Below are 56,863 nucleotides of genomic sequence, written 5' to 3' on the forward strand. Positions count from 1 at the left end.
CAGCAGGATCGACGAGCTCCTGCCCTGGAACTTCAACCCGGCAAGCTGATCCCGCGTGGGGCGCAGACAGCGCTTACGTCTCAAGTGCGCAATGAGGTCTTCTTGTTGTGAGTCGGAGTCCCGTATGAGGTCGACTTAATTGCAAGAAACTTCGATCAAGTAACAATTTTCCGTTCTTAAAAAAGAGATTCTCTCGAGATTTGAATGGTTTCGGCACTTCAACATTAATAATTCGCCCACCACCTCCTCCCTGTGGGCGAATTTCGGGCGGTACCGATGTTGTCGGTGCCGCCCTTTTCCGAAAGAGCGATTGAACAGTAAAGAATGTGTACGAGACAGCTCAACCCGTGACTTGGATATCTGCAGGCATCCCATTCCGGCGATCTCGCGCCGCTCTAAGATTTCTACTCTACACCTCTGAATGTAACGTATTTCGCGTGGTGATATTTCGTGCAACGTGTCCGTTTCACGGGCATGAACTTGCGGGACCGTGTTGCACTGAACATTCAAGACTTGAGACGCGCCCGCGGCCTCAGCCAGGAGGAGCTTGCTCATCGGGCCAATGTGAGTCGCGGCCATATGGGCAAGGTCGAGAACGCCAAGTTCGCGGCCTCCCTCGACCTTCTCGAACGCATCGCCCGGGCGCTCAATGTCGACCCCGAAGTACTCTTCGCGAAGCGCTAGTCCGTTTCCTTAGGCTTTGATCCAGTCCCCCAACGCGAGGGACATAACTGCAAGAACGGTACGAGTGGCGCGGGTACATGGCGAAGAGAAAGACAGGCTGGCCTTTCCAGGAAGGGTTTCTGAACGACGGGGAGCAGGAGATCCACCTGTTCACCGATTACCGTTGGAATGATGGCTCGGTGAGCCGCCACTGGCATGTCGATCCGGAACGCTTTGATGCTTGTCTGGCCGAGCTACGCCCAATTTCCCTGAAGCCCAGTGATAGCTCAGATCAGTAAGAAAACCACTCCGAGTGGCCCATGTTGCTCTCGTAGTCGCCGTACTCGACCATGATGCTGCGGGAATAGAAGTGCCAAAGACCGCCACCGCTTGGGTAGGCGATCTCCTGACCGCTTTCCGAGATGAATGTCGCGGGCCAGGGCGTGTGGGAACCGTAGACCCGCTGGATGTAGCGGCAGGTCCGGTTTTCGCGATCGCAGGAACGGATCGACCAGTCCCACTGACGCGGCTCGTCGCGCGGCTCGTAGGAGCGTCCGGTGAACCAGATCACATGGGTCCGGTTCAGCCATTCGTATTCCGGCAGATTGGTATCTAGCTCACCCTCGCCGCCGGGCCCGCCCAACTCGACCGGCACATGGGCAAAGGTGCAGACCCCGAAGGGCGGAAGGCTCGGCCAGGGCGTGATACGGCGGATCATGGTGCGATAGGCGCGAGCACAAACGGCGCTCGGGGGGAAACCACCCGCCATACAAAGCATGATGGCGCAATCGATGTCATAGGCCTGCGCCTTCTCAGGGGCTCCGAACACCGCCATCGCCCCCATCACAGCTGCCATCGCCTGTCGCTTCATGTCGCTCTCCCGCAAAAGTTGAGCAGACTATCGCTCAATATGTAATTTTATGCAATATGGCGTATTGACTCCATATGACTTTATGGCCTTAGTGTCGTGAAGTAGAAGGGCTCTCGTGGGGAGAGTCCGAACATGCCGATAGCGCGCAACCAGATCCTGATCACCATCGATGGTGTCAAAGACTTGTCCGAGAAGGGCATCGCGTACCGCTGCCGGTATGAACTCGTGGGGTTCACGGACGATGGCAAGCCGCGCTACCAGTGCATCTACCTGCGCGAGGGCGAGCCGGAAGCCATTCTGGTCTCGACCCGGATCACCCCGCACGGGCCAGAGCCGCGGTATTTCAACATATGGCCGGGGCTCTTCAAACATCATCTCGAGTTCGGTGACGGGCGCGATCTGCGCTTTGGTCCTGAGTACAGCATCACCCTCGAGGAGCGCGGCTGACGTCATCGCCTTCGGCCGCGACGGGACAGCCCGGACATCCGGCTGGACCTTTCATGGCGAGCGGCCTGTATGGGCGGGGTTGGATGATCGCTCTGAAGCCGAAGTCATTCTGGCCTCATTGGACACCGCGCCGCTGTCCGGTCGCGACGACATCCTCTTCCTGATCCGGACGACTGCTGACCGCCACCAAGGGAACCGTGCCCTGCGCCAGGTTGGTCTGGGTGCCGACGACTGGCAGGTCCTGTTCCACGCCCTGGTCGAAGCTGAAAGCAGCTACAATCCGACTGCCGTGAGCCCCAAGGGTGCCTATGGTCTTGGCCAGCTGATGCCGGACACGGCACGTGCCCTCGGAGTCGATCCGCGCGATCCCTCGCAGAACCTCGACGGCGCGGCGCGCTATCTGCTCGCGCAGCTCGCCACGTTCAAAGACATCGACCTGGCGCTGGCAGCTTACAATTCCGGACCGCACCGGGTGGTCGAATATTCCGGTGTCCCGCCTTTCACCGAGACCCGCGACTACATCGCGCGCATCCACCGGATCCGGTCCCGACTCGCGGGTACACCTGTTTCCGCGCCGAACATCCGCGTCGCTGCCCGGGTGCCTGCGCGCGCTCCGGTCCTCATCGATCTTCAGTAAAATAAGGGAACTTCGCATGCTCAGACATCGCCTCAGCCGCCTCTTGCCTGCCGCCACAACCCTGGCGGCTTTCGCAACGCCCGCTCTCGCGCAGGACTTGTCGCCTATCCAGACCATGCTGGAAACCGTCGAGGCCGCGCTGACGGGTCCGATCGGGATCGCGGTCGCCACGCTCGCGGTCATCGGCACCGGCTTCATGTGCATGATGGGGCGGCTGAACTGGGGCTGGTTCGCCTCGGTCATCATCGGGATCGTGCTGATCTTCTCGGCCGGCACCATCGTCGACGGCTTCTCCTGAGGTTGGCCGATGACTTTTCCGCACACTCGCATCCTCCGGTCGTCTCGAACGCGTTTGCACTGCAAACGCTGCCTCGAGACGTCCTACGGATTCTTCATTTCAGCTAAGCGGGAAAGCATCTAGTTGGCAGAACGATCCCCCCTCTTTCTGGGCCTCGCCCGACCGCCCAAGTATCTGGGTCTCCCTGTCGGATACCTGGTGGTGCTGGCGACCGGGGTCGTTCTGCCGTTCATCTGGACCAAGTCGATGGTGTTTTTCCTGATCGGCCTTGTCGCCTATCCGATCCTCTGGTTCGTCGCCGACCGTGAGCCGCATTTCTTCGAAGTGCTGCGCGTCTCCTTTGGATCAGTGCGCCCGACGAAGAACCGGGCCCTGCACGGAGGCGACAGCTTTGGCGCTTGATGCGGGCACACTTTCCACTCACGGAACTGTTCTCCTTAAAGCGGGCGGCGCGGAGTTCGCGCGGGAGAGCTATCTCGCGGAGCACTTGCCGTATTTCGCGCTCGCGGATGACGATGTGATGGTGCTGCGCGAGGGCGACCTCTTGGCGACCCTGCGCCTTGATGGTCTGAACCCGATGACTAGCGAAGACGCCCGGCTTGATGCGCTGAAGCGCGCGGTCGCCGCCATCGTCGCCCAGACCGGCAACGCCTTCGGTTTCTACATCCACCGGATCTCCGTGCCGCAGGATCTCGGGATGCGCCCCATCGAGGGAGACAGTTTCGCAGCCGCGATCGACGCGCGCTGGCGGGCCCATGTCAAAGACCTCCGCCCCGCCAAGCGCCAGCTCTATCTCAGCGTCATCCGGCGCCCGGACATCTCCGCGCGCATCCCGCTTCTGCGCGCTCTGGCCCGCAAGGCCTGGGTCAAGGATCGCGCGACACGCCTGCAGGAGCTGACCGAGGTCATGGGCTTCTTCGAGGTGGCGCTTGCCTCGGCCAATCCAGTCAGGCTCACGAAGTCGGACGGTGAATGGCTGGGCTATCTCAATACGCTGAACGCAGGCAGCTTCTCCCCCATCGCCTTCGGGCAGAGCGCCCTGCCCCTCTCGCATACCCTGAGCAACTGTCGCGCGACCTTTGATGGCGATGTCGTCACCCTGACCGACGTCGTGACCGGTCAGGTCAAATACGGCGCGCTCTTCTCAATGAAGTCCTATCCGGCGCTGACCGACGTCACGCTGCTCGACGCGCTCGACCTGCCGCTCGACATCGTGCTGACGAACTCCTTCAGCCCGATCCCGAACAACATCATGGCCGAACGCATCCAGCGCATCATCCGCCAGATGCACGCCTCCGACGATGCGGCCGTCTCCTTGCGCGAACAGCTCGGGCAAGCAGCCGACGACCAGGAAGCGGGCCGCATCGCCTTTGGCGACCATCACCTCTCCATCGCGGTCTACGCCCCGGACCGCGATACGCTCGAACGCGCCGCCGCCCAGATCAAACGCGTTGGCCAGGAGATCATGTCGGTGATCGTGCGCGAGAACATGGCGCTGAAAGCCACGTATTTTGCGCAGTCGCCCGGCAATTTCGGCTACCGGGCGCGGAAGACGCCGATTTCCTCGATCAACTTCGCGGATTTCGCGGCCCTGCACGGCAGCGTCGAGGGGCGTGGGCCGGACCAGTCACCCTGGGGCCAGACCATCTCGGTCCTGCCGACGGTTGGCACCTCGGGCTATCGGTTCAATTTCCACGAGGCGGGCAGCCCTGGCAAGGAACCGACCGTTGGCCATACCCTTGTGCTGGGGCGCACTGGCACCGGCAAGACACTGACCACTGCTTTCCTCGCAGCACAAGCGCAGCGGGTCGGCGCGCGGCTCTTTTTCTTCGATAAGGATCGCGGGCTTGAGATGGCCGTCCGCGCCCTTGGTGGACGCTACAACGAAATCCGTGCCGGGGTGCCCACGGGGCTCAACCCACTCGCTACGGAGACCGACGAGCGCGGCCGAGCCTGGCTCTCGGACTGGCTCGCGACCCTTCTCACACGCAATGGAACCCTCTCGGGCGAGCAATCTCGCCATATCCAGAGCGCCGTCGGCCAGAACGCCGATGCGGGCGCGACCTTGCAGCGCTTTGTCAGTTTCGAGACCCTGTTCAAGTCGCTCGATGACGACGGCGAGTTGCAATCCCGCGTCGCCGAATGGGCGCCAGGTGGGCGCTATGGCTGGGTCTTTGACGAGCCCGAGCGCGGCGCAGGCCTCAAGCTCACGGGCGACATCGTTGGGTTTGATATGACCGAGATCCTCGACATGACCACCGAGCGCATGGCGGTGCTCTCCTACATCTTCCGCCAGATCGAACGCGTGGTCGAGGATCGCCGCCCCACCATCATCGTGCTCGACGAGGCCTGGAAGCTCTTGGACGATACCTATTTCGGGGCGCGGCTGGAAAACTGGCTGGTTACGCTTCGCAAGATGAACTGCGTCGTGATCATGATGACGCAATATCCGAGCCAACTGCGCGACAGCCGCGTCGGCAAAACCATCGTCGAGACGGTGCCGACGCAGATCCTCTTCCCGAACGATCGTGCTGCTGTCTCCGATTACGATTTCCTGCGCGTGAACGCCAAGGAGGCCGCGCTCCTCGTCCAGCCCACCATTGGCCAGCGCATCGCCCTTGTCCGCTCGGCGGGCGACAGCGTCTTCGTCGACGCCGACCTCTCCGCCTTGGGCAACCTCCTTCCCATCCTTGGCGGCGGCGCCACAGGCGAGGCGCGTGTGCCCGCCGATTGGCGCGCCAATCCCGATTTCTGGAGACATGTGATATGAGTTTGAAACCTCTCCTCGTGCTTTGCGCCGCCGCAAGCCTGCTGTCGGCTTGCGAGAAATACACCGAGAAAACCTCGCCCTGCTTCGGACGCAATGGCGAGCCGCAGGTGACGCGGTCCGCGCTTTCCTTCTCGACCATGGGCGCACCGGCTCAGGAGACGGCCAAACCCGACTGCACCTTCGAGCCCCTGCCCCGTCCGGAATGAGCCGCGCCGCGATCATATCCGCCGGGCTTTGCCTTGGCCTCGGCGCCCTGCCCGCACATGCCCAGGGAGTGCCGACACAGGACAATTCCGCGATCGGTCGCGCCATCGCGCGGGTGACGGCGCTGGTCGAAGATCTGGGCGTCCAGCAGGACAAGGATCGGACCGAGTCCACGCTCGCCGATGTCCAGGCCGACCAGTTGCGCGTTCTCGAAGAGATGACGGCAGCGATCACCGGTCCCGGTTTCGATATCCGCGCGCTCGAGGGCAATGCGGATTTCGGGGTGGCGGCGGTCTATCCGAACACCGATCCGAGCCCGATGAACAGCCGCCTCTTCGGCGAAGGCCGTGAGACCGTCGAGATGATGATCGTCGAGGTCGCGGGCGAATTCGCAGGCGCCCCCGGTGTGGCCCGTGCCGGGCTCTCGGCCACCCAGTGGCGCTGCCTCTTCCAGGCCCTGATCAAACAGGAAAGCCGCTTCAACGTCGCCGCCGAAAGCCCGGTCGGGGCCTATGGCTTGACCCAGCTCATGCCCGGCACCGCCTCCGATCTTGGAGTCGACCGCTATGACGTGAAAGACAACCTGCGCGGCGGCGCACGTTATATCACCACCCAGCTCAATCGGTTCGGCAATATCCCGCACGCGCTTGCAGCCTATAACGCAGGCCCGGGCCGGGTCATCGAATATGGCGGCGTGCCACCCTTTGCCGAAACGCAAGGCTACGTGCGCAATATCTCGAAGTTCTACAACGAGTATCTCGCCGTGGTGGGCGGTGCCGATGTGCTTGGCACGCTCTCACCTTCAGACTTTGCGCTCGCCGAATATGCCAGCATCTCCGAGGCCGGCGTCTATTACGCCGCCGACAGCTCCGCCACCACCGAACAGGTCATCAACCGGTTGCGCGCGATCATCTTGCAGATCGATGCGCAGCCCAATGCCAAGGCGGCTTGGGAACTCAACACCTACGCCAAGGCCGAGATCGGCCGCATCCTCAACCTCCGCGTCCGGCTGATGGCCGCCAACCAGCAGCGCGAGGCGGCCTATGCGCAGCACCTCGTGGCCGACCGGCTGGCCGAGCGCGACTTCATGCAGATGGGAGTTCCCGAATGAGACACCTTCTCCTGACCGCCGCGGCGGTCACAACACTCGGGCTCGCTTCGCCCGCTGCTGCCCAAGGCGTCCCAACCTTTGACGGCTCGGCATTGCAGCAGTTCGTGGCCCAGCTCGAGCACATGGCCGAGGACCTGAATGTCCAGATGCAGCAGCTCGCGACCATGCGGCTGGAACTGGAAACCCAGCTGTCGCAGCTGACGAACCTCGAGGCGCAACTGACCTCGCTCATTGAAAGCAGTGGGCTCGGAGAACTCTTCGCCACGGTCGAAGAATTCCGCGCGCTGCGTGGCAAACTGGTGGCCCCGCTCAATACCGCGCAATCGCTGGCGAGCGGCGATTTCCTGAGCGGCTTCAATCCCGGCGCGGAACTGTCGGCCTCGGTCGAACGGGTGCTGTCGGGCAGTGGCTTCACCTCGGAGCGCCTGAGCACGCTCTCAGGCTCCGACCAGCCCGCCGACAACCGCATCGCCACCTCAGCCGGGGCCAGTGCCATGCTGTCGGTCGCAGCGCAAGAAAGCCATGAAGAGGCAGGCCACAGCCTCGAACGGCTCGAGACAATGGTCGGGCTCATCGACGATCAGGACGGGCTGAAAGCCGCCGTCGATCTGAACACTCGTGTCACCGCCGAGCTCGGCATCATTCTAACCCAGATCTGGCGGCTGGAAGCAGCGCAAGGCGTGAGCGCCGGCCAGCTCGGCGTCGTCGATGCCGCAACCCTCGCGGATGAGCGCAAGTTCCGCTCGATGGCGGTGGATCCATGAGAATGTCCATGACCCGCAGGTTGGCGCCAATCCGGTCTCTTGGTCTCGCAGCACTTGTCGTGAGTGCCACACCCAGTGTTGCGTTGGCCCAAACCCCGACCACGCAGCCATCCGGTGACACACCCTTCAGCTCGATGGCCATCGCGCGGGAAGCAGAGGACAATTGCCGCATTCCAAAACCGCCCGCCGATCTGGCCGAGACCGCCTATCTGCGCAACGGCTACCGCGCGATCCTGCGCATCCTTGTTGCTGAAGAAGCCCTCGCCTCGGAAACCTGCACCTGCCTGCTGGATCAGTTCACCTGGGATCAGGCGCTTGACGCCCTGCCCCGGTTCCAGACCTCGGACAATCCGCGCCTGCCTTTCAAGGTACTCGATCTCTACGCTCAGGCCGATGCGCTCGAGGCGCAAGTCGTGGAGGCCTGTGCCGAGTAGATGGGCGTTATTCGCGACATCCTGAGCCAGGTCGACGCCGCGGTGGATACCGTGGCGCAGGACGGCTTTGTCTCCTCGGCGGGTGCCGTCGGCGACGTGATCTCCGCCGGGGCCGCACTCCTTGTCGTGCTCCTCGGGATCAATGCGGTCATGCAACTCCGCCCCCTGCCCTTCGGCACCGGCTTTGCCTTCGGGATGAAGGTGGCACTGGTGGGGATATTCGCGCAAAGCTGGGACAATTTCAGCGTCATCTATGACATCGTCACGCGGGTTCCGGACTCCGTCGGTGCCTCGATCCTGGCGCTCACCGGCTCGGGCGACGAGGCCGGGGTCTATGAAAGCCTCGACAACATGGTTGCCCGCATCACCGCCTATGGCGATACGATCGGCGACCGCGCGGGCTGGGTCTTCGGCGCAGTCTTGGGCGCAATCTTCTTCGTCCTTTCAGCCGTCTTTGCCGCCGTCACCGCCGGGATCATCGCCTTCGCCCGCATCGTCTTCGCGCTGATGATCGTCATCGCCCCCTTCATGATCGTGACCTCGCTCTTCAAGCCGACCCAGTCCCTCTTCGAGGCCTGGACCCGCGCCACCATCGGCTATGCGCTCATGCCGGTCGCGGCCGCCGGGGCCGCGGGCATCATCGTGGCGATCGCCGAGGCCATCGGGGACGCCTCCGCCGATCCCGGTGACGTCGAAACCGTCAGCCTCATCCTGCCCTTCCTCGTGATCCTGATCCTCAGCGCCGGGATCATGGCCTCGGTCCCCTACATCGCCTCCAACCTCACAGGCGTCGTGGGCATTGCGTCCAATGCCGTGGGCCTGACCGGGCTTGCACGTCAGGGCTTTGTAAACACACGCCAGTACGGCACGGGCGCAACCTCGCGCCTCGTCACCGGCAAGTCTCCCCATGAGCTGAACCAGATGGCGAACGCGGGTGTGGTGAAGACCGGCGAGATGATCCGGCAAAGCCCCGGCGCGCTTCTCTCCGCCGCCAAGGCCTTCCGCAAACCCTGATGTGAAAGACGATTGACTTGAAGAAGCTTGTGACCAGTTCCCCCGCGCCCGATCGCGATGCTTTCGAGGCGGATTTCATCTACGGGCCAAGACGGCGCGAACGCTTTGCCTGGTTCGTCGCGGCGGCCGGCGTTTTGGCCGGCGTGGCCGGCATGGTCGCGGGCGCGAGCCTTTTTCCCCTCAAAACGACCGAGACCTTCGTGGTCGTTGTGGACAAGGAAACCGGCGAGATGGATCGGGTCGCCGCCGTCCAGGCGCTGACCCTTTCCGAGAGCGACGCCATTATCCAGGCCAATCTCGTGGCCTATGTCGACGATCGAGAGACCTATGACCTGACCGATGGCGAGCAACGCATCAACTCGGTGCTCGACCGCTCGGATGGCGACGCCGCTCGCACATTGCGCGATCTCTGGTCCTCCACCAACGAGGACTACCCGATCACCGTCTATGGACGCGACGCCAAGATCGAGGTGGTGATCAAGTCGGTCAACCAGATCGAGCGCGGCGTGGCCCAGGTCCGCTTTACCCGCACGCTGCGCCGTCCCCGCGACACCCGCACCGTCACCCGGTCCTATGTCGCCACTGTCGGCTATGACTTCCAACCCGAAACCCGCCAGCGCCTTCAGGATGTCTGGGCCAACCCCTTGGGCTTCGTGGTGACCTCCTACCGCGTCGACGCCGAGACCTTGGAGAACTGACCAAGATGAAATCCCTGCCCGCGCTCCTCCTGGCGCTTGCCATGCCCGTTGCAGCATTCGCCGAGGCCACGCCGCAAGGCGGTCCGCTCGATATCCGCATCCGCACTGCTGTCTACAATGAAAACCAAGTCTACCGGATCGAGACCGATCTTCGGCATTCGACCACGATCCATTTCGGGGCGGGCGAGCGGTTTGAAGCAGTGATTGTCGGCGACACCGAAAGCTTCCAGGTCGATCCAATCCCCGAGCTTGGCAATGTGCTGACCATCAAACCGCATGTGGCCAATGCCTCCACCAACATGACGGTCATCACAAACCGCCGCACCTATTCCTTCCATCTGCGCGAGGGCTCGATTCCGAACCGCACCGGCATGTTCTTCGAGGTGCGCTTCCGCTACCCCGACGAGGAACGCCGCGCGGCGGGTGCAACCCAGCCCAAAGGCTTCGAGGCACCGCGCAACTATAACTACCGCGTCTCGGGCGAGGGGGATTTCCGCCCCAGCCATATCTACGACGACGGGCGCTACACGTATTTTGTCTTCCCGGAGAATGGCCGCCAGCCCGCCCTCTTCAAGGCAGATGACCAGGGCCGCGAGCGCACGGTGAACTGGACCCAACAGGGAAACACGGTCCGGGTGCTCGGGGTGAACACCTACTGGACACTGCGCATCGGCGGCGAGGCAATTTGTGCCTGGCGCGACGAGAGCGCGATCTACGTGAGCAACTGACCATGGCCGATCAAACTCCTCCCGATCTTCAGGACCGCCTTGACCAGTTCAGCCAGCGCGGCAAATCCAAACGCCGCGGCAACAGCCTCGGGGTCGGCGCGCTCGCCGCTGCTCTTGCCCTCGGCGGAGCCGGGGTGGCGTATTTCCTGGCCACTGGTCTGCAGGAAGGCGACAGCGCGCTTGAGACCTCCGATGTCGAGACCTTTCAGGACCGCCGCCCCGGCACCGGCGGGCGGCTGGAGTTTCCGCCTGACGAAACCGAGCAACGGGTCAATGAGGCGCTGATCGCCGTCGAGGAAGCGCTTGATGTGCCTGCGGCCCCTGCCCCGGAACCGAGCGCCGCGGTGCTGGCCGAGATTGCCAAGCTGCGCGAGGCCCTCGCCGCCAGCCAGGCTGCGCGCAACTCGGAAATCCAGTCCGCCGTTGCGGACCTGCGCGAGGCCTTCGACGAACAGAAGGCGGCGCTTGAAGCACTTATTGTGGAGAAAGAGGCCGAGCTTGCCAACCTGCAGCGTCAGACCGAGACTCGCATCGAAGGTTTGCAGGCCATGCTCGATGCCGAACGCGCGCAGCGCGAGGGGCTCGAGGCCGAGCTCGACCGCGAGGGGCTGATCGCCGATCAGCGCCTTCTCGAAGAACGCCGCCGTCAGGAAGAGGAGCAGCGCCTGCGCGAGGCCGAGCGGGTTGCCGAGGAGCTTCTGACCGCGCAGATCAAATCCCCTGCCGTGGTCTACGCCGATGGTCCACGAGGTGGCCAAAGTGGCGCGGCGGTTGCCGATCCTGCTGCCGCTGGCACTGGCGGGCCGGTCCGCTCGGGCAATGAGCAGTTCCTGCAAAGTGCGCGGCCGCTCGAAGTGCAGGAGGCCGCGCGTCTCACCCATCCTGAGCGCACCCTGACCCAAGGGTCCGTCATCCAGGCCGCGCTTCAGACCGCCATCAATAGCGATCTGCCTGGCTCCGTGGTCGCGGTCGTCTCCGAGCCGGTCCCGGCGTTTTCCGGGGACCGGATCCTGATCCCCCGGGGCTCCCGCCTTTTTGGCCAATACCGCTCCGGGATCGAGATGCACCAGAAGCGCATCCTGATCCTTTGGACCCGTGTCCTGACACCGGACGGCACCTCGATGGAAATCGCCGCCGTGGGCGGAGATCAACTCGGTCGCTCGGGGCTTACTGGCCTCGTCGACACCAAGTTCGCCGAGCGCTTCGGCGGTGCGGCGCTGATTTCCGTGATCGGGGCGGCACCGGCCGTGGCGGCGGAGAGTGCTAACAACGAAACCACAAGCATCGTCCTTGGCGATGTCGGCAGCGACCTTCAGGATGCCGTCGGATCGGTCATTGCCGACCAGGTTTCGATCGCACCGACGATCTATGTCGATCAGGGGGCCTCGGTCACCGTGCTCGTGGACCGGGATGTGGTGATTTACTGATGGAGCAGGCATCACCAGCCTCATACCTCGAACGCTATCTCGACCCGTTCCGCGACCTCCTGAAGCGCGACGACGTTGTCGAAATCGCTATCAATCCGGACGGCAAGGTCTGGCTCGAGGTCGCAGGCGACGCCACCATGCGCCACGAAGGTCAGACCGTGGATCGCACCACAGCCCTCAACATGGCCCAGACCATCGTCGGCGACGCCAAGGCCCGCGTCTCTGAAAAGAACCCGCTCGTGTCCGGCAAGGTGGAATATGCAGGCCGGCCCCTCCGGGTCCAGGTCGCCGTGCCGCCCGCCATCGATCGCGGGGCCTCGATCACCATCCGTCTCTTCGCCGCGGGCAACGTCCGGGACTACGCGCCCACCTATCTCTTCGGCAAAGCCGTCTCGCTCGACGCGCTCCGCGCCGAGAAGATGAAGAACATTGCCAGTCTTGCCGAAGAGAACCTCGAGGCTGCCCTACAGACCCTGGTCGAGGCACGGCTCAACGTCCTGATCAGCGGCGGCACCTCGACCGGCAAGACAACCTTTGCTCGGCACCTCCTGACCCATGTGAGCGAGCACGAGCGGCTGATCACCATCGAGGACGCCTTCGAGCTCTTCCCCGGCCAACCCAACACCGTCGCCCTCCTGGCCGACCGCGGTGCCGGGTCGCAACGCAGCGCCAACGCCCTCCTTCAAGCCTCCCTCCGCATGCGCCCCGACCGCATCATCGTTGGCGAGCTGCGCGGCGCCGAGGCCCTGACCTATCTCGAAGCGATCAACACGGGCCATGGCGGATCGGTTTCCACCATCCACGCGGAAACCGCAGAGCTCGCCATCGACCGGTTGGCGATCATGGTGCTGCAGGCTGGGACGCCGCTGACCTTTGCCGAGGTGCGGGAATATATCCGGAAGTCCATCGATGTAATCGTCCAGCTCGGGCGGGTCGAGGGGAGGCGGGGGATTACGGAGTTCTATCTGCCTGGATCGCGAGACGTTCCGACAGAGCGAGCGTAGAGCGAAAATACCCTATTTCGTCTATGACAGGCACAGGTGTTCCCGTAATTTAGGAACATTAGTAAGAGTTGTTAAGGTGTATTGCCTGAAAAGGTTCACGATTTGAAAGGACGAATTGAGGAGCCTTTAGATTACTAGAGGCTTCGCAGCCAAATTTTAAGGCAAGGTAGGCGACATTGGGACCAAAAGTTTCAGCACAAGTTTAAGCGGGATGCGATGCATCAGATTACAGTGCGGGTATTCGGGAATTGAGACCTCGCGACGTTTGGGTGGCGGTACGCACCTCAACCCGATTAGCTTTGGGTTACCGATATTACCTAGATCATGACTTATGAAGGCTTGCTGTACATGTGCGTCGTCAATGACCTGTTCTCACGCCGTGTGGTTCGCTGGGACGCCTGTTGTGTGTGAAAGAACACTGAACTGGCTCTGCAGGCTCTATTGATGGCCGTATAGCGGTGTAAGCCAAACGGTGAAGCCTCGGTAGGCTCGGAGCAAGGCCCGCAATTCACAAGCCGGAAGTGACAGACGTTCTTGTACCAGCGCCGCCTAGACCCGCGCATGAGCCGACCTGGAAACAGCTATTACAACATAGTGGTCGAGAGTTTTTTCCAATCTTTGAGACGAGAGCGGATCAGGCGACGAGTATATCAAACACGCGATGAAGCAAGTCGTTACATGTTAGACAACATCAAGTATTTCATGAACTAAAACGACCGCACACGAGCAACGGAATACTGCCGCCCATTGATTTCGACATCAAGCAGCAGACCTGAACTAAGCAGGTGTATAGAAAACTAGGGGCATCTCGGTTCTTGTAAAGAGTTGCTTAGTTTCCTGTTAGAGTGACTGAGAAAGTCTACTGGCGTGCATTTGCAGAGTTGGTAGGTACTCTTCCTGTAACTTTTGCGTGCTGATCCTCGCGCTGGAGGCGCTCATGCTCATAGCTGCGACTACGTTTCCTTGGTTGTCTAGAACTGGTACAGCCATAGAGACCATTCCCTCTTCAAGTTCATTGACGGTGATTTCGAAGCCAACGTTCTTGACCTTTTTGATTCTCTCGGAAAGCTGATCTTTATTAGTTATTGTTACTGGCGTAAGCTTTTGGAGCTTATTTTTGTTCAAGTATTTGGTTAGAATTTCATTTGACTGTGCCGCTAAGAGGACGCGCCCTGTGGCGGAAGCGTATGCTGGCAGACGTCCACCTAATTTGGCGAGGCTGGAAACTATTCTTTCAGCTTCAGCACGAGCGACAAATACCGCGTAACCTTCCTCGAAAATTGCTAGCGAAATTGATTCGTTCAATTCGTCCCGAGCAGCCTCAAGATGTGCCTCCGCCAATTGGGGCAATGAGGCTGACTCATAGTAGGCTGCGCCGAGGCGAAGCATTCTTGGAGTTGGTCTATATTTGGACCCCTGTCGAAAGAGGTATCCAGCATCAGCAAGTGTGAGCAGGCAGCGCCTAGCGCTCGCCCGTGACAGACCCGCCAACTCTGCTGCACTGGCGACTGTGAGGTGCTCGTGATTCGACCCGAAAGCCTCGATAATTGTTAAGCCTTTGGCCAAGCCTGCCATGCCTTCTGGGGCGCGAGCTTTCGAAGGTGCAGGCTTCTTAAAGTTTGCGCCATCTGTCATTGGAAATTGTTTACCTGCTGTTTTGGTGTGATCAAACCACTATTCCGAATGCGGGGCTAAAGTAAGAAACCCATTGATTACCGGTTGATGCTGATCTCTATTTTTGTTCATAGGCACAGTTCGATTGCACCAATTGGTTGATCGCCGAGGTTACTCTTCCCCGTAAGGACTTATCATATGACTCCAGTGAAGGGCATGCCAAGAGCAATGTAGCCGTTGCTCTGCACGCCAACTCTGGACCACCCGAGGCTGGAGTTTTCGGGGTTTGTTCGCGATGATGGGCTGGTTGCGCCGTCGGGAAAGTGCAATAAGTTCGGGGCGTTGCATCCGATTTCGCAATGCAGTCTGTCGTCGCTTTAGTGTCTACGCCAATTCTCCAGCATTTTACCTGCATCTGCAAGGCTCTTGAACCAGTGGGGGGTGAGATGGTCCCTATTTCCCGGACAGTTTTGCGGCGCTGCTAAGCTTGCCTGTTGATCATGCCGCCGCCTGGAGGTCAGGGCCCTGATGGGCCTCGACCGGTGTTCTGCCGCCGAGCGCGGAATGCGGGCGCTCGGTGTTGTAGAAGTCGATCCACTTGCCGATGCCTGTCCGGGCTGCCGACCCGGTTTCGAATGCGTTCAGATAGACGCATTCGTACTTCAATGACCGCCATAGCCGTTCGATCATGACGTTGTCCATCCAACGACCTCGGCCGTCCATGGAGACTTTCACCGTCGCGTCGTGCAGGATCTGCGTGAAGCGCGGACTGGTGAACTGGCTGCCCTGGTCCGTGTTGAAGATCTCGGGCCTGCCATGCAGCCTGAGCGCATCCTCCAGCGCCTCGATGCAGAACTCGGTATCCATCGTGTTCGACAACCGCCAGGACAGAACCCTGCGCGTGCCCCAGTCCATGATCGCGACCAGATAGAGAAAGCCGCGCCGCATCGGGATTTAAGTTATATCGGCACACCAGACGTGGTTGGGGCGTGTGATCACCAGGTCCCTGAGCAGATACGGATACTTGCGGTGCTCCGGATGCGGCACCGTCGTCTTTGGCTTCTGGTAGACGGCCCGCAGGCCCATCCGCGCCATCAGCCGCCGGACGCGCTTGCGTCCGACGCAATAGCCCTGCTTACGCAGGTGCCTTGCCATCTGACGGCTGCCATAGAACGGCGTCTCCATGAACTGGGCATCGATCAACTTCATCAGCGCCAGGTTCAGCGGCGTCTCCGTCCTGCCCGGGCCATACCATGCCGACCGGCTGATCCTGACCAGAGCGCATTGCCGGGTGATCGACAGCACGAGGTGCCACGGATCGATCATCTCTCGCCTCCGGGCCATGCTCACCGCCCGGAGGCTTTCGCTAAAAAATCCCGTTCCACAACGAGCTGGCCGATTTTGGCGTGCAACTTCTCGATCTCGCCGTCCTTCTCGGCGGCCTTCGCCTCGGCTTTGCCCGAGAAAATCCCGGACATGCCCTCGAGCGCCTGCCGCTTCCAGGTGTCGATCAAGGTCTGATGCACGCCATGCTTTGCCACCAGCTCGGCGACCGTCAGCTCGCCACGGATGGCCTCGAGCGCCACCTTCGCCTTAAACTCGGCTTTCGTTTGTCAGCCACGCTGTTCTTCCTCGTCATCGTTGGCGGCAAGCTTAGCAGTGTGTCCGGTTTTCAGGGACCACCTCACTCAGATCCAGTGCCGGACAGAAGCATGAGTGAATATCGACGACTGTTAGAACCCAGGGCAATGCAACCACACTTGAACCAGGTCTTCATTAAGGCTCGCTCTTGCCCCACGCGGAGCGTTGACAAGCGCGGCTCCAGTCAATATGGTTCGCTAATAGAACGTCGTTCGCTTATCGAACGTACGGAGGGGACTAAAGTTGCCCAAATAAAGGACTGGGTGCTTGGTGCGAAAAAACCGTGGAGGACGCATGAGGAAGATTTCGCTAAAGAAAGCTGTATTTGCAGCTTTTGTGGGAGTAGTTGGGACGTTGACAGTCGGCACCGTCGCGACGGCACAAGAGTTTACTCTGAAACTACATCAGTTTTTGCCTGCCCAGGCTCACGTGCCCAAGAATGTCTTGGACGTATGGGCCGACAATGTGGAGCGCGATTCCGGCGGCCGCATCAAAATTGAACGGTATCCTTCAATGCAACTCGGAGGCAGGCCTCCTGAATTGATCGAGCAAGTCACAGACGGCGCAGTTGATATCATTTGGACTGTAATCGGCTATACCCCTGGTCGTTTCCCGCGCACCGAAGTTTTTGAACTACCCTTCATTCTCCCGAACGCCGAAGTTGGATCTCGCGCCTTCTACGAGATGTTCGAAAACGAAATGAAGGACGAAGAGTTTAAGGATATGCATGTCCTGGGCGTTTGGACTCATGGACCGGGATCCTTTCATTCGTCCAAGCCCATCGTGAACTTGGAAGATCTGAGGGGGATGAAGATTCGCGGTGCGTCTCGCACGGTCAACATGCTTCTCGAAGAACTGGGCGCAACGCCGGTAGGAATGCCAGTTCCGGCCGTTCCTGAATCTTTGTCGAAGGGCGTGATTGATGCAGCGACTCTACCTTGGGAGGTAGTTCTAAGTTTGAAAGTTCCAGAACTTGTACACAATCACACGGAGTTCACAGGAAACGCTCTCTACACTGCCACGTTTGTGTTCGCCATGAATAATGCAACCTATGATGGTCTTCCTGACGATTTGAAGAAAGTGATCGACGACAATTCGGGCTTTGAATTCTCTGCCTGGGCTGGAGTTACTCAAGAAGCCTACGCGTCACCAAGCCGCGAAATTGCTCGAGAGATGGGGAACAGTATCGTAGTTCTGGATGAAGAACAGTCAAAGATCTGGAGAGATGCTGCGCAACCTGTCTACGACAAATGGGCTGCTGACATGGACGAGCGTGGTTTTGACGGCTCCGCTTTGATTGAAGAGGCAGAAAAGCTCATAGCGAAGTATTCTGCTGAGCAAAAATAAAGCGCGAAAAAAATATCTAGGGGTCAGGTGCGTCGAAGTGCCTGGCCCTTGAAGCGATGAATGAAACGGTTCCATGCATTGAGCGCGGCGCTAAAAATAAAATTCCTGTTGGGAGGGCCAGAATTGGCGACATATAGGTTCTTTGAGCAGCTATCAAAAGCTGCGGCAATATTTGGTGGTCTTGTATTGATTGGCATCACCATTTTGACATGTGCGTCTATTGCGGGTCGGGCAATGATTGGCCTAGGCCTAGGTCCAATCAAAGGTGACTTTGAATTGGTTGAGGCTGGTGTAGCAATAGCTGTATGTGCGTTTCTTCCTTGGTGCCAAATGCAGCGAGGACATGCGACCGTCGATCTTTTTACGAATATGCTTCCCATTGATGTAAATCGTTGGATCAATCTGATTTCTGAAGCGCTGATGGCGATGGCGCTGGCTGTGATGACTTGGAAACTGTGGGACGGAATGGCAAATAAATTCGAATATGGCGATACAACTTTTATCCTCGAGATGCCTGTTTGGTGGCCCTACTTGGCTTGTTTCATTGTTTTGGTTCTCGCGTGTGTCGTTGCGGCATATCTTGTATTCGCAAGAGCCGTAGAGGCTTCAACCAAGACCAACATCATTTCTGGCTCGGGAGCGGTCCATTGAGTGTTCTTGAAATAGGAATTTGGTCGTTTCCTGCCCTTCTTGTCCTAATCTTTCTCCGCATTCCCATCGGTCTGTCGATGTTGGTTGCCGGAGTGCTCGGCTCGTATCTAGTCACTGACAGTTGGTTGCCCATCTTGTCGAAAATGAAAAATGAGACTTACTCAACATTTTCAAGCTATTCGCTGTCTATCGTGCCGTTGTTCTTGCTTATGGGCCAGTTTGCAACTTTGGGCGGAATGTCGCAGGCGCTGTTTAACTCAGCCGAAAAATGGGTAGGGCACAAAAGAGGCGGCGTTGCTATGGCCGCTATTGGCGCTTGCGCTGGTTTCGGTTCGATTTGTGGTTCTTCCTTGGCCACGGCTGCTACAATGAGCCAGGTCGCTCTACCGGAACTGCGCCGGCACGGGTATTCTGGACAATTGGCTACAGGCACTCTGGCCGCCGGCGGGACGCTTGGGATTTTGATTCCTCCGTCGTTTGTTCTTGTTATCTATGCCATTCTGACGGAACAGAATATTGCAAAGCTATTTGTTGTGGCGTTTATTCCTGGGCTCCTCGCTGCTTTAGGATATATGATCGCAATTTCAATCTATGTTAGACTATTCCCCGAAACTGCCGGATCGAGGGAGAGAGCTCCCTATTCAGAAAGATTTCGATCGCTGATTGAGGTTTGGCCGGTAGTAGTGATTTTTCTTGCAGTAGTAGGAGGAATCTACTCCGGTTGGTTTACACCGACCGAGGGAGCTGCCGTTGGTGCCGCAGGAACTGGTCTTCTGGCTTTGATCAATGGCGGGCTAACTTGGAAGACACTTGTGTCGTGTCTGCTGTCAACAGCATCCGCAACAGCCATGATTTTCTTCATCGTTTTTGGTGCAAGTATCTACAATGGCTTTTTAGCTTTGAGCCAAGTTCCTGTCGAACTTGCGAATTGGGTAGTAGAGCTAGGGCTGAACCCGTGGGCAGTCTTGGTCTTGATTCTGTTGGTCTACTTAGTTTTGGGGTGCGTCATGGATTCTCTGTCTATGATTTTACTTACGATCCCAATTTTTTTCCCCATAGTCTCTGCGCTTGATTATGGGCTGGGAGCTGAGGAGTTTGCACTCTGGTTTGGGATCATTGTTCTTATCGTAGTGGAGGTGGGGTTAATTACACCACCGGTCGGTATGAACCTTTTCGTTATCAATTCTATGGCAAAGGAAACGCCTCTTTCTGCTACGTTTAGAGGTGTCGTGCCTTTCATTTTGTCCGATTTGATTAGGACTGCGATATTGGTAATGTTCCCCTCAATTACATTGGTGCTTTTGCGAATGCTTTACTGACCGTTGGCGGGATAGACTTCGCCTTTCTCAACTTAGTCTTCTTCCGCCTAAGTCGCACTTAATCTCGCAGAGCAGTGAAGTGAATGAAAATTCGGAGATTAACAGGTTAGCCGGAGTATGGAGCCCACATTACTTTGTGGGCTCCATACAAAATCCGAAGTCGATGTTGAGTAGCAGCTTAGGTTACTTCGCAAAAATTCAGGCATCCTGCCGTTGCCTAACTTTGCTAGGTAGCGGCGTACGACCTTCGGCAATGAAAAGTTGAAAGATGATCGACTCGAACGATGCCTTAGCCGTTTTCGAGGAATTTGGAATAACAAAGGAGGAATTATGCCTAAACGTACTTTTGTTTTGGTGCCGGGAGCCTGGTTTGGTGGCTGGGTTTGGCGCGATCTGGCTGAGCGACTGCGTATGCAGGGGTGTATCGTCACTACCCCAACACTAACCGGTCTAGGTGAGCGCTGTCATACTAATTCCAATTCTGCCGATCTGACCCTTCATATTGAGGATGTAGTTTCGCACATTCAAATGGAAGGGCTAGACAATGTTGATCTATTGGGGTGGAGCTACGGAGGTATGGTTATCTCCGGGGTGCACTCCAGAATCCCTGAAAAAATTAGATCTCTAATATTTTTCGATGCATTTATGCCTGATAACGGTATGTCGCTGGTAGATATGATAGATATCGATAAGCGGGAATTGTACGATACGGCACGAGGCGCAGACCAAAAAATTCCTCCCATTTCTATGAAGGCTTTCGGCGTTAACGATCCAACAGTACTTGAATTTGTAGAGCCGCGGACGTGCTTGCAGCCTTGGCGTACGTTTTTTGAGCCAGTTAGTGTTTCGCCTGACATCGGTCTAGTTTCGCAGTCTTATATACTTTGCACCAAATGGGGAATAGTTTCGCCTATGACTCGTTTTCTGCCTTTGGCGCTTACGCGCAAGGCGAATGTAATTAAAGTCAAAGGTAGTCATCTGGCAATGCTGACCGAACCAGATGAAACACTTGCTGCCGTACTATCCACTCCTTAAGGCGCCCTAAACCGATTCATCACATACATTTAGATTTGCTCAGATGTACCGCAGAAATCTCATATTATAGATGGCACAGTTTGCGGGCTAGCGCTGTAATTGATGGGCTACCGCTTCCGCGCAAGATGCCGATCTTTTGTGGGGGCAGTCAGTATCAGTTATAGAATCGCAAATTTCGTTTTCAGCGTGTGAATGCTCTGGAGGAGTGCCAAATTCATTCGGCTAACATTCTAGGGTGGAGATTTTCCTCCGAATTGTTGTTGTGAGGTACGTGAAAACAATGCAAATGGTTGCTCGCCAAAGATGGCTATCTAGAGCCTCATCCATTCTGCTGCTCGGTGGAACCGTTTTCACTCTCGCAGATTTATTAAGTGAAAATCACTTGTTTGCAGGAGCTGCGATGGTGTTGATCGTGTCTCACATTCTATTGTGCTGGCATTCCGTGCGATCGAACTCCAAAATTATGTTCCTACTCGCCATCCTATCTGGGTTGTTATTGATTCTTGCCGGGGGCGAGGTGGAAAGCCTTGCCCTTGCTGCGAGCCGCGCGCTCTACCTTCCAGCGCTGCTGACCGTCATGGCGATTCTGCGGGTGGCTGCGACACGTTCGAAAATCGTTAGCACCGCTGCGCACTTCCTGGTCACCCAGTCACCTTCACGGAGGTTTGCGCTTTTGGCAAGCGGAAGTCATATCTTTGGCATCTTGCTGAACCTTGGTGGTATCCAGCTTCTGTTAACGATTGCGTTGGCGCAGCGTAACCGTCTCGCGCCAACGCACGATATTGGAGAAGTACAGGGCCAGAGAATTACAAATGCAGTACTCCGCGGATTCGGAGCGACGATTCTTTGGTCGCCTATGGGCCTCGCGATCAACATGCTCATCCCAATGATGCCGAGCATCGATTACATTTCCTATTTGCCATATGGTCTCGGTCTAACTGTGATATTCTTCGTCCTAGGTTGGATCTTTGATCGCCTGGAAAACACGGTTCACCCTACATTTGTGCCACCGACTCATGAAGGCGCTGGTTTGGCGATGGTCGCGCTTCTCGGATTAGTTCTCTCTATCACGGGGTTATCGGCTGTTTCGGAGGCGCTGATCGGAATTCCATTACGTGCGGCAATTCTAATTGTTATTCCCTTAGTAGCGGTCCTTTGGGTGCTACTAACTGAAAGGCAACCCTTCTCTAATAGCCTGACATCCCTCGCCCGCGAAGGTTTCAAAGCGCTCCCGGATTCCACCAGTGAAATTTGCCTGATTGGGGCCAGTGCCTTTCTTGGTTTTACTGTTGTTGAAATACTACCAGACGATCATCTTCGAAAGCTGTTTGAGAGTGTTTCAATTAGTCCTGGCGCAGTGGGATGCATTGTTATTCTTCTTATGACAGCGGCTGGCCAACTTGGTTTATCGCCGATGGTAAGTGCGTTGGTTTGTACCGGTGCAATAATCTCATCAGGAATTGATGTGCCCGATCTGATATTGATGATAGCTGTCATGTGTGGCTGGTCTGGTACCATGCTCATTTCTCCATTTGCATCACCATTGGCGATCGCCGTGGCCTTGACTGGCAAGCCCGCTCATGAGGTTGGGCTGAAATGGAACGGCAGCTTTGTGGTGTGCTATTATTTGGTAATAATGATAGTACTTTTGATCGCAGGCGCGATGACCTGAGCTAATGGGATGAACAGCCTTCCCACCAACCCGCTGCTAGAGTGTCGGACTAGGTGGAGAGAGGAGAATCTGATGGCCATGCTTTCCTCTTTACTTTTTAATGTCTGGCGTAAGACCTGGGAGGCTACGCCGCATCTAAAGCGCTCTATAGCTAGTGGAAGCTTTGAAGTTACAAAGGTCTTTTTGCGCGGATAATGGCCGGCGTCGTTCAAGGACACGACGAGGACAAGACCTCAAAGTTCGCTGTAACCTACCTGAAGATGCTCCGTTGCGCGACCGGTAGGGTCTTTAAAAGAGGGAGCGATGCCACCTTATCTGTCGCACTAAGGGCGGCGTGGACACAAAACTTAATTCCAAACCCAAAGCAACGGACAGCCTGCGCGAAGTACAACCAGCGCCGCAATTGGGCCGAAAGCACGTTCGGCAGGCTCAAGGATTGGAGGTGTGTGGCGACGCGCCATGACCGAAGTCACAAGGTTTTCCTCTCCGCTATCGTTCTCGCACTAGTCGTCATCTACTGGTTTTGGATTTTGACACTAAGCCAAGAACTGAAAGTGTCACTTGAGAAAGTCCGAGAAAGGGAAGCCCGGGTGCCGGGCTTGAAAGGATAGAGAGAGCCTCATCCGGGTCCGGCATGACAAGGACCCTGATCATGGCCAAGACCACAACTCGCCCGAAACCCGCCACCTCCAAGAAGACCGAAGCATCCGGATCGGCCGCGCCTGACGGCGCCGCCGACATCCGAATGATCCCGCTCGATCAGTTGGAGCCGAGCCCGCTCAACGTCCGCAAAGTCGCGGCAAGCGCCAGCGATGATGCAGAACTCCTCGCGAGCATCCGCGAGACGGGCATCAAACAGAACCTGGTGGTTCATGCGTTGTCAGAGACACGTTTTGCGGTAGATGCCGGCGGTCGCCGCCTCAAGGCGCTGAAACAACTCGCCGAGAACGGTGTGATCCCCGCAGACCACCCGGTGCCCTGCCTCGTCGAAGATGAGCGCAACGCTGTCCTCACCTCCGCCACGGAAAACCTCCAGCGCGCTGCCATGCACCCGGCAGACCAGTTCGAAGCTTTCGACAAGATGATCGCTGAAGGCCGCAGCGAGGACGAGATTGCGCTGAAATTCGGCGTCTCCGTCGACCTGGTGCGCCGCCGTTTGAAACTCGCTCGTGTCGCGCCCGAGATCATCGAGCAGTTCCGCGCAGGCGATCTGACCCTCGAATGCGTCATGGCGTTCACGCTGACCGACGATCATGATCGTCAACTGGCGGTCTGGAACGCGGTGAAGGGTAGCTATCACATCCATCCTCAAAGCATCAAACGCCAGCTGACCGAGACGGCGCATTCGGCGAACTCGGCCTTGGGGCGTTTTGTCGGTATCGAGGCCTATGAGGCGGCGGGTGGTGTTCTGCTGCGTGATCTCTTCGATGATCGTGCCTGCGCCCATATGGAAAACCCCGACCTCCTCGAGCGCCTCGCTATCGAAAAGTTGCAGGCTGCGGCCAAACCCTTCGAGGCCGACTGGAAATGGGTCGAGGTGCATCTCTCGGTGGATTATGGCGCGTTTCGCAGTTTCGGGCGGGTCTATCCGCAGGATATCGACCCCGATCCGGACCTGCTTGCCGAGGAAGAGCGTCTCATCGCGCGCGAGGAAGAACTGGCGGCGCAGAATGACGGTGAGGATTGGACTGACGCCGAAACCGAGGAATATTACGCCATTGAGCCGCGCCTGCGTGAGATCGAGGCCCTTCAGCGCGAACGGCAACCCTATGCGGACGAAGATCGCGCTATTGCCGGTGTCGTTCTGACCATCGGTCATGACGGGGCGCTTCGGGTCGAGAAAGGCCTCGTGCGACCGGAGGATATTCCGGCCGCGCCCGAGCCCGACGATACCACCAAAAATGCGGATGGCGCCCCCTCCCCTGCCCGGCCACAGGTGACGCCGCCGACCTCCTCCACGCCGGTGCCGAGCTCCGACCCGGCCGCGACGTTGCGCAAAGCCGATGGGATTTCGGCGAGCTTGGCCGATGATCTGCGCGCAACGCGCCAGCATATCCTCAGGGCACATCTCGCGGCGGATTTCGAGGTGGCGTTCGATGCGATGCTCTACGCGCTCTGCGAACAGGCTTTGGGGCGGTCCTACAACAACGAGGCGCTCGACATCTCGATCCGTCCCTTCCAGGTGCAGAACCGCGAGGTGCTGCATGCAGATACTGTTGCCCAAAAGATGCTCGAGGCGCTGGAACAGGATCTCGCTACTGACTGGATGACGCTGGAGAAACCCCAGGACTTCCGGGCGATGTCGGCGCTGCCCATCGCGGACAAGCAGGCGCTGTTCGCCTGGGCAACGGGTTTGGCGGTCAAACCGCAGCTGTCCTCCGACAATCGCCCCTCCCCGATCATCGAAGAGATTGGTGCGCGGCTTGATGTCGACGTCGCGGCTTGCTGGCGCCCGACGGCGCAGAATTACTGGGGTCGGGTCAACAAGGGCCATGCGGTTGCCACGTCGCGCAAGTTGATTGGTGACGACTACGCCGAGGATCGCAATCGCGAGCGCAAGGGCGATATCTCCGCCGCGATGGAGCGGGCTTTCGCGGAAACCGCCAGCGAGACGGAAGGTTTCGACGCCGCGACGGTTGCAAAGACGACGCGCTGGCTGCCCGACGGGATGGTGTTTGCCGGTGCGACTGAGGCCGACGCCAAAATGATTGGCGATGCGTCCGAGGCGGAGGAAGGCGACGTGCCCGCCGCAGACGTACTGGCCGAGGCGGAGAGTGAGGAACCGTCGTCCTTGCCCGCCTTTCTCAGCGGGGACGCGGCCTGACGACGCGAACACCGATCTGATTACCACATGAACTTTGGGCCGTCCTCACATCGAGGGCGGCCCTTTCCGGCTGGCGGGTTGCCTACAGCCGATATCGGATCGGCTGGCCCGTCCCCGGAGACATCCCATGACCACCACCCTTGACCTCGATCCCGTTCGGGAAGCAGCACTGATCGCCACGCAGAATGATGCGTTTCGACGTTCCATCCTCGGAAACACTACTGTTGCCGATGCCCCGCAGGGCCAGTTCGTGATGACACGCGGCGTCGCGGCGCTTGGGCCTGACGCCCAACTGGAGCTCACCCGCCGTGTTGCCGCGTTTGACGGGTTCGATGCCGACAGCGACCCGCAGGGCTGGCATGAGATGGGGGTCATCGAGTTTGAGGACATGACGGTCTGGTTCAAGATCGACTTGTATGACGTCGATTATCAGTACGGTTCGCCCGAGCCCTCCGATCCCGAACAGACGCGTCGCGTGCTGACCCTGCTTCTGCCGTCGGAATACTGAACGCTCACCGCATCTCCAACAGTGTCCCGGAACGCCCTCACCTCGAGGGCGGTCCTTTCGTGCTGCCGGGTTCCAAGGGGCGCGATGCCCGCGTTCCGCCCGCCGCAGGAGACCAGAAATGGCCAAGACACTCGATTACCAGATCACCCTCTATCCCGCGCATCGCGATGGCGCCTTTGTTGTTACCCAGTTCCAGATGCTGGGGAGCTACCCCGAAAAGCGCATCCAGGCCGCTGGCATGGATGACCTGATCGACAAGGTGACGCAGTTCGCGATGGAGCATGGCGAGAGTTGCAGCGCTTCGGTGCGCTGCCTCGCCCCGCGCAAACCGCCTGGGTTCAAGCGCGCGACCGAGAACCTTTATTTCAACCTGGTTGACCGGACAGCTGAAAACCGCGGCGACGCGGCGGCCTGAAGCCCGCTTGAGGAAACCACCAGGGCGGCCTGGCTGAGCGGTCGCCCTCCCCTCTCCCAATTCCAAAGGACCAAAGACATGACACAAGCGACTGATTTCTACGCGCAGATGCTCGAATCTCAGAGACCGGCTGCTGAACAGCGGGTCGAGACCCGTGCGGCGCTTCTCTCCGAGTTGCGCACCCTCGGTGCGACGAGCATCGAGGTGCAATACGAAGGCTACGGAGATTCCGGCAACGTTGAGGATGTCGTGGTGACGCCTGATGCGATCACCCTGACGGAGGAGTTGCGGCGCCGGGTCGAAGACTTCGGTTGGGATTTTGCCTATGCTCTGAGCCCAGGCTTCGAGAACAACGAGGGCGGCTACGGCGAACTGACCTGGTCGCTCGAGGCGGACAAGATCGATGTCAGCCACTCGAACCGCTATATCGCGTCTGCGACCACCGAACACGAGGGACTTTAACACATGGCACATCCCCTCCATCACGCCGAAAGTTCGGCCCGAAAGTTCGGTGGAGTTCCAGATGATTACCAGCATGTGCATGACTGGTTTGACTCATCCAAAGAGCACCTGGCCCTCTTTGTCCACCGAGCCTACCGCCATCATACGGCCGGAATCTATGATGCCCAACGGATCTTCGGACACAGCCTGACCAACAGCGCGGGCCGGGTCGTCCCGATCCGCTGGATTGGCGAGCAGCATGTGCGCGAAGACTGCCAGGGGCGCATCCCGTCGTTGGCGGACTGGCTCGCCCGCATTCAGCCGGAGCCGTGGATGGCCAATGGCCGGATAGACAACGATCCGACGCAGATCGGCAGCGATCCGCGCGCGGTCTGGATCGCGGCGGTGGCCAATCACCAGACCATTCTCGGGTTTGAGGATTGGCTTCTCAAGGTCTCGGTCGAGCACGTCCAGCATCGCCTGAACCGCGACGCCGCCTGATCCGTCGAGCGGCAAACTCACCAACCACCTGACCACGTCGCAATCGACCCGCTCGAGCCCCAACCGGCTCGGCGGGTCGATTGCGTTTCAAGAAAGGATAACGACATGCACGACCCTGTCTACGAGGAGGCCTACCAAGGCCACACCGTCAAGATCTACCATGACACCGACGCCGAAAGCCCGCGTCAGTGGTCCAACCTCGGCACATTGATCTGCTGGCATCGGCGCTATCGGCTGGGTGACAGCCACCAGTTCGACGGTCCCGAGGCGTTCCTACGCGATCTCGCTGGTGTCTCAGACCAGAGCGACCTCTCGATGGACCAGCTGCGCGACCGCGCCGAGTCCAAGTCAGTGCTACTGCCTGTGTTCCTCTATGACCATTCCGGTCTCGCGATGAACACCATCGGGTTCCACTGCCCGTGGGACTCCGGCCAGGTTGGCTATGTCTATGTGACGCTTGAGGCGGTCCGGACGGAGTTCGGTGTGAAACGCGTCACCAAGGCGCTGCATGAAAAGGCTGAAGATATCCTGCGCGCAGAGATCGTCAGCTACGACGCCTATCTCAGCGGCCGGGTCTACGGCTATGTCATCGAGCGCGATGGCGAGGAAGTCGACGCCTCCTGGGGGTTCGTCGGCGACTATGAGACGGGCTGTTTGCCCGAGGCGCGACACGCTGTGCCAGTACCGTCGCCGGGTCAAACACCCCAGTCCGCTGCCGCTCAAGCGCAGGCTCTCCCTTAGAGGCGGGCAAAGGTAACACACAGTCCATTTATTGCGAGAGTCCCAAGTGACCTCGCATTGCTGCAATGCAGAAATGTCATGGCCCGGCTATTGTGCGGTCGCAGCATGACCACTATGCTTCTAATGTGATTGGTTCTCTCCTCCTCCCTGAGCCGATCTAAGCTAAACGGCGGCATACACCTCCTCCCGGATGCCGCCTTTTTCTTTTTCAGAGCTCTTCCTGAAGGTTGTCCGGATACGTACGGCCGCCGATCGGTCGACGACGGACCTGTTTCGGATGCGCAGGCCGCAAACCGCCCAAGACTTAGGCGAGCTGGCAATGCCTCAAGCTGACAAGGGCTTACGCGGCAGCGCCCACAGACCCATCCCCAGATTCTGGGGACAAGTTTCCGCTGCAGGGCGGAGATCAGCAATCCCATGAAAGAGCGAGAGGCAGGGCGGGAGGGGTGACCCCTCCCGGGCGAGAGAGTGCGCACGGAGCTTGGGGCCAACCCTCAACCCCGGAGATTGCCGATGAACGCTCACCCCCATTCCGTCCCGCTTGCCGCCGAGCCCGAAGCCCCTGCCCTGTGCGAGGCTACAGGCTTTGCCCAACATCTCATGCAGGCTGCGACAGCCCTCGTTCCCCTGTTCGAAGCGGGAAGGTCTCTCGACGCCGCTGCCCTGCGCACCGCGATGGAGGATGCCTTCCGCGCCAGCGACACGAGCGGCGCCTGGGTCTGGAAAGACGCCTATGAGGCCGCCGAGATCGCCCAGATCTATATGCTCTCGCGCTACGGCGCATTGATGCAGCGCCAGGCGGCCTCGCCGCAGGCCTTCCTCACAATGATCGAACGTCTCGCCGGCCTGGCCCCGTCGCACACGCGGCGCTCGGAAGACAGTATCCGTCTGCAACAATTCTCGACCCCTCTGCCCCTTGCGGCCATTGTTGCGCAGGCGGCGGGGGTTCGGGCCGACGACCTGGTCCTCGAGCCATCCTCTGGCACCGGCATGCTGGCAATCTTCGCACGGATATCTGGCGCTCGCTTGGCGCTGAATGAACTTGCGGAGACCCGCCGCGCCTTGTTGGGACTGCTGTTTCCCGATGCCGCATTGTCAAACCACGACGCCGCTTCAATCGACGACCGCCTCGACCGGTCCATCGTGCCCTCGGTCATCGTGATGAACCCGCCGTTTTCTGCGGCCAACCATGTCGAGGGCAAGTTCTTGCAGGCCACCAGCCAGCATGTGCTCTCCGCACTAGCACGCCTCGCGCCGGGCGGACGTCTTGTCATCATCACTGGCGAGAGCTTCCGCCCCTCCACGAGATCTTTCCAGTCAACTTTACATCGGATCGCACAAAGCGCAGACGTGGTGTTTTCCGCCGCGATCGACGGCAAGGTTTTCGCGCGGCACGGCACCACGATCGACACGCGGCTCACAGTGATCGACAAACGCCCGGCTGGCGCTGAAGAAACTGAGCCGGTCGCCATCGAGGCCGCCTATCATCCGATCTGCGCGACCACGGGCGATCTCCTCTCCGCAGTGCTCGCGCATTGCCCGGAGCGGTGCAGCCCTCCGCCCTGCCCCACCAGCGCGGCCTTGGCGGTGCCGAAACCCGCGGCGCGGACCAACCTGAACGCCCTGCGCAACGCCGCCCGCCAGGAAACCCGTGCCCTTGCCGAAGAACGTGCGAGGCATCCATTTGACGACATCGCGACGGCACCGCTCGACTATCTGCCGAAAGCCTGGAGCGAACCCGACGGCGCGCTGCAGGACACGGTCTACGAGGCCTATGACCTGCAGGCGATCCGGATCGACGGAGCGGCGGAACATCCGACAGCACTCGTGCAATCCGCAGCCATGGCCTCGGTGCCGCCGCCCGTGCCGAGCTACCACCCGCTCCTGCCAAAGAGCCTCGTCGAGGATGGCCTTCTCTCCGCGCCGCAGCTCGAAAGCGTCATCTACGCAGGCAATGCGCACCAGACGCATCTCAAAGGCTGGTTCAAGCGCGGCGAGATCGAAGGCCAGCTGATGGCGGCGGCCGAGGGTGACGAAGGCGTCTTCCGCCTGCGCAAAGGCTGGTTTCTCGGCGATGGCACGGGCTGCGGCAAGGGGCGGCAGATCGCGGGCATCATCCTCGACAACTGGCTGCAGGGGCGCCGCCGGGCAGTCTGGGTCTCGAAGAGCGACAAGCTCATCGAGGATGCGCGGCGCGACTGGATGGCGCTCGGTGGCCGCGAAAGCGATATCGTGCCGCTCTCGAAATACCGCCAGGGGAGCGACATCCTTCTCCCTGAGGGCATCCTCTTCGTCACCTATGCAACGCTGCGCTCTGCGACACGCGAGGGTAAAGCCTCCCGCCTCGACCAGGTCACGTCCTGGCTGGGCGAAGGGTTCGACGGGGTCATCGCTTTCGATGAAAGCCACGCAATGGCCAATGCTGCGGGAGAAAAGTCCAACCGCGGCGACAAGAAGGCGTCCCAACAAGGTCTTGCGGGGCTCGCACTGCAGAACGCTGTGCCTGATGCGCGCGTCGTCTATGTCTCTGCCACCGGTGCGACGGTCGTCGGCAATCTCGCTTATGCCTCCCGGCTCGGGCTCTGGGGCACCGGTGATTTCCCCTTCGTGACACGGGCCGAATTCGTTGCTGCGATGGAGGCCGGCGGCATTGCCGCCATGGAGATGATCTCGCGCGACCTGAAGGCACTCGGGCTTTATCTCGCGCGGTCCCTCTCCTATGCCGGGGTCGAATACGAGATGCTGGTGCATGAGCTGACGTCCGCGCAGATCGCGATCTATGACAGCTACGCCGATGCCTATCAGATCATCCACAACAACCTTGAAGCCGCGCTTCAGGCCTCGGGCATTTCCTCCGAGACGGGCACCTTGAACGCCCAGGCGAAATCCGCCGCGCGCTCGGTCTTCGAGAGCAACAAGCAGCGTTTCTTCAACCACCTCATCACCGCCATGAAGTGCCCCTCCCTGATCCGTTCGATCGAGGCGGATCTGGCAGCGGGTCATTCGGCGGTGATCCAGGTGGTCTCGACCAGCGAGGCTGTGATGGAACGTCGGCTCGAGGAGATCCCGACGTCGGAGTGGGAGGACCTGCAGGTCGATTTTACCCCGCGCGAGAATATCATGGATTACCTGATGCACTCCTTCCCGACGCAGCTTTTTGAGCCCTACACCGACGAGAATGGCGATCTGCGCTCGCGCCCCGCCCGCGATGGCGATGGCAATCCGATTATCTGCCGCGAGGCGGAGCGGCGCCGCGATGATCTGATCGAGCATCTTGGGGCGCTCGCTCCGGTGCAGGGCGCGCTCGACCAGATCCTCTGGCATTTTGGCGCGGACGCCGTGGCCGAGGTCACGGGCCGCAAGCGGCGTATCGTGAAAACACGCGAAGGACGCCTCAAGGTCGAGAACCGACCCGCCTCCTCAAACCTCGGCGAAACCCAGGCCTTCATGGACGACGCCAAACGCATCCTGATCTTCTCCGATGCGGGCGGCACAGGGCGCAGCTATCATGCGGATCTTGGATCCAAGAACCAGCGCCTGCGGGTGCATTACCTGCTGGAGCCGGGCTGGAAGGCCGACAATGCGATCCAAGGGCTCGGGCGCACCAACCGCACCAACCAGGCGCAGCCGCCGCTTTTCCGGCCTGTGGCGACCAATGTCAAAGGTGAGAAGCGGTTTCTCTCCACCATCGCGCGCCGTCTCGACACGCTTGGGGCCATCACGAAGGGGCAACGCGAGACCGGAGGTCAGAACATGTTCCGCGCCGAGGACAACCTCGAGAGCCCCTACGCGCGCGCTGCGCTGCGGCACTTCTTCTACAAGCTGCGCGCGGGCAAGATCGACGCCTGTTCTTACGCGAAGTTCGAGGAGATGACCGGGCTGACGCTCGATGAGGCGGATGGCACCATGAAAGAAAACCTGCCGCCGATCCAGCAATTCCTGAATCGCTGTCTCGCGCTCCGCATCGACATGCAGGACGCGATTTTTGAGGCCTTCGGCGGGTTTCTTTCGGCCATCATTGAGGACGCGCGCCAAGCGGGCACGCTCGATGTCGGCCTCGAGACCCTGCGCGCCGAAAAATTCGAGATCGTCGACCGCAAGGTCATCTTCGAGCATGAGGCGACGGGGGCGACGGCGACCGCGCTCACCGTGGAGCGCACCGATCGCAACGATCCGCTGACCCTGCCCCGCGTCAAAGCAATCTGCGCCGATACGAAGGGTGCGACGCTGTGCTGGAACACCTCCTCCAAACGTGCTGCGCTGATGGTGAAGGCGCCGGCCTTCATGGATGAGGACGGCGTGCCGATCCTGCGGGTGAAGCTCCTGCGCCCCATGGCGACCGAGATTCACGCGCTGACCGAGTTCTCGAAATCGCACTGGGAAGAGATCGATGATGCGATGTTCGAACAGCTCTGGCAGGCCGAGGTTGAGGCGGTGCCGGAGTTCACCACCTCGAAGATCACGCTGATCTGCGGCCTCCTTCTACCGATCTGGGACCGGCTGCCCGCCGACAACATGCGCATCTATCGCCTTCAGACCGAAGACGGGGAGCGCGCCATCGGTCGTCTTGTTAGCCATGAGCAGCTTCTCAATGTCTACGCGCGGCTCGGGCTCGACTGCCAGATCGAGATGACGCCGCAGGAGGTGTTCGGCGCGGTGATGGAGGCGCGAACGACCCTGAGCCTCCTTGGCGGCTACCAGCTGCGCCGGTCGCTGGTCATGGGTCAGCCGAGGCTTGAACTCATCGGCGCGTCGGGCACGGCCCTGCCCGCACTGAAGGCGATGGGTTGTTTCACCGAGGTGATCCAGTGGAAGACGCGGGTGTTCATCCCGGTGGATGGCACCGACGTTCTGGCACGGGTTCTTGCCGCGCATCCGGTTGGCGCAAGCGCCGCGGAGGCCGCCGCATGATTACGCGGCGCAGCATCGCAGACCTCTCGGCCGATCTGGCAGACCGTGCCGAGAGTTTCTGCCGCCACTATTTCCCCGAAGGGCGCAAGCAGGGCAACTATTGGCAGGTTGGAGATACCTCGGGGGCCAAAGGTCAGAGTCTCGCCATCCACCTGCAAGCTCAACGTGGGCGCAAGGCTGGGTCCTGGACCGACTATGCGACGGGTGAGTATGGCGATCTGATCGACCTGCTGCAGCAACGGCTCGGATCGGTCACGCTCAAGGAAACGCTGAGGGAGGCCCGGTCTTTCCTCGGCGAGGCCCCCTGCCCCACCGTACCTCGTGAAACCCAAAGAGCTGAGCGCCCGGATGCAGATTCCAGCAAACGCATCGCGCGGGCGCGCAAACTCTTTGCCGCTGGCAAGCCGATCCTGGGCACCTTGGCTGCCACCTATCTGCAAACTCGCGGGATAACACGGCTTGGACCTGCCCTGCGCTATCACCCCCGGGTTTTTTTGTGGCAAGGCGAGGACGACTTCGATCTGCCGCAAAAGGCCCCTGCCCTGCTCGCGAAGATCACCGATAATCGGGGCCAGATCACCGGATGCGCAAGGGTCTATCTCGACCCGTCCACCGGCGGTCTGGCCGCGATCGAGAGCCCGAAACGGATCCTCGGGCAGCTTCACGGCCATGCCATCCGCTTCTGGTCCGGCTCACCTCGCAGCGATCTCATTGTCGGCGAAGGGCTCGAGAACACCCTCTCGGTCGGCACGGCTCTCCCGGAGTTCGACCTCGCCTCCTGTCTCACCACCACCCATCTCGGCCTCTTCATTCCGCCATCGGGGATCAAACGCATCTGGATCGCGCGGGACAATGACGAAGCTGGCCATAACGCATCAATGAGATTGCGTAACCAACTGAAATCGCTAGGAATTTCCTGTATTGATCTCGTGCCAAACATGGGCGATTTCAACGACGATCTGCGGGCATTTGGCAGAGATGCGCTGCGCCGGTCCCTGTTAGGGGCCATGAAAGCACAAGGTCTGGAGATCGAGGACGGGTGACCGCCCACCTCCCCAGGGATGTCCGAAAGGGCAAAGGTTCCGCCGGTTTAATCTGATCCCGTTTGGAAAAGGGGAGCGATGGACCGGCGGGTCGGAGCAGAGTGCTCCTCGCCCGCGCAGCAATGCCCCCTGACCCAGAAAATTCCCCTGCCCCTTCGGGCCATTCCTCGCGGGACCAATTTTCCGGCCCGCGGCGCATTCTCCGCTTTGCTCCGATCCTGACGGATGCGGCCCGGTCGCCGCCGGTCCTGTTTTCGCCCCATCCAAATCGGGTCAGATCAAACAGAGGAACCAGACAATGCCCCATCAGACAGACATCCAAGAGGAAACCGGCGTGACCGCCGCCATCCTCGACCACTTGGCACTTCATGGTGCAACGCCGGGACCAGGCGAGACCGATCACCGCCCCCTGCCCCAGCCCGACGAGGTCGACCTCGCCATGGCGACGCTTTTTGAGACCACCATCGGCCTCCTCACCGGCAGCCAGTTGGAAGACAATCTCGAAGAGATGCTCTGGTCCCTCACCTCGATCTTCCATCGCCGGCTTACCCATATCCAGAAGCTCCTCGACGACAACGAATTCGAGGTCCGGGAAAGTCAGGCCATCCAGGATGGTTCCGAGGTCGCCTCGGTCGAACTCGAGCGCCTCCAGATGATCGGGCTGAAGCTCTGGGACCATCGCGACGCTTTCGAGCAGATGCGCGATCTGGCCGTGGACCACTTCTCGGCCGCCACCGGCTCGCCCTGGTTGCCCCGCACCGGATCCAAGGTCTCGCATCGCGGTCTCACCTCCGCCGTGGTGGATAGCCGGGCCTATCTCTCGGCCAAGCGCCGCAAGGAGACCGAGGTGCACTGCCCTGAAGGCACGCGGATCGCCTTCTCGGGCGGGGATTATCAGGCCCACGATCTGATCTGGTCCGTTCTCGATGCCACGCATGCCAAATACCCCGATATGGTGCTGCTGCACGGCGGCACGCCTAAAGGTGCAGAAATGATCGCGGCCCGTTGGGCGGATACCCGTGGCGTCACTCAAGTTGTCTTCAAGCCCGACTGGAAAAGCCACGGCAAGGCCGCTCCCTTCAAGCGCAACGACAAGATGCTCGAGACGATGCCGCAGGGTCTGATCGCCACCCCCGGTTCGGGCATCACCGAGAACATCGTCGACAAGGCCCGCAAGCTCGGGATCCGCATCAAGAGGATCGGGGCTTAAGCCCCGGTTCTACCATGACATCAGTCGGAGCGCCCTCTGCCGTTCGCACTATGAGTTCGCAGAGGTGCGCAGTTCCGCGGCAATTGGTCCGTCAGACTGCTGAGTGTGTGGATGAGTATTTCTAGCTGATCGCTGTCGCGGGACTTCCTGAAGCCTCATGGCGCTCACGTCGTCCCGCGACCAGCGGGATATTCGCCGAGAGGCACCCCATATCGGCCAGGAAACTGACGAGCCCGACGATTGTCTTGAACTCGCGCAATTTGAAGACGCTTCGGCTTGTGACTAGCATCTTCGCATACTGGCCATCCTTCGTCACCGCGTGCACGACCCAGGAGCCATACCAACTGTTATGGCGTTTCTCGGCGGTCTGGTTGCAGATCACTTCGATGAGGTATCCATCTGAGAGCAGATCGCGCAGGCTATCCTCGGTGACCATATTCGGTGTTGCGCCGTCCAACAGCTTGTCCTCTTCACATATGCCGACACGCAACAGGCTTGGAGCGGACCCGAGCTTCTACCTGATCTTCCGAGCCGCATGCGTCGTTGCTCAGTTTCGCGATGCCATACGGGACACCCTCGAAGTTCGCAACGCGGCCGGGATTGAAGTCGTCGGGAAGAGATGCGCGTGTCCTCGCCCTGGCATTTCATCTTCTCCAGCCTGTCAGATCACTTTCTGCTTGAGGCCCCTAATGACACGACCGAGGAACCGAACAGGGGCCGGTGTTGCGTTGCGATAGGTCGTGGTGTGTATCGGAAGATCTGGCGAGACTGTGCAAAGGCCGCTTCGGCATTCTTGGCGTTGGCTGTTGTCTGATCTTCCTTCGCGGCCCCCGCGCTTCTCCCTTTGTCTGAGTTGCATGACATGCTGGTCGCAGCTGTCGTCCCGTCCACAAAGGTTGTCACCGATCTTTTTCCCCTGACCCACCAAAGAACAGGGGTGGGTCATTCCGCGCGGATCAAAAAGACCGGCGCCTGCCCCTCTCCAGCTCACGCTCCGCCTTCGGTGTGGCCGGGCCTTGGCCAGCTGCAAGGTGACCATCATTGCAACGCAAACAAGGAGAAGAGCAATGACCACGAACTGCATCAAATTCACCAGCGCCGACATCGAAACCGCCAAGGGCGTCGGCTCCATCTCGACCCTGACCTTCGACCTCGACATCACGGTCGAACCCGTCGCGAGCACGAACCCGATGGCCCCCACGCACCGCGTCCTCGGCCGCTCCCCGCGCGGCAAGCTGGTCGAGTGCGGCGGCATCTGGAAGAAGCAGAACAAGGAGACCGGCGCCGACTACTACACGCTGACCATCCGCGACCACGGCTTCAATGCCAACCTCGGCAAGGCCGCGAACCAGGATGATCTGTCCCTGCAGGCCGTCATCCCCTGGGGTCCCAAAGACGCTGCCCGACCGTTTACAGCTGTAAACTCTAGAGTAAGCCGGCCCGCGCATGTAGTCTCTTCGTGCTTCAATAGACACTATATAGAGGAAAAATCTTGACTTAGCGCCGTGAATCACGGCTCTTATCCCCAAGTGGCGCGGAAAAGGCCACATTTTCGATTTTGGGGCAACTAGATGATTCCTGTGACACCATTGGCAAACGAGAAGCCTTCAGCGCTCGCGACAGATATTTCCGAGCGGTTGAATGCTGCCATCCGGGAGCATCTGCTTTCTGCTTTTGCCCCGGATAGCACCAAAACTCTACGGTCTTTTTCGGCACCTGAGACGGCAGAACTCCTTGGGGTCTCCGGTCAGTTCATGCGAAAGGTGCACTCAGAAGGAACGATCCCAGAGCCTGAGGATGTTCGTGGAGGGCGGCGCTATTACACGGCGCAAGAGATATGGGATGCACGCGAGATTCTAGAGAAGTCATCACGCAAGAAAGGGCGTTATCTGCCGCGTCGGTCTGGTGATGAAAAGCTGCAAATATTGCAGTTGATGAACTTCAAGGGCGGCTCGAGCAAGAGCACCACGAGTATCCATCTTGCGCATTATTTCGCGCTACGCGGCTACCGAGTGTTGGTCGTTGACCTTGATCCTCAGGGATCACTCACGTCCATGTGCGGCATCAGCCCGGAAATCGAGTTTGATGGACTGACTGTCTATGACGCGATCCGCTACGACGATCCGGTCAGCATGGCTGATGTCGTTGTTCCCACTTACTTCCCGGGGCTTTCGATTGCGCCGTCGCGCCTCATGCTGTCTGAGTTCGAGACTGAATCTGCAGTGCATTCGAACCCCGATCAGCCGTTCTTTACGCGGATCCGAAATGCCTTGTCCCAAGTCGAGGATGATTTCGACCTTGTCTTGATGGACAGTCCGCCCCAGTTGGGTTTCTTGACCATCGCTGGAATGGCCGCAGCAAGTTCTCTGATTGTACCGCTAACGCCTTCGATGTTGGACGTTTCGTCGACCGCTCAGTTCCTTGAACTCGCCGGGGCTTACATGGGGGTGATCGAGGATGCTGGCGCGACGCTGCAGTATGATCACTTCAAGTTCCTGATCACTCGGGATGAGCCGACGGATGTTCCATCACAGCAGCTGACCTCGTTTATGCGTGCGCTATTCCAAGACCGCGTCATGTCTGCGACCGCTCTCAAGAGCACTGCAATCAGTGACGCGACCATGCTCAAGCAGTCCATCTATGAGGTTGTACGCTCAGAAATGACCCGCGCGACCTACGATCGCGCGAAAGGCTCGATGGATGCTGTAGGACAGGAAGTGGAAGTCATGATCCACCAATCATGGGGGCGTAAATAATGGCTAGGAAATCCCTTCGAGATATGTCGGGTATCGCGAACACCATCGCGCGTTCCGGCAGCACTGCGACTGAGAGGCCCCCCAAGACAAGCGCACCTGCGCTAGGAGCTCTTCAGGGGTCACTTGCGTCTATCCGCGAGATCGATCCTGGTCTGATCGACGATTGGGGACCCAAGGACCGACTGGATGAGTTTACAACTGTAAACGCCGAAGATGACGGTGAGGGTTTTGAGGCGCTCAAGAACAGCATCCGCGAAGGCGGTCAACAAGTGCCAATCCTCGTTCGGCGCTCCAAAGCTGCCGAGGGGCGCTTCGAAGCGATCTATGGTCGCCGCAGATTGAAAGCTTGCCGGGAGCTCGGCATTAAGGTCCGTGCCAACGTTCAGGATGTCGATGACGCTACGGCCTTGTTGGCCAAAGGGTTGGAAAATGCGGCGCGTCGCAACCTCTCGTTTTATGAAAAGGCGCGCTTTGCTGAAGCTATCCAAGCTGCAGGTCACGAAAGCGCGACAGTGCGCCAGGTTCTGAATCTTTCCGCATCAGGCCATTCGCACCTGACGAAGGTGACGCAGAATGTCCCGTCCAGAGTTGGAGACTTGATTGGCTCGGCACCCAAGTCCGGTCGGCCGAGGTGGACGGACTTGGCCGAGCTGTTCTTCGAACGGAAGCTCACTGAGAAGGTTGCGCTCAATCTGCTGGCCAAAATCAGCGCCTCATTGACGTCTGATGAGCGGTTGGAAGCGCTGATCAAGGAAGCAACCAAGCGTGGAACGAAAGTGTCCAGCGGTCCTCGTGAGATCACGCCGATGGACGGCGTTGTCATCAAGGCAGGCCGAGGCAGTCTGTCCCTGTCAGTGAAGAAGTCCGGCACAAGTGCCGAGTTCGCAAACTGGCTTGAGAACAATCTCGAGGACATCATCAAGAGATCCTACGCCGAATTTACGGATGTAAACTCGGTGGATGACAAGTAAGGACGAGCAGAAAGGAGGAAAGGTAAACAAAGAAAACCCCCGAAACCGAAGCTTCGAGGGCTGCTGCGCTGAGCGCAATTCTTAGATTAGACACCTAGAATCTAGCAGCCAGCGAATCGCCACACAAGAGAAAACGCTTCTGAGCGAATGGGATTTCTTTGTCTGCTGACAAAATATGGAAAAATTCAGTGATGCTCCGTTTGGAGCGACTGAGGCAGGCATGCCTCAGCACGAGAAAGATATGCTCACCACATGGCAGCCCTCAGGCTGGCGTAAAGCCTCTGCGGGTCTCGCTGCCGCAGAGCAGCTTGCCCAAGCCGGTGAACAGGTAGGAGTACCCAAAACGCGGGCCTTCGTGGCCGTCAAGCGGGTGGGGGCCTACATTGGCCTCAAGGCCGGCGACATGATGCTCCTCGACACGCTCGGGGCCTTCACCCAGGCCCAGGACTGGGAGGAGGGGCAGCGGCCCATCGTCTGGGCGTCAAACGCCTATCTGATGGAGCAGACGGGGTTCTCGCTGTCCGCGCTCAAGCGCCATGCGCGGCGTTTGGCCGAGATCGGCGTGATCTCCTTCCAGGACAGTCCCAACGGCAAGCGGTGGGGCCGCAGGGATGCCGAAGGGCGCATTGTCGAGGCCTATGGCTTCGATCTGTCGCCGCTCTCAGCTCGCGTCGAGGAATTCGAGGAACTTCATGCCGAATTGAAGGCTGAACGCGAGCTCTGCCAGCGCCTGAAGCGCCAGATCACCGTGGCACGCCGTATGATCCGCGCTCGGATCGAGGCGGCCGTCAGCAGCGCGCTGCGCGGGCCCTGGACGCAGTTCACGGGGCTCTTCGAGGAGCTTCTGGACCGGCTTCCGCGTCGCCATGAAGCGTCTGAGCAGCTTGCACGGTTGCTGGGCTGGTTCAAGGAGCTTCAGGAGCGTGTCGAGGCGGCCTATCTCAAGGCAATCGAGGTCGTTCAACCTGTGGAAAACACGCCGGAAACCCGGGAACAAGTTTCTGAGAAGACTCAAGAAATGAACCCCAGGGAGGTCATTTCCGACCCTCATATACTAATTACAAACCAACTTAATCCTGTAACTCGTAATTCCTCAGAAAATGAGGAAGTCGCGGCCGTGGTGCCTAATGCTCAACCCGAAGATCAGGTTGATAGGGAGTTGGAAGAATGGGTGGCAGAGGTGCGCAAGAAGCGCGCGGCGCTGGATCTGCCCACCGTGATGCAAGCGTGTCCTGAATTCGCGGCCTGGGCGCGCAATATGGGCGGGTTCCTGAAGGATTGGGGCGATCTGCACCGGGTTGCCGGGCAGCTCAGGCCGATGATCGGGGTGTCCGAGCATGCCTGGAACGTGGCGCAGGACCGATTGGGCAAACAAGTGGCGACAGCAGCGCTGGCGCTTGTCTTCGAGAAGCATTGCGCCGGCGAAGTGTCCTCGCCGGGTGGCTATCTGCGCGGCATGGTCGAGAAGGCCGGGGCAGGGGAGTTGCACCTCGAGCGCAGCTTCTATGGCAGGCTCAGCGGGCAGGCGGCGTGATGGGGCAGGGGGTCAGAGACCGGCAGCTTTGGTCAGGTTCACCCGGAACCGATCACGCCGGCGCTGGTAGCGGCGGGTCATCTCGGCCGAGGCGTGCCCGAGCTGCTTCTGGACATAGCGTTCGTCGACTTCGGCTGAACTCGCCAGACCGGCGCGCAGGGAGTGACCAGAGAACAGCGACAGGCGTTCCTTTTCGGGCAGTTCGGAGCGGATGCCGGCGTCTAGGACCGTGCGCTTGATCAGCCGGGCCACATGCTTGTCGTTGAGCCGTGTATCGAGGGCGCGCTTGCCATCGCGCGAGATCCCTACAAAGACCGGGCCGAAGTCGATCTTCGCAAAGTGCAGCCATTGCTCGAGAGCATGCACCGGACAGGTCTGATCCTTAGAGCCGCGGCCGATCTCGACCTCGCGCCAACCTGTCTTCGCATTGAGGGTCAGGAGGGCGCCTTTCTCCATGATCTCAATCCATCCGCCGGAATCTGGCGTGTCATCTTTATGTACATCGAGGCTCACGATTTCCGAGCGGCGGAGGCCTCCAGCGTAGCCGAGCAACAGGATCGCACGATCTCGTAGCCCACGAAGATCGTAGGACAGGGCGGCAACCATTGCGAGGATGTCCTCGGCCTGGATCGCTTCCTTCTGCACCGGCGGGCGCGCGTGCTTGCGCTTGATCCCCGCCAGGACCGAAGCAATGTGGCGGTTCTTGCGATCGAGAGTGAACCCCCGTTGCGCGTAGTTCCATGCCAGACCTGAGAGGCGACGCTCGATGGTGCTGACCGAGAGGGTAGGGGACCCGTTGGTCGGCGCGGCCAGGTCGGCCAGATACAAGCCGATCATCTCTGAAGACGGAGGTAAGGGCTCCGCACCCTTCAGCCTGCACCACCGCGCGAAGTGCTTCCAGTCGGCGGCATAGGCCTTGTTCGTGTTCTCAGCCGTCGAGGCTTTGGCGTAGTCCCGAGCGGTGTCGACCAGGCGGTCGAGTGTGCCGGAACCGGCGACATGCACGGGCAGGGTAATCCGATCGTCATCCTCTCTCATAGTAGAACCTCTCTCGTTGAGCTGAAGGCCTTCCTTCGGCCGGACATGGGTTCGCGCAGGTCGACGAGAGAGCATGCCAAAATGCCAGGAAGCGTCCGAACCACCGCCAGTCTCACGAACCCCGACTCGAATTTGGTCCGCTTCAACCTGGTTTGGCATTTCGTCAGGAGTCCAGTGTTTGAGCTAAAGCCTTGTCCACCAATGAAATACGAACGAGCTCGGCGACAGGGCCGATTTCGGGCGAGTCCAGTGATGAAACATGAGCTGAAGACCATGTTTCCGAGCATATCATTTTTACGTCCGGTAATGCAAACTTATTGGACATAAATAGCATCGGCAAAGAGAGGCGGTTTATGTGCTATTTTCTGGCAAAAAGCGCCGTCGTGATGTAGGCTTCGGGCATGACTTTTGCCCGGCTAGATCACATCAGCGACCTCGACACGTTACCCCGGATGCCTGCCTGGGTCACCTCCACGCGTGCTGAAACCCTTGAAGATGTTGCGTTTTTGTTGGGCGCGACGCTGAACCACCTGCATCTTGTGTTGGGACACACGGAGGTGCCCCACGCCTTGTTGCGGGACCGCTTGGCACTGCGCGCAGCGGAGGTTTGTGTCGCGTTCTCTGGCCGCCCGGAGCGGGCAGCGGAGTTGCGCGACGCTGTACACCTTTTGCGCCCCGGAGACCTTCCGGGGCCAGCAGGGGAAACATACCTGTCGTGGCGGCGTGCGGTGGAGCGGCCGGTGTCGATCAGGGTACTGTCTCGGGCCATAGGCGGGTTGGGTACAGGACAAATCGCGGACTGGCTGGATGCAGGGCAGGGCGCGCCGGTGGCCCGAGCCGCCAGGGTGTTGGAAACTGTTTTGACGGACAGGTCGCGCGCGGAGACGTCAGCACTGATCCTCGCCGATGCCGCTTTGGCACAGGCGCTTGGCTGGGAGACGCTGCTGCCTCTCATGGTGATCGGTTTGAAACGCGCCGATTTACGCAAGCGCAGGGACGATTTGCGCATGGCCTGTTATCGCGCGGTGACGGCTTCGGCTATGGAAGTCGTAAGTGTGGCGGTCGACCTGTCCCGGCGCGCGGCACACTTGAACACAGTCGCGCCAAAGCTGCGCGCCAAGGGGGCGGGAAAAGCGGTTGAGATGTTCCTGACCCACGATGCCGTGGCGCCTTCATCTTTGCCCTTGCCGGATCGCGCCGCGCGGCGGCTCTGCGACCGGCTGGTCGATCTTGGCGCGATCCGTGAACTGACCGGTCGCGACACCTTCCGGCTTTATGGGGTGTAGGGATGGCCAAGGATCGCCCCGCAGCCCAACTTGATCGCGAGTTGCCCGACTTGCCGCCTGAGCTGCGCTGGCGGGAATGGATGCGCCGGATCGAGGCGGTGCTCTTTGCCTCAGCTTCGCCGGTACCGCGCGACGATCTGGCGCGCGTGGTGGGGCAGGGGGCGTCGGTCGACCTGCTGGTTGAGGACCTCGCCGCCGATCTGGAGGGGCGGGCCTTCGAGATCGCCCAGGTCGCTGGCGGCTGGATGTTCCGCACGCGCGCCACCTACGCCCCCGCGATCCGCGCGGCGGCAGATGTCGGCGACCAACTGCTGGACTTGAGTGAATTCGACGTCGCGGTGCTGGCGGCCATCGCCTACCATCAGCCGATTACGCGCGACGGGCTCAAAGACATCTTCGGCAAGGAGATCAGCCGCGACCTGATCGGGCGGCTGCATGCCCGTGGCCTGATCGGGACCGGGCCAAGGTCGCCTCGGCGTGGGGCGCCTTATACATTTGTGACGACCGAGCAGTTCCTTGTCGCGTTCGGGTTGGAGAGCCTGCGCGATCTTCCCGATCGGGAGCAGCTGGTGGATGCCGGTGTAATGGGTGTTCCAGATCAGGTAGTGTGTTCCCAGCAAGCCTAAAGTTGAACAACGTGTGCGAGATGAGCCATCCAGCGGCTTTTGCTCTGACCACCAGCAATTCTATCTTGCTTTTATGGCCGCTTCCATCTCTCGGCTTCGATTTGGGTGCGACTTAATTTTCGGACTGTCCGCGCACCATTGTACCTGCCCTTGACGAACCCAAAAGTGGCAATGGCACTGGTTAGTTTGCCGGATCGATGGCTCCACAGTCGGCCGACCGAGCCAGTCAAGCCGCACCGACCAACGCGGGCGCCGACTTCTACTCAGCGACAGCTGGATCTTCTGGCCGCAGCCGCCCGGGCACTGGAAGCAAGCCCATTTTTCGATGCTGCCGTCTCGGACGACAACCAATGCATCTGCCGTTAGGGCAGTGGTCTCGGGATGCGTGGCCTGCACCCGGCCGACTAGGTCGACGCGGGGGATAAACCGGCACCAGGTCAGAAAGCGTCGTGCAATGTTACCAAACATCTTCTCAACCCACCCTATCCATGAAAGGGTCGACATCACCCCGGCCCCAGTAACCCTGATCGACACACAGGATGCACCCGGGATTTTGCTTTGCCCCCTGCAATCGATCAATCCCGAGATCAAAACGCCGAATGCGCTGCGCCGCCCAGCCGCCATCGCCTCGATAACCGGTCAAACCCTGCAGCAGCTCGTTGACGGCCATAGTCGCTGTTTCCGTCGTGAACGTGACGACCGCTGGTGCTGGATTGCCGCCGCCGCGCACATAAGCTTCACGTTTCTGACGCTCATACTCCGCCGGCGCGGCACGACGCAGTTCTTCCGCCGCCGCCCGATGTGGGTGTGCGATACCGCGGCACAGCAGGCAAGGTGTGCCAGGGCGCAAGACCGTCGCCCGGCCAATCATGTTCCCAACTTGACCGTCTTCACCACGCGGTGTGAGTGCGAGTCCCAGATCAATGACCGGGCGCAGGTAAAAATATGCGAACCTACTTAGAAACAGTCGGCCTGCGTGATCATCAGTGCACCCAAAGATGATGTCGCAGGAGAGCAAGGCATCGCGTGCCTCATCTGCATCCGCCCAGTGCGGGATCACAACCGGGCGGACACCAAGACCAAGACCCGCCAGTTCTCGCGCGACGACTTCGACCTTAAGCCGCATGCCATCGGCATCGTCCCGTCGAGCTCCATGCAAGCGGTTCAGATTGCTCACTTCAACAATGTCTTCGTCGAAAAGGGCAATCTGGCCGACGCCGAGCCGGGCCAACAGCATCGCAACCGCACTACCCGTGCCGCCACAGCCCACGACACCGATTTTCAGCCGGGCCAGCAGAAGATTCAGTGAAGGTCCGAAGGCAAGCGCTTGCCGCTCGAAGGCTTCTCCGGAAAACCCGCTCAGCCCATTCAGAACACGAAGCCGTGCACCAACGGCTATGACAGCATCGCTGTCGATCGGCTGGGTGTCGTCGATCCACAGACGTGCTGCGTAATCACAGATATCACCATCAATCAGCAGCAGGCTTGCTAACATGACGCCGGCACCATTCCGGTTCCGCGCCAGTCGATACAGTTCCCGTTCGTTTTTTTCGTCCTGTGTGGAGAATTCGGGATACCCGCCCGGGTGGCTATGGGCGATGCCGACGATCAGGCCTTCTGCTTTTGCCACACGACACAGGTCAAGAAACGATTTCGTTGACCAAGTGACATGCTTGTCGCTGGCCGAAATCAGATCCTCGTCCGGAACTGGGATCACGCGGTAGGACGTCAGTCGCAAACGGGATTGGCGATCCCAAGGGTCCATCGCGACACGGCTCACTCCATAAAGCACGTAGGCTGCGGCTTCATGGCCATCGGGGCGGTGCAGGAGCGCCCGAAGCTCGGCTTCGTGACGTTCCTGCAAGGTGAAATCGAGGCGGCTCATGCCGCAATCTCCAGCGCCGTCTCAACCCGCTTAAGCATGGTCCAGATACCATCGGTGCCGGGACGCCAGTCGCTGTTGTGCCGCGACCAACGCTGCCAGCGCTGCCCATTGAAGATCAGCGGCTGGTCGGCTTGACGCGGGTAGCGGCTCGAAAGGGCCAGTGTCAGCCAGGGCTGCGCATAGAACATGTCCGGCGCAGCATCCGGATAGCCCCGCGGCAGCAGGATCAGGATGTCGGCCTGTGCCACCTGATATTTGCCGTCCGGTAGGCAATAGCCTCGCAGGATTACACCGGTCTGCGCTCCTTCGCGGTATTCGACGAAAGTCAGGCCGCGTCCTTCGAGGTATCGGCGATCACGCATAGGCAGGATGGGGGCTTCCGCGCCTTCGGTCGAGGTAGTCGCCCCGGTGAAGAACCTCTCCAGACCTTTTCCGTCCAACCTGACGAGCTCGTTGTCGTCGATCGGACGGTCCTCAGCGCCACGGATTTCCATCCAGACACCGTAGTCCGGTTTGTCGGCGGCACCTGCCAGCTGCTTCAGGACCCGGCCGCTGATTACGCAGGCGCCCCATTCCTTCACCTGACCATCCAGTTCGATGCGGTAGGATTCCGCACTCTTGAACACGATGAAGCGCTCAACCCCTGCCGTGCGCAGATCGACCGTCTCATCGAGCGTCAACTCTTTCAAATCGCCATTGCGAAGCAACTGGAACACCAAGTGCTCCTCCGCGGGACGCGCCGAGACGAGGTCCAGAAGTTGCCTCCCGGTCGGCACCGGATCGTCGATCCGGTATCCGTCAAAGGTGAGGTCTCCATTGCCGACCTGCACCCGGTACGGCCCCTGGGGGCGTGGGTTCCGTCCAGCAGCGACGCAAGCCGCCACGTCTTCAAGTTCAATCGTTTCCAGCGCCATGGCCAGTCTCCTTTTCTGTGCTCGCCGAACCAGACCGGCCTCATTTGGTGGATATAGTAGCCAAAGAATGGCCAGTCAATGGCTAACTGTAGGCTATTTTTAAGTTGACAATTGCTTCAAGTATGGCTATGTCTCACGTGTCTTGGAGGATAAGGAAATGAGCAAGCGAACGATGACGCTCAATCTCACAGATGCGGAGATGGGCGTTTTGGAAGGCCTTTGCGCCAAAAAGGATCTCAGCAAGATCGGCGTGATAAGGCAGGCCCTGCGTCTGTATCAGATGGTCGATGTCCGGCTCGAGCGCGGCGACAAGCTGTTCTTCGAAGACGACAAGACCAAGGATAAGTCGGAAGTCATGATGCTATGACCGCCTACCAGGTCCATTTGTTCGATGCCGCCGCTGGTGCGATGGTCGAGGCCGATCTGCATGACGAGATTGCCGAGAAACAGCTGATCGACTGGCAGTTCCAGTGGCGTCCGGCCGTCCAGGCCTACATGAAGCGTCTGGTGGACAACGGTATCGGTCCCGCCGACACCGCTTGGCCCCAAAGTTGGCACTGGGACTGGCGCGGCAAGATGAATGAGGTTCGTGGGCTGCTCGGCCATACTGGGTATAGTGTCGTCTGCCGCGATGTGACCCAAGGCATGATGCGGCTAGATCTCGCCTCCCGCCGTGCTCGCTTGGACTCTCAGGCCGGACAGGATCTGGTCTATGTCGACTATCTCGAAGTCGCGCCCTGGAACTGGCGCGAACCTTATGCCGACGCGCCGATTTATCGACTGGTCGGCCCTGTGCTGATGCACGCCGCCATTACCCGCAGTGTCGACGAAGGCTTCAAAGGCCGCGTCGGCCTGCATTCCCTGCCGCAAGCAATCCCGTTCTATGAGCGCTGCGGCTTCACTAACCTCGGCACCCGGCCCGACGAGTATGAGGGCAAGTTGCCGTATTTCGAGTCCACACCGGGCGCCGCCGAGGCATACCTAAAAGGAGAGCTAAAATGACTTACGGTATCTCCGCAGAATGGTCCAAAAAAATGCTCGCATTCGACGAGCATGTTACCCCTGGAGCTGGAGCTCTTGCCACGCGCCCACATGTTGACCCTGATGCGGTATCTCTGCGTGTTGAAGAAACCCGACTGGTATTCGGCCACTTTATCAATGTCGCGCGCAGACAGCGGCGCCTGACAATCGAAAAGCTCGCCGACGACGCGGACATCGAGGTCGGCGAGCTGCTGAGTATCGAACAGGACCCTCATTACGAACCCGATCTCCGGACCGTATGGGGGTTGTCGAACGCGCTTGATCTGCCGCAGCCAAAGCTGATGGAACTGGCTGGCCTTGCGGTCCCAAAAGAAGGCCATTGGCTGGAAGAAGTCACACGATACGCCGCCAGGTCCGCTCCGATCAAGGATGTGACACCAGACGAACAAGCCTTTCATGACGCTGTTGTTGCAGCGCTGACGATGAAAGCGACGTAACAGAGCGAGACGGGTCCCATGGCCAAAAACTACATTCTTCGCCGGCGGACTCAGGAACGTATCGACGAACGCGTTGAGCGGCTGCTGAACAGACTGGGCAATCCAGAGCCGCCGCTCAAACTTGAGCATGTCCGGGATGCACTCGACCTTGATCGGGCATACTTCCAAAAAGACGATCCATCGCTGATGGACGATGTCATCAGCATGTTGCGCGTCGCCGGGAAGCAGGTCTTGCGGCGACCAACTCTCTTCATAGATGCCGTCAAGAAATTCGATCTGCGCGCCTTCTACCTTCCGGATGAGAAACGGATCCTAATGGACAAGGATCTGCACAAGCTGAAATTCCGTTGGATTGAAGCACATGAAGTAGGTCACAGCCTCTTGCCCTGGCACGAAGGGGCCATGCTCGGCGACGACAAGCAAACGCTCCGGCCCAACTGCCATGAACAGATGGAAGCCGAGGCGAACTTCGCTGCTGCGCGTCTTCTATTCTTGCGCGATAGGTTCGCCATCGAAGCACGGGACTATGCGCCAAGTTTGGAGGCGGTGAAGGCACTCCAGCCCCGCTTTGACAACACACTCACCACGACGTTCTGGCGTTGTGTCGAAATCTGGGGCGCCTCGACGCCTATCATCGGTCTGGTCACCGGACACCCGCATCCAATCAAACGCGAAGCGGACTTCGACCCTAAAGAACCCTGTTCACACTTTGTGCAGTCGCCTGCGTTTGCAAGCGGCTTCAAAGGTTGCGATGAGATTGACGTCTTCAATATGGTTGTGGATTATTGTTCGGCGGCCAGGGGTGGTCGACTGGGGGGTGCCGATATCGTACTCCATGATGACAACGGCGATCCACATGTCTTCACCTTTGAAACCGTGAAATGGGGATATGCGCTAACCCTCGGCGTTTACCGAGGTCCGCACCGATCAGTGATCGCAATCTAGCATATTCTAAGAGCCGTCTGACAATGCCTGCCAAGCTCTCTGAAATGCTTGCGCTTCAAGGGTTGGCGCTGCTTGTCAATGACGGCCAATTGCTGCTGCGAGATCATGCTTCATAGTAATTGTCCTCATCAAAAGGGCATTCACCCCGAAGCATGACCGCTCCGCGTTTCACCGAATTTTCTTCGGTGCCGAACACCTCCACAGAGTGCCGGCACCGGGTACAAGTGATGATGAGACCCGGAACCGCGCCATAGTCACCATCCAGTTCCTCTTCTGAGACATCGATTTTCACTCGCATGTGCCAACCCTATTGCGATTCACGCCGGGAGAATGGGATCACCGACCCTCCTGCAGGTGCACCTGTCTCACGCGAAGCGTCCGTCTTGAGAGCCAATGACACCACGTCGCCTGTTTTCTTGCTGAACCAACCAGACGGAAGGCCGACGAGGTTCTCAATATCGCCTGGATGCATCGTGAACTCGACCGAAAGCAGGTCGTCCTTACTGCGGGTGCCGGAATCCACGATCAGGCAAAGAGCGTCATGCAACATACGTGGCTTTGGAACAGCCCACTCCTTGTCCATCGGCTCTTGTCGGTTCCAGCCTTTGGCGGAATAGGTCTTATAGAACTGCGTGGCATGATCCTGCGGGATGATTTCTAGATCCACCAACCGCTTGATCTGGGCCTTCACAGAAACGCGCCAACGTTCTTTCAGGGACAGCAACCCTGCAAGGGAGTAGTTCGGGACCTCCGGCACATAAGTCGTCTGCGGCATAAGAAACGCGCTTGCGAAACGGAATGCCTGGCGCTCGATCTCTGGAAGATCATCGCGCAATGCTTTTGCGCTGACATTCCGGTGCAGCACTGCATGACCCAGTTCATGAGCGGCGTCCATCTGACGACGGGGGAGATTCATCTTGTCTGATGCGAGCAAGATGTGAGGACGGTCCTCGGACTTGGACCAGCTGCAGACGCCGTCGAGTTTGGACGTTCCCATTTCGATGGAGCCGACGACACAGCCGATCTTTTCAAGGACCGCTACGACATTTGTGCAAGGGCCTTCGCCCAATTGCCAGTGGGACCGCAGTTCGCCGGCGATGTCCTCGATGTCTTCGTCCCGAAGCTGACTGTAGCTGGAGCCACCCAGAACGTCTGGAATGTCGAGTTCGGGGAAATCAACATAATGCTGCAAGACGTGGCTGATCTCATGTAGCCAGCTCACCTGAGAAGTTTGATACTCGCGGTCGCGCTTCAGCGTGCTGACCAGTTTTCGATAGAACATCGGTCGCGGGCTATCGAAGACCGGACGGAGAAAAAACTCTCGCCGGACCCGCAGGGCCTTCGCCAATTCTGCCAGAGCATCAGCTTCCGGCGCCTGTTTGCCGGTTTCCCAACGGGAAACCGAACTAGGGCTGACTCCCAGCATCAAGGCCAACTCTTTCATGCTTTGAACGCGCCGGGCGGCGCGCGCCTCAACGAGACGTTCCGGCACGAAGCCGGGTGTTCCCACTCGCATTTTTCCCTCCTCTGGTGCCGGTGGCACCCTTTACGCTTTGCCATCCTGTTCGTCATCCACAGATGGAGCCTCGGGGGGAACAAAAAGCTTCATCGTGCGCTTCAGGCGGACAGCACCGCTGGCAGGCAATGCGGGAGGAGTCGAAAACGGCGAGCTGGGTTCCGACACATCCCCGTCATCCGCGAGGTACTGGTCGATCCGTTCGTAGAAAAGGTATTGCTCATAATCGGAGTCAATGAGCCCGATGGCCAACTCCTTAATCTTGCCGGCTTGTTCAGGGTCGCGAGCGAAGAGAAACAAAATGCAGATGTCCCCGATCTGAGGGGCAGTACCATCAAAATCGAAGTGAGGAGACAGCTTGTAGTTCAGTGTCACACCGGCCTTCCGCGACTTGTTCTTGACCGGAAGCTTGCTGGGTTCCGGCATTGCCGCGAGGCCAAGGATGAAGCCTTGCCCTTCATGCTCGAAACGCATGAACGGTTGGAAAACCTTGAAGTCCGAACCGGGGATAATGCCGCCGTCGAGCAGTGCGCCGCCATGAAGTTCACAGACCTCCTGAAACCCCTTTTCCATCATGTGGAAACGCGACATTCCCTCAAGGCGCCGTGCACGACGTGTATCCAGACCAGAGTGATCCTGAATCATTCGATGAGCTTTAAGGGCTTCTCCGCGCAGGCGGTCCTCAAGATCAATGATCAGGCCGCGATAGATCGCGACCGGGAAACGGGTTTTGACAAAATCCCCCATGACTGCTCCGATTCTTTGGGGTTGCGTTTTGCGGGAAATGTGGCTCAAAAATTGCGTTAAGTCAATTGCGAGCAGCCGGCTTTGTTCATCTTATCGTCCTGGACATCCCGAGCTAGTGCCTCGCTTTGACCAAGTGCCGACCGGTCCAAGGCTGGCCGAGTGGCCTAGGACTGGATCCTCTCGAGGTTCATCCTGAAGACGAGGCCGGCGATAGGTTATTGTTTCACATGCCACTGCCGCATCTCCCTCGGCTGTTCCCCTACCTTCCTTCGTGGCCACCGCACTTCTCCCTTTGTCTGAGTTGCATGACATGCTGGTCGCAGCTGTCGTCCCGTCCACAAAGGTTGTCGCCGATCCTTTTCCCCTGTCCCTGCGGGCCATTCCGCGCGGAACAAAAAGACCGGCGCCTGCCCCTCTCCGCTGCGCTTCGCCTTCGGTGTGGCCGGGCCTTGGCCAGCTGCAAGGTGACCATCATTGCAACGCAAACAAGGAGAAGAGCAATGACCACGAACTGCATCAAATTCACCAGCGCCGACATCGAAACCGCCAAGGGCGTCGGCTCCATCTCGACCCTGACCTTCGACCTCGACATCACGGTCGAACCTGTCGCAAGCGCGAACCCGATGGCCCCGACGCATCGCGTCCTCGGTCGCTCCCCGCGCGGCAAGCTGGTCGAGTGCGGCGGCATCTGGAAGAAGCAGAACAAAGAGACCGGCGCGGACTACTACACGCTGACCATCCGCGACCACTGCTTCAACGCCAACCTCGGCAAGGCCGCGAACCAGGTCGATCTGTCCCTGCAGGCCGTCATCCCCTGGGGTCCCAAAGACGCCGCCTAAGCCACGGGCCAGACCGCTCCGGCGGTCTGGCTCTTTCTCGTTCCGGGGGAACTTGTCCTCGACTGGTGCACTATTGGTGTCCGAAGGATGCGGTATATTTCGGACGCGGACGCCGACGCGGATAGTCAGACTGGATAGTCAGACCGGATAGGTCGCCGACGCGGCTTCGATCTTTCTGTTCAGTGACAGCGCGGATCGCAGGAACCCCAGGCGGAACCGAATGTCAGCATAGAAAACTGGGAGCCTACTGTGCGAGGTAAGCGCACCCCTTCTCTCAGTCGAGCAACCCGTGCCTGGGTCGTCTTGGCGAAGCTCCCTGGGGCGGCGAACTCGCCCTGCGCCGCAGGCAACGAAATCGCAAATCATCGTCATGCATCCCGGGGCAACGTCTCACGTGAGGATCACCGCCGCGCGCCTTTCCGTCGACCTGTTGGCCTTTCAGATCGCTAGCCCGGGGTCGAGCGGTCTGCAACGCCGGGGGCAGGTTTCTGGACGGCTGACGCCTTGAGCGCTGCCGAGGCATCGCTCACAACAAACCTGCCCCCGGCGTGCTCCATTTCATTCCGCCCCGTGCCGGGTGCAGCCCGCTCTCATGCCCCCGGTCTTTTCCACGATCCGTCCAACGACGATCAACGGAAAGGATCACACCATGACACTCGAACAATCCATCGACCTCGCCGAACTGCAAGCCGACATGGCCTTCGAGGACTACCTCGCCGCCTTCGACGAAGACGCCCATCCCGAGACCCTCGACAGCCTCGAGACCGAGGCGCTGATCGCCCGCAGCCGCTACGACGACCTGCGTTCTCTGGGACTGGGTCACTGACCCAGATACCCCTGCGGGTCTTCGGATCCGCAGGGGTCTGACGTCGACTCTCAGAAGCATCGTGACGCTCGCAGACGGTGCGACCCGCGCCATCCAGCGCGGGCCATTTTCGTGTTCCTGGCGCCCGATCCGTGACCGGCTCGAGCGTTTGGTTTGCCTGTCGTCGTGTGCGTCATGAACACAAGTTTCGGAAGCTTTTTCGACCTGGTTGTCCTGCATCGATGAGGGCGGGACCCGTACCATGTCGCGCCGCGCCGCGGGGTCTTGATGGCGTCTATTTCCAGCAAAAAGACACACTATGCAAAACGTAATATTGCGCAATGTGATGTATTGAAGTATAAGCGAAGGGGAGAAGGATGACGTTGGCAGGATATGGCCAATGTTTGCACATTTTGTCCGAGGGGTCTGACCCGTGCCGAGGCCAGCGAAAAACCTGAAGCTAGAAGAGCGCATCGAAGTGGCGCGGCGCTTCACGGCGGGCGAGAGCGCGAAGGAGCTGGCGGCGGCGTTCGGTATCTCTCCGCGCCACGTGAACCGGCTCGCGAAAGAGGAGGCGGGGGAGGGCATCGCGGTGCGCGACCCGAGCGAAACGGTCGCCTTCCGGGCCAGTCAGTCTGAGCTTGCTGTGTTCGATGCCGAGTGGTGCGAACGGGGTTTTGCCAACCGATCCCAGGCGCTCAATGCGGTGCTGCGCGGGCGGTGCGGTTTCCTCGATGTGCCCCGTGATCTGGTCTCGGAATTCTGCGCCGCATGGCGTCAGGCGAAGGACGTGAGCGACGCAGGATTGGTGCTCGCCAAGGCGGTGCATCGCGGTCGGCTGGAGGTTTCGGAGGCGGACCGCGCGGTGCTGATCGAACTCCTTGATCTGGCGCAGTCCATGAGCCGTGAGATGGGCCGGATGAAGGATGCGGCGCAGGCGCTGCGTGCTCAGGAGTGGCCGAAAAAGGAAGAAGGGCAGGGGACAGAGAGCGCGGTTCTGGAGGACGGCTCGCGCACGATCGAACGCGGATTGAGGCTCATCAGGAATGGCTGATCCGCTCGCCCTTTACGTCTCGGTCATGGGGCGGCTCTGGGAGGATGAGCGCATCCGGGGCCAGGCCGCGGCGCGGATCGACGCGCGGCTGGCGGGGCGTCGGCAGGGTCGCAGTTTCGCACGCGTCGGATCCCTGTCGGCGCGTAACGCGCTGAAGGCGGCCTCGGGTCAGAGCCGCGCGGCGGTCTTCAAACGGATCCGGGCAGGGGGCTGCAAGACGCGGGTGTCCCTCGGGGCGCAGATCTCCTACATCAACGACAAGGCGGTCTACACCTATTCGACGATGACCAATGCGCTGACCGACGCGGCGGTGCTTTCTGAAGAGCAGAAAGAGGACATCATCGAGGATTGGGCCGGCACCTGGCGCGGCTCGACCAAGCTCGGGTTCACCTCGCACATGCTGCTGTCGTTCCCGACCGACGTAACGGTCGATCAGGTGCGCGACATCGCCATGGACTGGACGGATCATTTCTTCGAGAGCGGCGAATACGGCGATCAATGGGACTATGTTCTCGCGGTCCATGATGACCGGGCGCACAAGCATGCGCACATCATCCTGAACAATCGCGGCCTCGAAAACGGCACCTGGTTCTCCTGCTGGGCTGAGGGTGTGATGTCGCCGCAGCTCATGCGCGAGAAGCAGGCCGAGATCGCTGAAGGCTATGGCGTCATGCTCGACGCCACCACACGGCTCGAGCGCGGTATTTTTGAGAAGCCCGCCGGGATCGAGGAGATCTACCGCGCCAAGGAAGAGGCTCGCCTGCCGCGCGAGATCGTCATGACCGCCAAGGAATCCGCCATCGCGCAGGCGCAGGTGGTGGGCTTCGCCAAGGACTACAAGAACCTCGCCGACCTGCTGGACCGGATGGACCAGCGCCACATGGCGCGCGCCGTGCGCGTCATGGCGGACGGGCTCGGTTCCGGCACGCCGTGGAACTTCACCGAAAGGACGATAGATATGAAGGACATCAAGACCGTCGGTGATGCGATCGACTATTCCGAGCGCACGATCGAGGCGCTGAGGCTCAAGGCCGAGGAACTGGACCCGGCCGAACGCGCCGCCTTCGAGGCCAAGGCCGCACCAATCATCGCGGACCTTTCGCAGATGGTTCCAGACCCAGAGCTACGGGCGCGGTTTGGCAAGCAGCTCGAGGAACCGTATCCGCCGGGGGCGGGCAGCGAGGTGCTGATCGCCGCGCTGCGGTCCGGCAATGACGAGGGCTTGCGCGATGTGCTCGAGCGCGCCGAAGAGGTGGGCATGGACACCGAGGAGCTGGTGGCCCGGATCGCGGCGGGCGGAACGCGGAACTACGGCATGGCACAGGACTGGGTCGAGCGCGACATGAACGCGGTGCTGGCGAAGGACGGCCTGAGCGTCGAGACCGCGAGTGACGACCAACTCGACGCCGCGCTCGAAAAAGTCGATGGCGTGATGGACGCGCTGATGGAACGGGCGAAGGAGATGGGTGTCGAGATCGGTCGGACTCTCGCGGACGAGGAAGAGGCGACACTGCCCCTCATCGATGAGGACGACCGGACGCCCAATTCCTACCTGCAGGACCTCGCCGACATGCTGCGGGACGGCAAGCTCACCGAGGAACAGGAAGAGACCGTCGAGCGGACCCTGCAGTCCGAGCTCTTCAAGGAGTTGGGCGAGGAGGGCTTGGCCGAGCTTCGTCGCGGCAACTACGAGGTTCTGGATGCGGTCCTGCCGAGCAAGCTCGACCAGATCACGGTCACGCAGGAATTCCTTGAGATGACCTTCGAGGAGACAGGCGACCAGATCTTCACCGACCGCGCCGCCGGGTTGCAGCAGGACAAGGCGACCGAGGTGGCGCGGCTGCGCGGCCAGCAGGAAGAGCTGGGGCGCGACCTTGGCCGCGACCGCGGTCTCGATGACGAGATGGAATTCTGAAGGGGATGACCACCATGACCAAGACACTCCCCCTCTGGGCCGCGCTTCTTTTCGGTGTGATCTGCGGCGCCGTAATCGGCACCATCGTTGCCGCCTTCTACCTGACCCTGGCCCTGAAAACCGGGTTTCAGAGTTTCGACATGCTTGCGCTCTGGAAGGCCAGCACCGGCACCCGCGCCGCACATCCGGATGCCTTCAAGGTAGGGTTTGGCGCTGTCGGCTTCGGAGCCATTGGCCTCGGCGCGCTCGCGCTGGCTTGGACCTGGAAGAAAGAGCGCGACGACTACGGATCGGCCCATTGGCAGACCAAGGCGGAGCTGAAGAAGAACGACATGCTGCAGGCCCCCGGTAAGGGCTTCGTCTGCGGCAAGCTTGGTGCCCCGGCCTCGAAGGCTGAGTTCATCTCCTCGACGACCATCCCGCATGTGATGATGGTGGCCCCGACCCGCGCGGGTAAGGGTGTGGGTTTCGTGATCCCGAACCTTCTGAGCTTTGCTGGCTCGGTCGTGGTGCTCGACGTGAAGGGCGAGAACTTCGAGAAGACCGCGCGGCTCCGGGCACTGAACGGAGACGAGGTCTATCGGTTCAGCCCGTTTGATTGGGCCAATGCTACGCACCGCTACAATCCGCTGGCGCGGATCGCCAAGGCCCGGACGTTCGCGCAGCGCTTCACCGAGGTCTCGATCCTGGCCGACCTCTTCCTCGACAAGGACAACAAGACGCTCGACACCTTCTCCGAGGCGGGCAAGTCGATCTTTGTCGCGGCCTGCCTGCTGGCGATCCAGCGCGGCACGCCGAACCTTGGGGAAGTCAACAAGATCGTCGCCGGGGGCGAGTACAAGAACGCGCAGTACAAGACTTATGCCGACGAGGCCGAGGAAGACATCCTGCGCGAGCTCTGGATCAACGCCGCTTCTGCCTCGTCGCGACTGTTGACCTCGAACATCCAGGCGCTGATGACCGCCGGTCTCAAGCAATGGGACAACCCGGCGGTGCGCTCGGCCACCGAGGCGAGCGACTTTGATTTCTCAACCTTCCGCAAGACCCCGCAGTCGCTCTACATCGCCGTGTCCGAGGATCACATCGCAACCCTCGCCCCGCTCCTGCGCCTGATGTTTGCCGACCTCATCGCCTCGATCCGCCTGAACGAGCCGGGCCCGGACGAGCCCTGGCCCGTTATGATGATGATCGACGAATTCCAGCAGATGGGGGCGATGCCGTATCTCGAACGCGCTATCCATTCGCTGGCGAGCTATGGCGGCCGCGTCGCGATGATCGCGCAGTCGCTTGCCTCGCTTGATCGCATCTACGGGCCCGAGGGCCGCGAAAGTCTCGAGAACGGGGCAGGGCTGAAGCTCTACATCACCCCGCGTGACCAGCGCACGGTGAAGGAGGTTTCCGCCGCGGTCGGCAGCACCACCCGCGAGGCGGTCACCCGGATGTATGGCCGCGACAAGGGTTTCCTCGGCGCAACCTCGACCTCGGCGCGTCTGGAAGAACGGCCGCTGCTTTCCGAGACCGAAGCGCGCCTGATGGACCCCGACGAGGTCATCATCCTCGCCTCGCCCCAGCACCCTATCAAGGCGAGCCGGATCAAGTATTACGACGATC

General features: G+C 59.8%; 54 protein-coding genes and 2 pseudogenes (1 of these 56 cut by a window edge). 45 read left to right on the forward strand and 11 right to left on the reverse strand.

Annotated elements, in window-relative coordinates; translation table 11 throughout:
* Positions 1-474: 474 nt before the first annotated feature.
* Together MF270_RS23135 and MF270_RS23140 are read left to right on the forward strand one after the other, a co-directional pair.
* Complete coding sequence (locus MF270_RS23135; protein WP_009574101.1) at positions 475-684, forward strand: helix-turn-helix transcriptional regulator; 210 nt, start codon at positions 475-477, stop codon at positions 682-684.
* A gap of 77 nt (positions 685-761) precedes the next feature.
* Positions 762-962, forward strand: a complete 201-nt coding sequence (locus MF270_RS23140) for a hypothetical protein (protein WP_009574102.1) — start codon at positions 762-764, stop codon at positions 960-962.
* Here MF270_RS23140 and MF270_RS23145 read toward each other — a convergent pair.
* On the reverse strand, positions 956-1,534 hold the full coding sequence (locus tag MF270_RS23145) for a hypothetical protein (RefSeq protein WP_009574103.1): 579 nt from the start codon (positions 1,532-1,534) through the stop codon (positions 956-958). The genes MF270_RS23140 and MF270_RS23145 overlap by 7 nt on opposite strands.
* Before the next feature lie 132 nt (positions 1,535-1,666).
* On the opposite strand from MF270_RS23145, the gene MF270_RS23150 reads away from it, so the two are divergent.
* The 14 genes from MF270_RS23150 (at position 1,667) to virB11 (ending at position 13,070) form a co-directional block, all read left to right on the forward strand.
* Entirely contained in the window at positions 1,667-1,981 is a 315-nt protein-coding gene (locus MF270_RS23150) for a hypothetical protein (RefSeq protein WP_009574104.1), read from the forward strand.
* A 79-nt stretch (positions 1,982-2,060) separates the two neighbouring features.
* A complete protein-coding gene (locus MF270_RS23155; RefSeq protein ID WP_009574105.1) occupies positions 2,061-2,618 on the forward strand; it encodes a lytic transglycosylase domain-containing protein in 558 nt (185 codons plus the stop codon).
* 16 nt (positions 2,619-2,634) lie between these two features.
* A complete protein-coding gene (locus MF270_RS23160; protein ID WP_009574106.1) occupies positions 2,635-2,916 on the forward strand; it encodes a TrbC/VirB2 family protein in 282 nt (93 codons plus the stop codon).
* A 123-nt stretch (positions 2,917-3,039) separates the two neighbouring features.
* On the forward strand, positions 3,040-3,318 hold the full coding sequence (locus MF270_RS23165) for a VirB3 family type IV secretion system protein (protein ID WP_009574107.1): 279 nt from the start codon (positions 3,040-3,042) through the stop codon (positions 3,316-3,318).
* Complete coding sequence (locus MF270_RS23170; RefSeq protein WP_238368162.1) at positions 3,308-5,686, forward strand: VirB4 family type IV secretion/conjugal transfer ATPase; 2,379 nt, start codon at positions 3,308-3,310, stop codon at positions 5,684-5,686. The genes MF270_RS23165 and MF270_RS23170 overlap by 11 nt, the downstream gene beginning before the upstream one ends.
* Positions 5,683-5,892, forward strand: coding sequence for a hypothetical protein (locus MF270_RS23175; RefSeq protein WP_009574109.1), 210 nt, complete (start codon positions 5,683-5,685; stop codon positions 5,890-5,892). The genes MF270_RS23170 and MF270_RS23175 overlap by 4 nt, the downstream gene beginning before the upstream one ends.
* The gene (locus MF270_RS23180; RefSeq protein ID WP_009574110.1) at positions 5,889-7,001 is read left to right on the forward strand and encodes a lytic transglycosylase domain-containing protein; all 1,113 of its coding nucleotides are present in this window, start codon (positions 5,889-5,891) and stop codon (positions 6,999-7,001) included. The genes MF270_RS23175 and MF270_RS23180 overlap by 4 nt, the downstream gene beginning before the upstream one ends.
* Positions 6,998-7,765 carry a type IV secretion system protein gene (locus tag MF270_RS23185; protein ID WP_238368163.1) on the forward strand — a complete coding sequence of 256 codons (768 nt, stop codon included), beginning with the start codon at positions 6,998-7,000 and terminating at the stop codon, positions 7,763-7,765. The genes MF270_RS23180 and MF270_RS23185 overlap by 4 nt, the downstream gene beginning before the upstream one ends.
* Positions 7,766-7,824: 59 nt before the next feature.
* Positions 7,825-8,199 carry a hypothetical protein gene (locus tag MF270_RS23190; protein ID WP_238368164.1) on the forward strand — a complete coding sequence of 125 codons (375 nt, stop codon included), beginning with the start codon at positions 7,825-7,827 and terminating at the stop codon, positions 8,197-8,199.
* Entirely contained in the window at positions 8,200-9,213 is a 1,014-nt protein-coding gene (locus tag MF270_RS23195; RefSeq protein ID WP_009574113.1) for a TrbL/VirB6 family protein, read from the forward strand.
* Positions 9,214-9,230: 17 nt separating this feature from the next.
* Positions 9,231-9,911, forward strand: coding sequence for a VirB8 family type IV secretion system protein (locus MF270_RS23200; protein WP_009574114.1), 681 nt, complete (start codon positions 9,231-9,233; stop codon positions 9,909-9,911).
* A gap of 5 nt (positions 9,912-9,916) precedes the next feature.
* Positions 9,917-10,639, forward strand: coding sequence for a TrbG/VirB9 family P-type conjugative transfer protein (locus MF270_RS23205; RefSeq protein WP_009574115.1), 723 nt, complete (start codon positions 9,917-9,919; stop codon positions 10,637-10,639).
* A gap of 2 nt (positions 10,640-10,641) precedes the next feature.
* A complete protein-coding gene (locus tag MF270_RS23210; RefSeq protein ID WP_009574116.1) occupies positions 10,642-12,066 on the forward strand; it encodes a TraB/TrbI/VirB10 family type IV secretion system protein in 1,425 nt (474 codons plus the stop codon).
* Complete coding sequence (gene virB11, locus MF270_RS23215) at positions 12,066-13,070, forward strand: P-type DNA transfer ATPase VirB11 (protein ID WP_009574117.1); 1,005 nt, start codon at positions 12,066-12,068, stop codon at positions 13,068-13,070. The genes MF270_RS23210 and virB11 overlap by 1 nt, the downstream gene beginning before the upstream one ends.
* An 840-nt stretch (positions 13,071-13,910) precedes the next feature.
* Here virB11 and MF270_RS23220 read toward each other — a convergent pair.
* Entirely contained in the window at positions 13,911-14,705 is a 795-nt protein-coding gene (locus MF270_RS23220) for an IclR family transcriptional regulator domain-containing protein (protein ID WP_009574118.1), read from the reverse strand.
* Positions 14,706-15,182: 477 nt separating this feature from the next.
* Positions 15,183-16,270: pseudogene (locus tag MF270_RS23225) on the reverse strand (IS3 family transposase).
* Between the two features lie 349 nt (positions 16,271-16,619).
* Between MF270_RS23225 and MF270_RS23230 the strand changes: the two are divergent.
* From MF270_RS23230 to MF270_RS23295, 14 genes are all read left to right on the forward strand, one after another.
* Positions 16,620-17,672, forward strand: coding sequence for a TRAP transporter substrate-binding protein (locus MF270_RS23230; protein ID WP_009574122.1), 1,053 nt, complete (start codon positions 16,620-16,622; stop codon positions 17,670-17,672).
* Between the two features lie 60 nt (positions 17,673-17,732).
* Entirely contained in the window at positions 17,733-18,323 is a 591-nt protein-coding gene (locus tag MF270_RS23235) for a TRAP transporter small permease (protein ID WP_009574123.1), read from the forward strand.
* Positions 18,320-19,642 carry a TRAP transporter large permease gene (locus tag MF270_RS23240; protein ID WP_009574124.1) on the forward strand — a complete coding sequence of 441 codons (1,323 nt, stop codon included), beginning with the start codon at positions 18,320-18,322 and terminating at the stop codon, positions 19,640-19,642. The genes MF270_RS23235 and MF270_RS23240 overlap by 4 nt, the downstream gene beginning before the upstream one ends.
* Before the next feature lie 330 nt (positions 19,643-19,972).
* A complete protein-coding gene (locus MF270_RS23245; RefSeq protein ID WP_009574125.1) occupies positions 19,973-20,677 on the forward strand; it encodes an alpha/beta hydrolase in 705 nt (234 codons plus the stop codon).
* Positions 20,678-20,957: 280 nt separating this feature from the next.
* The gene (locus tag MF270_RS23250; RefSeq protein ID WP_040403090.1) at positions 20,958-22,349 is read left to right on the forward strand and encodes a hypothetical protein; all 1,392 of its coding nucleotides are present in this window, start codon (positions 20,958-20,960) and stop codon (positions 22,347-22,349) included.
* A gap of 652 nt (positions 22,350-23,001) precedes the next feature.
* Entirely contained in the window at positions 23,002-25,173 is a 2,172-nt protein-coding gene (locus MF270_RS23255) for a ParB/RepB/Spo0J family partition protein (protein WP_009574128.1), read from the forward strand.
* Between the two features lie 127 nt (positions 25,174-25,300).
* The gene (locus tag MF270_RS23260; protein ID WP_009574129.1) at positions 25,301-25,681 is read left to right on the forward strand and encodes a DUF3768 domain-containing protein; all 381 of its coding nucleotides are present in this window, start codon (positions 25,301-25,303) and stop codon (positions 25,679-25,681) included.
* Positions 25,682-25,799: 118 nt separating this feature from the next.
* Entirely contained in the window at positions 25,800-26,096 is a 297-nt protein-coding gene (locus tag MF270_RS23265) for a hypothetical protein (RefSeq protein WP_009574130.1), read from the forward strand.
* A 78-nt stretch (positions 26,097-26,174) separates the two neighbouring features.
* A complete protein-coding gene (locus tag MF270_RS23270; RefSeq protein WP_009574132.1) occupies positions 26,175-26,558 on the forward strand; it encodes a DUF6878 family protein in 384 nt (127 codons plus the stop codon).
* A 3-nt stretch (positions 26,559-26,561) separates the two neighbouring features.
* The gene (locus tag MF270_RS23275) at positions 26,562-27,038 is read left to right on the forward strand and encodes a DUF6915 family protein (protein WP_009574134.1); all 477 of its coding nucleotides are present in this window, start codon (positions 26,562-26,564) and stop codon (positions 27,036-27,038) included.
* A 105-nt stretch (positions 27,039-27,143) separates the two neighbouring features.
* A complete protein-coding gene (locus MF270_RS23280) occupies positions 27,144-27,779 on the forward strand; it encodes a hypothetical protein (RefSeq protein WP_009574135.1) in 636 nt (211 codons plus the stop codon).
* 513 nt (positions 27,780-28,292) lie between these two features.
* Complete coding sequence (locus MF270_RS23285; protein ID WP_238368166.1) at positions 28,293-32,690, forward strand: strawberry notch-like NTP hydrolase domain-containing protein; 4,398 nt, start codon at positions 28,293-28,295, stop codon at positions 32,688-32,690.
* Positions 32,687-33,733 (forward strand): DUF7146 domain-containing protein, encoded by a 1,047-nt coding sequence (locus MF270_RS23290; protein ID WP_238368167.1) that lies wholly within the window; start codon positions 32,687-32,689, stop codon positions 33,731-33,733. The genes MF270_RS23285 and MF270_RS23290 overlap by 4 nt, the downstream gene beginning before the upstream one ends.
* Positions 33,734-34,031: 298 nt before the next feature.
* A complete protein-coding gene (locus tag MF270_RS23295; RefSeq protein WP_238368168.1) occupies positions 34,032-34,943 on the forward strand; it encodes a DUF2493 domain-containing protein in 912 nt (303 codons plus the stop codon).
* Positions 34,944-35,064: 121 nt separating this feature from the next.
* On the opposite strand, the gene MF270_RS23300 is transcribed toward MF270_RS23295, so the two are convergent.
* Complete coding sequence (locus MF270_RS23300; protein WP_238368169.1) at positions 35,065-35,400, reverse strand: hypothetical protein; 336 nt, start codon at positions 35,398-35,400, stop codon at positions 35,065-35,067.
* A gap of 610 nt (positions 35,401-36,010) precedes the next feature.
* On the opposite strand from MF270_RS23300, the pseudogene MF270_RS23305 reads away from it, so the two are divergent.
* The 4 genes and pseudogenes from MF270_RS23305 to repC all read left to right on the forward strand — a co-directional run.
* Positions 36,011-36,346: pseudogene (locus tag MF270_RS23305) on the forward strand (DUF736 domain-containing protein); the annotation flags it as partial.
* Positions 36,347-36,514: 168 nt separating this feature from the next.
* Positions 36,515-37,699 (forward strand): plasmid partitioning protein RepA, encoded by a 1,185-nt coding sequence (gene repA / locus MF270_RS23310; protein ID WP_238368171.1) that lies wholly within the window; start codon positions 36,515-36,517, stop codon positions 37,697-37,699.
* Positions 37,699-38,670 (forward strand): plasmid partitioning protein RepB, encoded by a 972-nt coding sequence (repB, locus tag MF270_RS23315; protein WP_238368172.1) that lies wholly within the window; start codon positions 37,699-37,701, stop codon positions 38,668-38,670. The genes repA and repB overlap by 1 nt, the downstream gene beginning before the upstream one ends.
* 220 nt (positions 38,671-38,890) lie before the next feature.
* Positions 38,891-40,204 (forward strand): plasmid replication protein RepC, encoded by a 1,314-nt coding sequence (repC, locus tag MF270_RS23320; protein WP_238368173.1) that lies wholly within the window; start codon positions 38,891-38,893, stop codon positions 40,202-40,204.
* 12 nt (positions 40,205-40,216) lie between these two features.
* On the opposite strand, the gene MF270_RS23325 is transcribed toward repC, so the two are convergent.
* On the reverse strand, positions 40,217-41,242 hold the full coding sequence (locus tag MF270_RS23325) for a tyrosine-type recombinase/integrase (RefSeq protein WP_238368174.1): 1,026 nt from the start codon (positions 41,240-41,242) through the stop codon (positions 40,217-40,219).
* A 401-nt stretch (positions 41,243-41,643) separates the two neighbouring features.
* Here MF270_RS23325 and MF270_RS23330 point away from each other — a divergent pair, with 401 nt between their 5' ends.
* Positions 41,644-42,528: a DUF1403 family protein gene (locus MF270_RS23330; protein ID WP_009574264.1), complete on the forward strand. Its 885-nt coding sequence runs from the start codon at positions 41,644-41,646 to the stop codon at positions 42,526-42,528.
* Positions 42,529-42,530: 2 nt separating this feature from the next.
* Positions 42,531-43,154 carry an SMC-Scp complex subunit ScpB gene (gene scpB / locus MF270_RS23335; RefSeq protein WP_009574263.1) on the forward strand — a complete coding sequence of 208 codons (624 nt, stop codon included), beginning with the start codon at positions 42,531-42,533 and terminating at the stop codon, positions 43,152-43,154.
* 60 nt (positions 43,155-43,214) lie between these two features.
* Here scpB and MF270_RS23340 read toward each other — a convergent pair whose 3' ends face one another.
* Genes MF270_RS23340 through MF270_RS23350 form a run of 3 tightly spaced genes read right to left on the reverse strand, consistent with a single transcriptional unit; the run spans position 43,215 to position 45,953 of the window.
* Entirely contained in the window at positions 43,215-43,658 is a 444-nt protein-coding gene (locus MF270_RS23340; RefSeq protein ID WP_306418463.1) for a ubiquitination-like system serine protease family protein, read from the reverse strand.
* Positions 43,627-45,039, reverse strand: coding sequence for a ThiF family adenylyltransferase (locus tag MF270_RS23345; protein ID WP_009574262.1), 1,413 nt, complete (start codon positions 45,037-45,039; stop codon positions 43,627-43,629). Before MF270_RS23345 ends, MF270_RS23340 begins: the two co-directional genes overlap by 32 nt.
* Positions 45,036-45,953, reverse strand: coding sequence for a multiubiquitin domain-containing protein (locus MF270_RS23350; protein WP_009574261.1), 918 nt, complete (start codon positions 45,951-45,953; stop codon positions 45,036-45,038). The genes MF270_RS23345 and MF270_RS23350 overlap by 4 nt, the downstream gene beginning before the upstream one ends.
* Positions 45,954-46,110: 157 nt before the next feature.
* Here MF270_RS23350 and MF270_RS23355 point away from each other — a divergent pair, with 157 nt between their 5' ends.
* The 4 genes from MF270_RS23355 to MF270_RS23370 are packed head-to-tail and all read left to right on the forward strand — an operon-like array spanning position 46,111 to position 48,376.
* Positions 46,111-46,320: a hypothetical protein gene (locus MF270_RS23355; protein WP_009574260.1), complete on the forward strand. Its 210-nt coding sequence runs from the start codon at positions 46,111-46,113 to the stop codon at positions 46,318-46,320.
* Positions 46,317-46,955: a GNAT family protein gene (locus MF270_RS23360; RefSeq protein ID WP_009574259.1), complete on the forward strand. Its 639-nt coding sequence runs from the start codon at positions 46,317-46,319 to the stop codon at positions 46,953-46,955. The genes MF270_RS23355 and MF270_RS23360 overlap by 4 nt, the downstream gene beginning before the upstream one ends.
* Positions 46,952-47,431 carry a helix-turn-helix domain-containing protein gene (locus tag MF270_RS23365; RefSeq protein WP_009574258.1) on the forward strand — a complete coding sequence of 160 codons (480 nt, stop codon included), beginning with the start codon at positions 46,952-46,954 and terminating at the stop codon, positions 47,429-47,431. Before MF270_RS23360 ends, MF270_RS23365 begins: the two co-directional genes overlap by 4 nt.
* Positions 47,432-47,449: 18 nt before the next feature.
* The gene (locus MF270_RS23370; protein WP_009574257.1) at positions 47,450-48,376 is read left to right on the forward strand and encodes an ImmA/IrrE family metallo-endopeptidase; all 927 of its coding nucleotides are present in this window, start codon (positions 47,450-47,452) and stop codon (positions 48,374-48,376) included.
* Positions 48,377-48,479: 103 nt separating this feature from the next.
* Here MF270_RS23370 and MF270_RS23375 read toward each other — a convergent pair whose 3' ends face one another.
* The 3 genes from MF270_RS23375 to MF270_RS23385 are packed head-to-tail and all read right to left on the reverse strand — an operon-like array spanning position 48,480 to position 50,639.
* The gene (locus tag MF270_RS23375) at positions 48,480-48,668 is read right to left on the reverse strand and encodes a hypothetical protein (protein WP_238368175.1); all 189 of its coding nucleotides are present in this window, start codon (positions 48,666-48,668) and stop codon (positions 48,480-48,482) included.
* 15 nt (positions 48,669-48,683) lie between these two features.
* The gene (locus MF270_RS23380) at positions 48,684-49,892 is read right to left on the reverse strand and encodes an XRE family transcriptional regulator (RefSeq protein ID WP_009574255.1); all 1,209 of its coding nucleotides are present in this window, start codon (positions 49,890-49,892) and stop codon (positions 48,684-48,686) included.
* 30 nt (positions 49,893-49,922) lie between these two features.
* Entirely contained in the window at positions 49,923-50,639 is a 717-nt protein-coding gene (locus MF270_RS23385; protein ID WP_009574254.1) for a hypothetical protein, read from the reverse strand.
* A 500-nt stretch (positions 50,640-51,139) separates the two neighbouring features.
* Here MF270_RS23385 and MF270_RS23390 point away from each other — a divergent pair, with 500 nt between their 5' ends.
* From MF270_RS23390 to MF270_RS23410, 5 genes are all read left to right on the forward strand, one after another.
* Positions 51,140-51,478, forward strand: a complete 339-nt coding sequence (locus tag MF270_RS23390; protein WP_238368176.1) for a DUF736 family protein — start codon at positions 51,140-51,142, stop codon at positions 51,476-51,478.
* 649 nt (positions 51,479-52,127) lie between these two features.
* On the forward strand, positions 52,128-52,304 hold the full coding sequence (locus MF270_RS23395; RefSeq protein ID WP_232616948.1) for a hypothetical protein: 177 nt from the start codon (positions 52,128-52,130) through the stop codon (positions 52,302-52,304).
* A 412-nt stretch (positions 52,305-52,716) separates the two neighbouring features.
* Positions 52,717-53,337 (forward strand): helix-turn-helix domain-containing protein, encoded by a 621-nt coding sequence (locus tag MF270_RS23400; RefSeq protein ID WP_040403070.1) that lies wholly within the window; start codon positions 52,717-52,719, stop codon positions 53,335-53,337.
* Complete coding sequence (locus tag MF270_RS23405) at positions 53,330-55,252, forward strand: relaxase/mobilization nuclease domain-containing protein (RefSeq protein ID WP_009574083.1); 1,923 nt, start codon at positions 53,330-53,332, stop codon at positions 55,250-55,252. Before MF270_RS23400 ends, MF270_RS23405 begins: the two co-directional genes overlap by 8 nt.
* A 14-nt stretch (positions 55,253-55,266) precedes the next feature.
* Positions 55,267-56,863, forward strand: partial view of a type IV secretory system conjugative DNA transfer family protein gene (locus MF270_RS23410; protein ID WP_009574084.1) — the 5' portion only. The gene runs 317 nt beyond the window's last position; 1,597 of the gene's 1,914 nt are visible here — the first part of the coding sequence; the start codon lies at positions 55,267-55,269; the stop codon falls past the right edge of the window.

The sequence above is a fragment of the Mesobacterium pallidum genome, from assembly GCF_019966535.1.
Lineage (GTDB): Bacteria > Pseudomonadota > Alphaproteobacteria > Rhodobacterales > Rhodobacteraceae > Mesobacterium > Mesobacterium pallidum.

What these genes read in the sequence shown, in the direction of transcription:
- MF270_RS23135 (WP_009574101.1), top strand. Translation starts at nt 475, where the DNA reads ATGAACTTGCGGGACCGTGTTGCACTGAACATTCAAGACTTGAGACGC.
- MF270_RS23140 (WP_009574102.1), top strand. Translation starts at nt 762, where the DNA reads ATGGCGAAGAGAAAGACAGGCTGGCCTTTCCAGGAAGGGTTTCTGAAC.
- MF270_RS23145 (WP_009574103.1), bottom strand. Translation starts at nt 1,534, where the DNA reads ATGAAGCGACAGGCGATGGCAGCTGTGATGGGGGCGATGGCGGTGTTC.
- MF270_RS23150 (WP_009574104.1), top strand. Translation starts at nt 1,667, where the DNA reads ATGCCGATAGCGCGCAACCAGATCCTGATCACCATCGATGGTGTCAAA.
- MF270_RS23160 (WP_009574106.1), top strand. Translation starts at nt 2,635, where the DNA reads ATGCTCAGACATCGCCTCAGCCGCCTCTTGCCTGCCGCCACAACCCTG.
- MF270_RS23175 (WP_009574109.1), top strand. Translation starts at nt 5,683, where the DNA reads ATGAGTTTGAAACCTCTCCTCGTGCTTTGCGCCGCCGCAAGCCTGCTG.
- MF270_RS23180 (WP_009574110.1), top strand. Translation starts at nt 5,889, where the DNA reads ATGAGCCGCGCCGCGATCATATCCGCCGGGCTTTGCCTTGGCCTCGGC.
- MF270_RS23185 (WP_238368163.1), top strand. Translation starts at nt 6,998, where the DNA reads ATGAGACACCTTCTCCTGACCGCCGCGGCGGTCACAACACTCGGGCTC.
- MF270_RS23195 (WP_009574113.1), top strand. Translation starts at nt 8,200, where the DNA reads ATGGGCGTTATTCGCGACATCCTGAGCCAGGTCGACGCCGCGGTGGAT.
- MF270_RS23205 (WP_009574115.1), top strand. Translation starts at nt 9,917, where the DNA reads ATGAAATCCCTGCCCGCGCTCCTCCTGGCGCTTGCCATGCCCGTTGCA.
- MF270_RS23210 (WP_009574116.1), top strand. Translation starts at nt 10,642, where the DNA reads ATGGCCGATCAAACTCCTCCCGATCTTCAGGACCGCCTTGACCAGTTC.
- virB11 (WP_009574117.1), top strand. Translation starts at nt 12,066, where the DNA reads ATGGAGCAGGCATCACCAGCCTCATACCTCGAACGCTATCTCGACCCG.
- MF270_RS23220 (WP_009574118.1), bottom strand. Translation starts at nt 14,705, where the DNA reads ATGACAGATGGCGCAAACTTTAAGAAGCCTGCACCTTCGAAAGCTCGC.
- MF270_RS23230 (WP_009574122.1), top strand. Translation starts at nt 16,620, where the DNA reads ATGAGGAAGATTTCGCTAAAGAAAGCTGTATTTGCAGCTTTTGTGGGA.
- MF270_RS23235 (WP_009574123.1), top strand. Translation starts at nt 17,733, where the DNA reads ATGAAACGGTTCCATGCATTGAGCGCGGCGCTAAAAATAAAATTCCTG.
- MF270_RS23245 (WP_009574125.1), top strand. Translation starts at nt 19,973, where the DNA reads ATGCCTAAACGTACTTTTGTTTTGGTGCCGGGAGCCTGGTTTGGTGGC.
- MF270_RS23250 (WP_040403090.1), top strand. Translation starts at nt 20,958, where the DNA reads ATGCAAATGGTTGCTCGCCAAAGATGGCTATCTAGAGCCTCATCCATT.
- MF270_RS23255 (WP_009574128.1), top strand. Translation starts at nt 23,002, where the DNA reads ATGGCCAAGACCACAACTCGCCCGAAACCCGCCACCTCCAAGAAGACC.
- MF270_RS23260 (WP_009574129.1), top strand. Translation starts at nt 25,301, where the DNA reads ATGACCACCACCCTTGACCTCGATCCCGTTCGGGAAGCAGCACTGATC.
- MF270_RS23265 (WP_009574130.1), top strand. Translation starts at nt 25,800, where the DNA reads ATGGCCAAGACACTCGATTACCAGATCACCCTCTATCCCGCGCATCGC.
- MF270_RS23270 (WP_009574132.1), top strand. Translation starts at nt 26,175, where the DNA reads ATGACACAAGCGACTGATTTCTACGCGCAGATGCTCGAATCTCAGAGA.
- MF270_RS23275 (WP_009574134.1), top strand. Translation starts at nt 26,562, where the DNA reads ATGGCACATCCCCTCCATCACGCCGAAAGTTCGGCCCGAAAGTTCGGT.
- MF270_RS23280 (WP_009574135.1), top strand. Translation starts at nt 27,144, where the DNA reads ATGCACGACCCTGTCTACGAGGAGGCCTACCAAGGCCACACCGTCAAG.
- MF270_RS23285 (WP_238368166.1), top strand. Translation starts at nt 28,293, where the DNA reads ATGAACGCTCACCCCCATTCCGTCCCGCTTGCCGCCGAGCCCGAAGCC.
- MF270_RS23290 (WP_238368167.1), top strand. Translation starts at nt 32,687, where the DNA reads ATGATTACGCGGCGCAGCATCGCAGACCTCTCGGCCGATCTGGCAGAC.
- MF270_RS23295 (WP_238368168.1), top strand. Translation starts at nt 34,032, where the DNA reads ATGCCCCATCAGACAGACATCCAAGAGGAAACCGGCGTGACCGCCGCC.
- repA (WP_238368171.1), top strand. Translation starts at nt 36,515, where the DNA reads ATGATTCCTGTGACACCATTGGCAAACGAGAAGCCTTCAGCGCTCGCG.
- repB (WP_238368172.1), top strand. Translation starts at nt 37,699, where the DNA reads ATGGCTAGGAAATCCCTTCGAGATATGTCGGGTATCGCGAACACCATC.
- repC (WP_238368173.1), top strand. Translation starts at nt 38,891, where the DNA reads ATGCCTCAGCACGAGAAAGATATGCTCACCACATGGCAGCCCTCAGGC.
- MF270_RS23325 (WP_238368174.1), bottom strand. Translation starts at nt 41,242, where the DNA reads ATGAGAGAGGATGACGATCGGATTACCCTGCCCGTGCATGTCGCCGGT.
- MF270_RS23330 (WP_009574264.1), top strand. Translation starts at nt 41,644, where the DNA reads ATGACTTTTGCCCGGCTAGATCACATCAGCGACCTCGACACGTTACCC.
- scpB (WP_009574263.1), top strand. Translation starts at nt 42,531, where the DNA reads ATGGCCAAGGATCGCCCCGCAGCCCAACTTGATCGCGAGTTGCCCGAC.
- MF270_RS23340 (WP_306418463.1), bottom strand. Translation starts at nt 43,658, where the DNA reads ATGTCGACCCTTTCATGGATAGGGTGGGTTGAGAAGATGTTTGGTAAC.
- MF270_RS23345 (WP_009574262.1), bottom strand. Translation starts at nt 45,039, where the DNA reads ATGAGCCGCCTCGATTTCACCTTGCAGGAACGTCACGAAGCCGAGCTT.
- MF270_RS23350 (WP_009574261.1), bottom strand. Translation starts at nt 45,953, where the DNA reads ATGGCGCTGGAAACGATTGAACTTGAAGACGTGGCGGCTTGCGTCGCT.
- MF270_RS23355 (WP_009574260.1), top strand. Translation starts at nt 46,111, where the DNA reads ATGAGCAAGCGAACGATGACGCTCAATCTCACAGATGCGGAGATGGGC.
- MF270_RS23360 (WP_009574259.1), top strand. Translation starts at nt 46,317, where the DNA reads ATGACCGCCTACCAGGTCCATTTGTTCGATGCCGCCGCTGGTGCGATG.
- MF270_RS23365 (WP_009574258.1), top strand. Translation starts at nt 46,952, where the DNA reads ATGACTTACGGTATCTCCGCAGAATGGTCCAAAAAAATGCTCGCATTC.
- MF270_RS23370 (WP_009574257.1), top strand. Translation starts at nt 47,450, where the DNA reads ATGGCCAAAAACTACATTCTTCGCCGGCGGACTCAGGAACGTATCGAC.
- MF270_RS23380 (WP_009574255.1), bottom strand. Translation starts at nt 49,892, where the DNA reads ATGCGAGTGGGAACACCCGGCTTCGTGCCGGAACGTCTCGTTGAGGCG.
- MF270_RS23385 (WP_009574254.1), bottom strand. Translation starts at nt 50,639, where the DNA reads ATGGGGGATTTTGTCAAAACCCGTTTCCCGGTCGCGATCTATCGCGGC.
- MF270_RS23390 (WP_238368176.1), top strand. Translation starts at nt 51,140, where the DNA reads ATGACCACGAACTGCATCAAATTCACCAGCGCCGACATCGAAACCGCC.
- MF270_RS23395 (WP_232616948.1), top strand. Translation starts at nt 52,128, where the DNA reads ATGACACTCGAACAATCCATCGACCTCGCCGAACTGCAAGCCGACATG.
- MF270_RS23405 (WP_009574083.1), top strand. Translation starts at nt 53,330, where the DNA reads ATGGCTGATCCGCTCGCCCTTTACGTCTCGGTCATGGGGCGGCTCTGG.